Source organism: Streptomyces sp. NBC_00876 (assembly GCF_045207435.1).
GTDB lineage: Bacteria > Actinomycetota > Actinomycetes > Streptomycetales > Streptomycetaceae > Streptomyces.
This window is the reverse complement of record NZ_CP108800.1, coordinates 7916761-7974431: the sequence shown is the minus strand read 5'-3', so window position 1 is coordinate 7974431 and position 57671 is coordinate 7916761. Positions and strand designations below refer to the sequence as shown.

At 70.2% G+C, this 57671-nt stretch carries 35 protein-coding genes and 4 pseudogenes (2 of these 39 only partly in view); 14 read left to right on the top strand and 25 right to left on the bottom strand.

Annotated features, from left to right (window positions below; translation table 11 throughout):
- On the bottom strand, positions 1-214 hold the 5' portion of the coding sequence (locus OG782_RS34810) for a hydantoinase B/oxoprolinase family protein (protein ID WP_406457947.1). It extends 1454 nt beyond the left edge of the window; 214 of the gene's 1668 nt are visible here — the first part of the coding sequence; the start codon lies at positions 212-214; the stop codon falls past the left edge of the window.
- Between the two features lie 3 nt (positions 215-217).
- Positions 218-2227 (bottom strand): hydantoinase/oxoprolinase family protein, encoded by a 2010-nt coding sequence (locus OG782_RS34805; RefSeq protein WP_406457945.1) that lies wholly within the window; start codon positions 2225-2227, stop codon positions 218-220.
- 173 nt (positions 2228-2400) lie between these two features.
- Between OG782_RS34805 and OG782_RS34800 the strand changes: the two genes are divergently transcribed.
- From OG782_RS34800 to OG782_RS34785, 4 genes and pseudogenes are all read left to right on the top strand, one after another.
- Complete coding sequence (locus OG782_RS34800) at positions 2401-4227, top strand: ABC transporter substrate-binding protein (RefSeq protein WP_406457943.1); 1827 nt, start codon at positions 2401-2403, stop codon at positions 4225-4227.
- Between the two features lie 644 nt (positions 4228-4871).
- A complete protein-coding gene (locus OG782_RS34795) occupies positions 4872-5138 on the top strand; it encodes a hypothetical protein (RefSeq protein WP_406457941.1) in 267 nt (88 codons plus the stop codon).
- A 9-nt stretch (positions 5139-5147) separates the two neighbouring features.
- Positions 5148-5360: pseudogene (locus OG782_RS34790) on the top strand (multiprotein-bridging factor 1 family protein); the annotation flags it as partial.
- A gap of 414 nt (positions 5361-5774) precedes the next feature.
- Positions 5775-7559 (top strand): annotated as a pseudogene (locus tag OG782_RS34785) (BTAD domain-containing putative transcriptional regulator); the annotation flags it as partial.
- Between the two features lie 103 nt (positions 7560-7662).
- On the opposite strand, the gene OG782_RS34780 reads toward OG782_RS34785, so the two are convergent.
- The 3 genes from OG782_RS34780 to OG782_RS34770 form a co-directional block, all read right to left on the bottom strand.
- Positions 7663-7902 carry a hypothetical protein gene (locus OG782_RS34780; protein ID WP_406457939.1) on the bottom strand — a complete coding sequence of 80 codons (240 nt, stop codon included), beginning with the start codon at positions 7900-7902 and terminating at the stop codon, positions 7663-7665.
- Complete coding sequence (locus OG782_RS34775) at positions 7899-8645, bottom strand: hypothetical protein (protein ID WP_406457937.1); 747 nt, start codon at positions 8643-8645, stop codon at positions 7899-7901. Before OG782_RS34775 ends, OG782_RS34780 begins: the two co-directional genes overlap by 4 nt.
- Before the next feature lie 506 nt (positions 8646-9151).
- Entirely contained in the window at positions 9152-9523 is a 372-nt protein-coding gene (locus OG782_RS34770; protein WP_406457935.1) for a winged helix-turn-helix transcriptional regulator, read from the bottom strand.
- A gap of 92 nt (positions 9524-9615) precedes the next feature.
- Between OG782_RS34770 and OG782_RS34765 the strand changes: the two genes are divergently transcribed.
- Positions 9616-10455, top strand: coding sequence for an SDR family oxidoreductase (locus OG782_RS34765; RefSeq protein ID WP_406457933.1), 840 nt, complete (start codon positions 9616-9618; stop codon positions 10453-10455).
- A gap of 900 nt (positions 10456-11355) precedes the next feature.
- A pseudogene (locus tag OG782_RS34760) lies at positions 11356-12235 on the top strand (SDR family oxidoreductase).
- A gap of 273 nt (positions 12236-12508) precedes the next feature.
- Here OG782_RS34760 and OG782_RS34755 read toward each other — a convergent pair.
- The 13 genes from OG782_RS34755 to OG782_RS34695 form a co-directional block, all read right to left on the bottom strand.
- The gene (locus OG782_RS34755; protein ID WP_406457931.1) at positions 12509-13693 is read right to left on the bottom strand and encodes an alcohol dehydrogenase catalytic domain-containing protein; all 1185 of its coding nucleotides are present in this window, start codon (positions 13691-13693) and stop codon (positions 12509-12511) included.
- Positions 13694-14388: 695 nt separating this feature from the next.
- Positions 14389-14853: an Asp23/Gls24 family envelope stress response protein gene (locus OG782_RS34750; RefSeq protein WP_406457929.1), complete on the bottom strand. Its 465-nt coding sequence runs from the start codon at positions 14851-14853 to the stop codon at positions 14389-14391.
- A 160-nt stretch (positions 14854-15013) separates the two neighbouring features.
- Positions 15014-15292, bottom strand: coding sequence for a gas vesicle protein K (locus OG782_RS34745; protein WP_406457927.1), 279 nt, complete (start codon positions 15290-15292; stop codon positions 15014-15016).
- Complete coding sequence (locus OG782_RS34740; RefSeq protein WP_219571957.1) at positions 15289-15516, bottom strand: gas vesicle protein; 228 nt, start codon at positions 15514-15516, stop codon at positions 15289-15291. Before OG782_RS34740 ends, OG782_RS34745 begins: the two co-directional genes overlap by 4 nt.
- Before the next feature lie 3 nt (positions 15517-15519).
- Positions 15520-16335, bottom strand: coding sequence for a GvpL/GvpF family gas vesicle protein (locus OG782_RS34735; protein WP_406457925.1), 816 nt, complete (start codon positions 16333-16335; stop codon positions 15520-15522).
- A 26-nt stretch (positions 16336-16361) separates the two neighbouring features.
- The gene (locus OG782_RS34730) at positions 16362-16703 is read right to left on the bottom strand and encodes a gas vesicle protein (protein WP_406457923.1); all 342 of its coding nucleotides are present in this window, start codon (positions 16701-16703) and stop codon (positions 16362-16364) included.
- A complete protein-coding gene (locus OG782_RS34725) occupies positions 16696-17808 on the bottom strand; it encodes an SRPBCC family protein (protein ID WP_406457921.1) in 1113 nt (370 codons plus the stop codon). Before OG782_RS34725 ends, OG782_RS34730 begins: the two co-directional genes overlap by 8 nt.
- A gap of 6 nt (positions 17809-17814) precedes the next feature.
- Positions 17815-18780, bottom strand: coding sequence for a histone protein (locus tag OG782_RS34720; RefSeq protein WP_406457919.1), 966 nt, complete (start codon positions 18778-18780; stop codon positions 17815-17817).
- A gap of 7 nt (positions 18781-18787) precedes the next feature.
- Entirely contained in the window at positions 18788-19042 is a 255-nt protein-coding gene (locus OG782_RS34715; RefSeq protein WP_326656482.1) for a gas vesicle protein GvpG, read from the bottom strand.
- A 1-nt stretch (position 19043) separates the two neighbouring features.
- Complete coding sequence (locus OG782_RS34710; RefSeq protein WP_406457916.1) at positions 19044-19805, bottom strand: GvpL/GvpF family gas vesicle protein; 762 nt, start codon at positions 19803-19805, stop codon at positions 19044-19046.
- Positions 19802-20257 (bottom strand): gas vesicle structural protein GvpA, encoded by a 456-nt coding sequence (locus OG782_RS34705; protein ID WP_406457914.1) that lies wholly within the window; start codon positions 20255-20257, stop codon positions 19802-19804. The genes OG782_RS34710 and OG782_RS34705 overlap by 4 nt, the downstream gene beginning before the upstream one ends.
- Before the next feature lie 33 nt (positions 20258-20290).
- A complete protein-coding gene (locus OG782_RS34700) occupies positions 20291-20614 on the bottom strand; it encodes a gas vesicle protein (protein WP_326733759.1) in 324 nt (107 codons plus the stop codon).
- A gap of 137 nt (positions 20615-20751) precedes the next feature.
- Positions 20752-20982, bottom strand: coding sequence for a hypothetical protein (locus tag OG782_RS34695; protein WP_406459483.1), 231 nt, complete (start codon positions 20980-20982; stop codon positions 20752-20754).
- Between OG782_RS34695 and OG782_RS34690 the strand changes: the two genes are divergently transcribed.
- Positions 20913-22079 carry a methyltransferase gene (locus tag OG782_RS34690; RefSeq protein ID WP_406457912.1) on the top strand — a complete coding sequence of 389 codons (1167 nt, stop codon included), beginning with the start codon at positions 20913-20915 and terminating at the stop codon, positions 22077-22079. The genes OG782_RS34695 and OG782_RS34690 overlap by 70 nt on opposite strands.
- Before the next feature lie 264 nt (positions 22080-22343).
- Positions 22344-23570, top strand: coding sequence for a PP2C family protein-serine/threonine phosphatase (locus tag OG782_RS34685; protein WP_406457910.1), 1227 nt, complete (start codon positions 22344-22346; stop codon positions 23568-23570).
- 19 nt (positions 23571-23589) lie between these two features.
- Here OG782_RS34685 and OG782_RS34680 read toward each other — a convergent pair.
- Positions 23590-24211 (bottom strand): annotated as a pseudogene (locus OG782_RS34680) (IS5 family transposase); the annotation flags it as partial.
- A 948-nt stretch (positions 24212-25159) separates the two neighbouring features.
- Here OG782_RS34680 and OG782_RS34675 point away from each other — a divergent pair.
- On the top strand, positions 25160-26329 hold the full coding sequence (locus OG782_RS34675) for a type III PLP-dependent enzyme (protein ID WP_406459432.1): 1170 nt from the start codon (positions 25160-25162) through the stop codon (positions 26327-26329).
- The gene (locus OG782_RS34670; RefSeq protein ID WP_406457908.1) at positions 26326-26982 is read left to right on the top strand and encodes a GNAT family N-acetyltransferase; all 657 of its coding nucleotides are present in this window, start codon (positions 26326-26328) and stop codon (positions 26980-26982) included. The genes OG782_RS34675 and OG782_RS34670 overlap by 4 nt, the downstream gene beginning before the upstream one ends.
- A 156-nt stretch (positions 26983-27138) precedes the next feature.
- Here the strand turns inward: OG782_RS34670 and OG782_RS34665 are convergent, their stop codons facing one another.
- Together OG782_RS34665 and OG782_RS34660 are read right to left on the bottom strand one after the other, a co-directional pair.
- Positions 27139-28479, bottom strand: coding sequence for a glutamine synthetase (locus OG782_RS34665; RefSeq protein ID WP_406457906.1), 1341 nt, complete (start codon positions 28477-28479; stop codon positions 27139-27141).
- Between the two features lie 217 nt (positions 28480-28696).
- Positions 28697-29731, bottom strand: a complete 1035-nt coding sequence (locus OG782_RS34660; protein ID WP_406457904.1) for a 3-oxoacyl-ACP synthase III family protein — start codon at positions 29729-29731, stop codon at positions 28697-28699.
- Positions 29732-30068: 337 nt separating this feature from the next.
- On the opposite strand from OG782_RS34660, the gene OG782_RS34655 reads away from it, so the two are divergent.
- Positions 30069-31109: an alpha/beta fold hydrolase gene (locus OG782_RS34655; protein WP_406457902.1), complete on the top strand. Its 1041-nt coding sequence runs from the start codon at positions 30069-30071 to the stop codon at positions 31107-31109.
- 15 nt (positions 31110-31124) lie between these two features.
- Here the strand turns inward: OG782_RS34655 and OG782_RS34650 are convergent, their stop codons facing one another.
- The 4 genes from OG782_RS34650 to OG782_RS34635 are packed head-to-tail and all read right to left on the bottom strand — an operon-like array spanning position 31125 to position 36362.
- Positions 31125-31916 (bottom strand): ABC transporter ATP-binding protein, encoded by a 792-nt coding sequence (locus OG782_RS34650; RefSeq protein ID WP_406457900.1) that lies wholly within the window; start codon positions 31914-31916, stop codon positions 31125-31127.
- Positions 31913-33778, bottom strand: a complete 1866-nt coding sequence (locus tag OG782_RS34645) for a dipeptide/oligopeptide/nickel ABC transporter permease/ATP-binding protein (RefSeq protein ID WP_406457898.1) — start codon at positions 33776-33778, stop codon at positions 31913-31915. Before OG782_RS34645 ends, OG782_RS34650 begins: the two co-directional genes overlap by 4 nt.
- Positions 33779-33780: 2 nt before the next feature.
- Positions 33781-34749 (bottom strand): ABC transporter permease, encoded by a 969-nt coding sequence (locus OG782_RS34640; protein ID WP_406457896.1) that lies wholly within the window; start codon positions 34747-34749, stop codon positions 33781-33783.
- A 29-nt stretch (positions 34750-34778) separates the two neighbouring features.
- On the bottom strand, positions 34779-36362 hold the full coding sequence (locus tag OG782_RS34635; protein WP_406457894.1) for an ABC transporter substrate-binding protein: 1584 nt from the start codon (positions 36360-36362) through the stop codon (positions 34779-34781).
- A 529-nt stretch (positions 36363-36891) separates the two neighbouring features.
- On the opposite strand from OG782_RS34635, the gene OG782_RS34630 reads away from it, so the two are divergent.
- From OG782_RS34630 to OG782_RS34620, 3 genes are all read left to right on the top strand, one after another.
- Positions 36892-37215 carry a DUF5132 domain-containing protein gene (locus OG782_RS34630; protein ID WP_406457892.1) on the top strand — a complete coding sequence of 108 codons (324 nt, stop codon included), beginning with the start codon at positions 36892-36894 and terminating at the stop codon, positions 37213-37215.
- 190 nt (positions 37216-37405) lie between these two features.
- A complete protein-coding gene (locus OG782_RS34625; RefSeq protein ID WP_406457890.1) occupies positions 37406-39703 on the top strand; it encodes an ATP-binding cassette domain-containing protein in 2298 nt (765 codons plus the stop codon).
- A gap of 106 nt (positions 39704-39809) precedes the next feature.
- A protein-coding gene (locus OG782_RS34620) for a non-ribosomal peptide synthase/polyketide synthase (RefSeq protein ID WP_406457888.1) crosses the window boundary here: on the top strand, positions 39810-57671 show its 5' portion. The gene runs 6102 nt beyond the window's last position; only the first 17862 of its 23964 coding nucleotides appear in the window; it begins with the start codon at positions 39810-39812; the stop codon falls past the right edge of the window.

The following is a 57671-nucleotide window of genomic DNA, read 5'->3' as shown; positions in this document are numbered from 1 at the left end:
CGCGGATCGCGAACGAGATGCCGGCAGTCATGATCGGGATGCATTCGGCCTGGTCGATGACCTCCCCGCGGGCGTCGGTGAGGGCGACCGAGTAGTCGCGGGCTTCCCGGACGATCGACGAGAAGGCGGCCCGGCGCAGGTCGGTGGCCATCTCGCGGGTGATGGAGGAGAGCGCGGCCCGGATCAGACCGAGCCGTGCTGTGTCGAGTGGCATGGATCAGCTCCTGGTGAGGACGAGGTTGGTGGCCGGGTCGACGGTGGCGGTCCAGCCGCTGGGGACGTAGGTCGTCGAGGAGTCGTCGGTGATCACGGCGGGCCCGGCCAGTTCGGTGCCGATGGGCAGGGCGCTCCGCGACACCGTCACGGTGGGACGGGGTTTGCCGTACTCCAGGACGGTGCCTTCCTGGCGGAGTTCGTCAGGCCGGTGCTCGACGGCGGGAAGCGCCACCTGGGGGCGGGGCCGGCCGACGCTCAGCCGGAGGGTCACCACCTGCACGGGAGCGGTGTGATCCGCGTGCCCGAAGCGCTGGGCGTGCAGGGAGTGGAAAGCCGCGACGAGCTCCTGCACAAGGTCCGCTCCCGCACCCTGGGGCAGCGGCACCGACAGCTCGAAGCCCTGTCCGGCATAGCGCATGTCGACGGTCCAGGTGTCGTGCACGGTGGTGGCGTCGACGCCCTGCCCGGCAAGTTCGCTGTGCGCCTCACAGGTGACGGAGGCCATGACCTCACGCAGACGTGTGTCTTCGAGCGTTTCGGCGGCGACGAGGACCGTGCGGGCGAACTCCCGGCGGAATCCCGCCGCCAGCAGGCCGTAGGCGGAGGCGAGCCCGGAGTGCGGGGCGATCACGACGCGCCGCATACCCAGTTCGTCGGCGACGCCCGCCGCGTGCACCGGGCCCGCTCCCCCGTAGGCGAGCAGCGTCAGCCCGCGCGGGTCCTGGCCGCGCTCGACCGATGCGACCCGGATGGCACCTGCCATGGCGACGTTGGCCAGCTGATAGGCCGACCAGGCGGCCTCGCCGACCGTGACGCCGAGCTGGGCGGCGAGCGGCGTGAAGACGGTTTCGGCGGCATCCAGGTCGAGCGGAAAACGTCCGGCCAGCCGCGGGTGTGGCCCGAGCAGGCCGAGGACGGCGTTCGCGTCCGTGACGGTGGGCGCCGGACCGCCGCGTCCGTAGCAGGCGGGCCCCGGGTTGGCTCCGGCGCTCCGCGGGCCGACGGTGAGCAGGCCGCCGCTGTCGACAGCGATGATGCTGCCGCCGCCGGCGCCGACGGTCGTGATGTCGATCATCGGTACGCGCACCGGCAGCCCGTCGACGGTGATCTCCGGGGTGAGCTGCGGGGTGCCGTCGACGACTAGGGACACGTCCGTGCTGGTGCCGCCCATGTCCATGGTGACGACGTCCCCGAGCCCGGCTGATTCAGCGACTGCCACGGCTCCGCTCACTCCGGCGGCCGGCCCGGAGAGCAGCATCGTCACCGGCCGGGCCGTCACTACGGGCACCGGCACGGCGCCACCGTTGGACTGCATGACCTGCAGTCCCGTGATGCCGCGGCGAGCGGCCTCGCCGGCGAGCCGGCCCAGGTACCCGGCGACAGCGGGCCGGACGAAGGCGTCGACCACGGTGGTGCTGGCGCGTTCGTACTCGCGGAACTCGCGCGCGACCTCGCAGGACAGGGACACCGGAAGCCCGGGTGCCAGGGAGGCGGCCAACTCGGCCAGGCGCCGTTCGTGCACGGGATTGCCGTACGAGTGCAGCAGGCACACCGCGATCGCGGTGACATCCTGGGCGAGCAGTTCCTTCACCGCGCGCCGCGCGCTCTCCTCGTCGAGTTCGAGCGCGATCTCGCCCGACGCCAGGATCCGCTCGTCGATCTCCTGAACCAGATGACGCGGCACCAGGGGTGCGGGCTTGACGTACCGCAGGTCGTACATCCGGTCACGGTCCTGACGCTGGAGCGTGAGCAGGTCACGGAAGCCCCGGGTGACGAGGAGGCCCAGGCGAGGGCCGCGGCGCTCGAGCAGGGCGTTGGTCGCCACCGTGCTGCCGTGCAGCAGCAGCGCGCCCTCACGCAGTTCGGCCGGCAGCCCGTCGATCGCCTCGATCACCGCGCGCGACGGGTCCTGTGGGGTGGAGAAGACCTTCGAGGTCGCCCGTAGCCTGCCGTCGTCGTCGAGGACGACCAGGTCGGTGAAGGTGCCACCGCATTCGACACCAATACGCATGAGACCCCCTTTCTATGACTCAATGTGACAACCCGAATTCAATTCCGGCCTTGAAATGTGACGTTCCCATGGCCGACGATGCGCGGTAATACGTCGTTCTCCCCATGGACGAGGGTGCTCATCGGTGCTGGTCAGCCCCGATGGGCGGAGCCGCCTGGAAGAAGGAGGTACGCATGGCACGGGACCGGTCCGGGACGTCCGAGAGCGTGTCCGGAATCGGGCGGCCGGCAGGCCCTGGCGTGGCCCGGCTCGACGCGTCCGGCCGCTATGAGCGTCTCGACGTGCTGGGATGCGATCTCGTGATGGATCAGCGGGTGAGGCGCTGGGCGGAGCTGATGCCGGCCACCCGCAAGTCCGCCGTCTCCTTCGTGTGGATCACCGAGGACGGCGTATGGGCGTACATCGACCTCGCGGTCCCACCGACAGCCGAGGGCCGGCAGGTCACCGTCACGGCCGCGGTACGGACCGGCGAGCCGCCGTACGGTCTCACCGCGCGTGAGCTCGACGTGCTCACGCTGCTAGCGGGCGGTCTCACCAACGCCTCCGTCGCCCGCTACCTGGGCACGAGCCCGCGCACCGTCGGCAAGCAGGTCGAGGCGCTCCTGGACAAACTGGGTCAGCCGAGCCGCAGCGCGGCAGCCGCGTTCGCCGTGGACAGTGGGTTGCTGCGGCTTCCGGTGCCCGGCGATTGCGCTGAACTGTCCGCCATCGGCGTCGGCATGCTTGACGCGCTGGAACGCGGCTGGAGCAGACCGCCCAGGTTCGCGGGCGCTCCGCGCCGCAACTCCCGCCTCTTCGCTCCCCGACCATTGACCGTGGGCCTGATGGCTCCGTTGCTCGGTGCCTACGGCGCCGACGGAGAGGAACTCCTCAAGGGCGCCGAACTCGCTGTCGCCGAACTGAACGCGCGCGGTGGGGTGTCGGGGCGGCCCCTGGAGCTGGCGACCTTCCCGCTCGACAACCAGGACACGGTGTCGGTGGACACGGCGTTCCGTGCGGCGGGCGCTCTCGACCTGTCCGCGCTGGTCGGCTCGTACCTACTGGTCGATGAGCGTTCCAGCTACGAGCGTGCCGCCGAGTACGGCATCCCCTACCTGAACGTCGGCAGCAGCGACCTCCAGGCGGCCTGGGTCGACTCCGAGCCATCCGTTTTCGGCAACGTGTTCCAGGCCGGTCCACGGCGCAGCAACTATGTGCGCGGCTTCCTGCGGTTTGCCTCCCAGACACGTGCGGCGGGCCTGTGGCAGCCGTCGCGCCGCACCATCGGAGTGGTCGAACCCGAGGTCGCGGACAGCGAGATCCTGCCGAACCGGAGCGCGGACCTGATGGAGGCCGCGGGCTGGCGCGTGGAGTTCCGGATCAAGACCAGACCGCCGTACGACGACTGGTCGGACGTCCTTGAACGGTTGCGGGACACCTCACCGGCCGCACTGATCCTGGGCAACCACCCACCTACCGCGATGGCCGCATTCCAGCGCGCTTTCGTCCGGGCCCCCTCGCCAACCCTCATCTACAACGTCTACACACCATCCGTTCCGGCATATCTCGGCGCGGCGGGCGAGGCTGCCGAGGGGGTCGTCTGGGCCAGTGTCACCGGCCGCTACGGTGACACCCGGGGAGCCTCTTTCGCCCGGGACTACGCACGCCTGCACGGCATCGCGCCCGGCCACGGCCTCGCGGGCGCCGGCTACGACCAGGTACAGGTTCTCGCCCGAGCCTGGAGTACCACCTCCAGCCCGGGGCGACCGGGTGAGACGGTGGACGCCCTGCGAAGTGTCGTGCACCGCGGGGTCAACGGCACGTACTTCCTGGGGGCGGCCGGGCAGACCAACGCGGCCTACCCGGACGAGAATCCCGATCCGTCGCTCGCCCAGGCGCCACTGGTCTACCAGGTGCAGGACGGCACCAGCCGAGCGATCCATCCCATACCGTACGCCGAGGCGTCGTTCCGGCTGCCGCCCTGGCTGCGGCAGGAGTCCCCGCGCCGGACAGCCGTGTGACCACGCTCGATCGCCTGTTTCCGTGGCTCGGGTACCGGCGGTCCGATGTGGACGCTTCTGGCCGGGGTCGGGGTGACCGTGGCTCGACAGCTGCCACACCGTCTCTGAACAGGCATGGTCGTGACGATGCCACAAGGCCTCGACGCAGCGAGGCGCGCCCGATGGTCACCGGCTTCCCGGCCGGCGCCCTCGGCTGAGGTCACCGGCCGGAGACGGTCTCACGCGGCAACGTGATCGCGCCGGGGTTCCTGATCGTCGTCGGTGGAGCCCGCAACTGTCAGGAGGGGTGTATCTACGCTGGGAAAGAGTGCCGCCCGGCCTTGAATGATTGATGAACTCGCGCCCAGGAGACTGGGATGATCCCTGCATCTAAACGCCGTCCACTCGGCGACGGTTCCGCTCCCTGACGCAAACCTGCTGGTCGAGGTTGCGAGGAGTTCCGGAACTGCCGCGTTGACGGAAAGCCCCGGCGTGGACGCCCACGCATCAATCGACCTGAAGGGTATCCCTCGAACGGCCAACCCGATGGCACGATGCAGGTCCGATCGGCGTCGGCAAACGCCCTTCGGACGCAAGGACTTGGAGCCCGCACACGCTCTCGCGCCGTGACGCGTGGGAGCCTCTCGATCTCAGGAGAAACGCCCATGTCGCATCCGTCCGTTCCGGCCCGCTGTGTGGTGCACGGTGAACCCCGCCGCAACCAGCTCTCCACCGCCGATGCCGTCGTCATCGTGGTGATCACCGTGCTGGCGTGTGGACTGTCCACGACAGGTCTGGGGCTGTCGTCGGTCCTGTCCGTACTGAGCGGTGCCTCAGTGGTGGCGGCGGGCACGCTGATGGCCGTACGGGGAGGAAGCCGGACGCCGGGCCGCAGGTTCGCCCGCGTCCTGCACGCGTTCACCACGGCCTGAGCATCGCCTGTGGGGCGTAGGGAGAGGCCGATCGCCTCGTCGAACAAGGCACTGTTCGCGTTGGCCCAATGGCTGCGTGACCAACGATCGGCCCGTGGATATTCGTATGCGGATCTGGCTGCCCGTTCCGCATGCCATGCGACGACCCTTCAACGGGCGGCATCGGGTCGGTCGATTCCCACTGAACAGAGCGTGCGGGAGTACGCGCGCGCTTGCGGTGCGTCGGAGAACAGGGCCATGGAACTGTGGCAGCAGGCCTGTGTCCGCGGCTCCGGCGGCCCGCCACGAGGTTCGCCCAATCCACTGACCATCGATGGAATCGGCTCGTTCAAGGCCGGGCTGCGCACCTTGTACGAGCTGGCCGGCCGGCCGTCGATGCGTGAGATGGAGAGGCAGGCGGGTACGGGCTGTCTCCCGCACAGCACAGCGCACCGCATCGTCCGGGGCCGGACCGTGCCGCGCGATGTCCATCAGCTGACGGGATTTCTGAGGGCGTGCTCGATCGGACCGGCCGAGCATCCGTTATGGATCGACGCCTGGCGGCGCGTGCTCGGGCAGGAGTTCCCCCCTGTGCTGCCTCTGCTGCCACAGCGACCGACCGGTGTGGCACCGGTGGCCGTGACGACGAGACCTGAGATACGCGCGAGTGACGGGCCTGTCGGCGTGGCAGCGATACTCGCGGGGCCACCGCCGGAACTCCAGTTCTCCGTGCTCGGTCCGGTACGGGCCAGGCGGGGCGACGAGACGCTGCCGTCCGGCTCGCCGCAGCAGCGTGCCCTGTTGGCGGCCTTGCTCATGAGGCACGGGCGTACCGCCACGGCCGGCGAACTGATCGACGCCATCTGGGGCGAGGACCCGCCCTCGCAGGCGCTGGCCGCCGTGCGTACGTACGCCTCCCGGCTCCGCAAGACCCTGGGCCCGCTCGTCCTGGCCAGCGAATCGGGCGGGTACGTGATGCGTATCGAACGCGAGGCGCTGGACCTGACCATGGCTGAGGACCTGGCGGCCGAGGCGGAGAAGGATCGGGCTTCCGGCAACCACCACCGGGCCAGGGCCCTTCTCAACGCGGCGCTCGGCCTGTGGGACGGCGAGGCGCTGGCCTCCGTGCCCGGTCCGTACGCCGAGAACCAGCGCACCCGGCTGGAGGAGTGGCGGCTCCAGCTCACCGAGACCCGCCTCGACCTGGACCTGGAGGTCGGCTGCCACGCGGAGACGGTCTCCGAGCTGACCGCCCTCACCGCCGCGCACCCGCTGCGCGAACGGCTGCGCGAGCTCCTGATGGTGGCCCTGTACCGCAGCGGCCGCCAGGCCGAGGCCCTCGCCGTCTACGCCGACACCCGCCGACTGCTCGCCGAGGAACTGGGCGTCGACCCGCGCCCCGAACTCGCCGCCCTCCAGCAGCGCATCCTCCAGGCCGACGAGGAACTGGCCCGCCCCGCCGACGAGCCCGCCCCGGCCGGCACCCCGGTCCGGCCCGCGCAACTCCCCGCGACAGTCGCCGACTTCACCGGCCGCACCGCGCTCATCCAGGAGCTCGGCGACCAACTTGCCACCGCGAAGGGTGTCTCCGTCCTCTCCGGCATCGGCGGAGTCGGCAAGACCACCCTCGCCGTCCATGTCGCTCACCGGGCCCGCTGGCACTTCCCCGACGGGCAGCTCTACGTCAGCCTTCAGGGCGAGGGCTCGTGGTCCGCCGAGCCCGGGAAGGTCCTCGGGGCATTCCTGCGGGCGCTCGGCGTGCCGGATTCGGCGGTCCCCGACTCACTGGACGAACGCGCCGCGCTCTACCGCTCCACACTGGACGGCCGCCGTGTCCTTGTCCTCCTGGACGACGCCCACGACGCGGCGCAGGTACGCCCCCTGCTGCCCGGAACGGCGGGCTGCGCGGCCCTGGTCACCAGCCGGGTCCGGATGGCCGGCCTGGCCGGCGCGCACCTGGTCGACCTCGACGTGATGTCCCCCGAGGAGGCGTTCGAGCACTTCACCAGGATCGTGGGTCATGACCGAGTCGACCCGGAGCGCAGTGAGGCCCGCTATGTGATCGCCGCCTGCGGCTTCCTGCCTCTGGCCATCCGCATTGCCGCCTCCCGCGTGGCGGCCCGCCGTACGTGGACGATCGCGACGATGTCAGCGCTACTCGCGGATGAGACCGGCCGGTTGGCTCAACTTCAGGCCGGCGACCTGGCGGTGCGACCCGTCATGGAGCAGAGCTACACCCGTCTGGATGCTGAGCAAGCCCGCGCCTTCCGGCTGTTGAGTACATCGACCAGCGCATTCCTGTCCCTGTCCGAATCGACAGCTCTTCTCGACCGAAGTCCCGTACAGGGACTGGCTCTCCTGGAAGGTCTGATCGATGCCGGTCTGCTCATGCCCGTAGGACCAGGTCACTACCAAGTGCACGCTCTGGCACGGCTCTTCGCCCTCTCTCTCACTCCATGACCCCTGCTCGTTACACCCACAACCTGTCAGCGCTCACCGAAGAAGGGGTTCCGGTTCACTTCCGTTCGTGGCAGGCTCGCCCGCCTCAGGGCCTGATGTTGCCGGCGCGCGAGAGCAGCAGGTGCAGTGGGTCGGTCTTGGGGCTGGGCGAGGATCGGCGTCTGCGGTCGCGGGCCGCGACAGGTGCGCCGATGAGCGTCAAGGCCAGTTGGGCGGACAGGGGCGCGGCGCTTCCGTAGTACTCGGCGCAGCAGGTCTGCAGGCTGACGATGCGGGTTGCCAGGTCGCTGAGGGAGACGACGCCGAGGGCCGCGCTGGTGGTCATGCGCTGTGCCCGGTCGAGTGGGAGGTCGTCAGGACGGTGTCCGTCGGCAGGTGGGTGTTGTCGCGTAGCGTCCTGACTACCTGGGCGCGTGCCTCGGGCGGCAGCTCATCGAGTCCGTCGAGAATCGGCAGCAGCCGACGGTGGAGGAACAGTTCCATGGCCGAGCCCTGGCCGTACTTGGTCGTGTCGTTGAGGAACCGGTAGTCCTCCGTGATGCGCCGCACCATCCAGTCCTGGAAACTCACCGCCGGATCCCAGGTGGACAGCTGGAGCAGCACCGGCACACGCTGCGGGTCGGCTCTCCGGCACAGCGCCAGTGCAAGGTCGACGCACGGCCCAGTCTTGCCGGAGCCCACGTCACCCACGATGACCAGGCGGGAGGGTTGGGCAAGGTAATCGTCGATCAATGTGTCGAGTGTGCCGTGTTGCGTCACGGGGCGTGTGTCCCCGGCGCGAGCTGTGCGTGAGCGCGGATCATGGACGGTGTCCCAGCGGACGGGGATGCGGTCGACCACGAGATGCTGCTTGCGCCGACCTGCCTCAGTGGTCCAGTGGCGCTCCACCGCACGGTTCAACGCCTCCGCAGCGGCGTCAAGTTGGGCGCCTTCGCCGCGTTCGGCGTTCCACGCCCAGGTGCGGCCGATGATGGCTTTGGCCGGGGAGGCGACCAGGATCGTCCCGCCGATCCCCAGAGCCGCCGTCACCGGCTCGAAGCCGAACTGGAGCACCGCCCAGACGACCACCCCGACCCCCGTCAGCCAGAGAGCCAGTATCCATCACTCTCTGTTCGTCATGGAATCATGAAATCTCAACTCGGCGGAGTCGTCTATAGGGTGGGCGGTCTCCAGTGGTCGGTCGAACTACTTCGGCCGTCACTCCTGACGGACAACGCGTGGTCGTTCAGCGCAAGCACCATGCGGCCAAGAACCCGATGACGTACACAACCGGCGCCGCGCCCTGCTCCGCGACTGCGTCCAGAACCCCACCGCGGCCGACAAAGGGCGACGCATCCCCCGCATGACTGCCACCAACACCCCTGGAGACGCTCACGCACGGTGGCTGTGCTCCGGCCAGGACCGGAAGCCCGGGCCTCACGCAGGGACTTCGGCCCCTCCCCCTGCGAGGCGTGCGGGCCGGGTACCGCCGCCCAGATGCACAAGTCCAGGTCGAGCGGCTCTTCACGTCCAGCTCGAATCCGCCGCACGGATGCACGTGGATCCCGACCGGCGGCGACAGCGCCCGGCACCGGCTAGCCCGTAGTGCGCGGCGACAGCCTCTGTGTGATCCGGTCGAAGAGCTCCGTCAATGGCTCGCCGACGTCCCGGCCGAACTCAGAAAGCCCGTAAGTGACCTGGGGCGGCGTCGTCGGCTCGACTTCCCGCCAGACCAGGCCGTCCTGGACCAATGCACGCAGGGTCTGGGAGAGCATTTTCTCGCTGATGCCCTGGATGCTCTCGCGCAGCTCATAGAAGCGGAGATTGCCGCTCCGCAAGGAGATCAGCACCCAGATGCCCCACCTACTGGTCACGTGGTCGACCACATCGCGCGCAGGGCAGTCGGTGTGAAACACGTCATACCGCTTCCCCGTCTCGACCTGTCTGCGCTGCAAGCCTCCCGCCATGTCACGAGCTTACTTCAAGGTATGTCCTTACTGAAAGTTAGCCAGTCGTCCTAGCGTGAAGGCCACAGAGGGAAATCCGACAAGGAGTGATCATGATCGTAGTGACCGGGGCCACCGGGAATGTCGGCCGACCGTTGACGCGGGCGCTGGCCCAAGCGGGCGAGCAGGTGACCGCAGTGGCCCGGCGCACGGCGGCGGTGCCGGACGGCGTCCGCTTCGTGGCGGCCGACATGGGCGAGCCCGCCGGCCTCAAGCCCGCGCTGGCCGGGGCGACGTCCCTCTTCCTGCTGTTGTCCGGCGATCTGCACGCCACTGGAGCCCACCCTGCGGACATCATCGGCGAGGCAGCGGCCAGCGGGGTCCGCCGAGTTGTGCTGCTCTCCACGCTGAGTGTGGTGACCAGGCCCTCCGGCCGCACGCGGATCGCGATGCGTGCGCTGGAGGACAGGTTGCGGGAGTCCGGTCTGGAGTGGGCCATCCTGCGGCCAGGCGGCTTCGCCTCCAACGCCCTGTGGTGGGCCGAGTCCGTCCGCACGCAGCAGGTCGTCGCCGCACCCTTCGGCGACATCGGGGTGCCGATCATCGACCCGGCGGACATCGCCGCGGTCGCGGCAGCCTGCCTGCTGGATGACCGACACACCGGCGGCATATACGAGTTGACAGGCCCGGAGGTGATCACTCCGCGCCGGCAGACGGAGGCCATCGCCGCCGCGCTGGGCTCACCCGTGAGGTTTCACGAGCTCACACGCGATGAGGCCAAGACCGCCATGACCCAGAGCATGCCGCCGGAACTCGCCCACGACACTCTGGACATCCTCGGCTCCCCGACCCCGGCCGAGCTTCGCGTCAGCCCGGACATCCAGCAGGTCCTCGGCCGCGCCCCACGTCCCTTTGCCGACTGGGCCGCCCGCAATGTCGCCGCGTTCCGCTGACACTGGGTGAGATTCAGACGCTCCGGTCAGCGTTGCCATGGGTCCGACCCCAGAGCCGGGACAGCACCCAACAGCCCTCCCACCCGACACAGCATTCCCACCTGACAGCACGAAGCGTGCTCAGCCCCAGCCCTTGAGGCATCGTTGAACTGACATCACCGGACCGCAACGTCACGTCGAACAGACCGTTCACCCGAGAGGCACCCAGGATCTCCGGTCGCCTCAACAAGCAGCCGAAGCGACCTGCCGCCCAATCAGGACTGTCGGCATTGAGTCAGCATCTGCCCTGGCATACAAGGTCAGACACGGACACAGAGGGGGACGCCGGTCCAGCGGAAGACCTTCCCCTGAGGCACTCTCAGCTGAGGCACTCTCAGCCGCTTTCCGGCCTCCCCCGCCCCCAGCACGACGCAGGCATGATCGGAAGCCATGAACCCGTAAGAACGCGTAGCCCAGCGCCACATCCACGCGGCTTCAGGGGCACACCTGGCAGCGCAGGAGCCGGATTGGGCACGCCGTCGTAGCCGCGAACAGCTCCAAACCGATCACCGTTCGTCCAGTCCTCACGGGCCTGCGTGAAGTCCTCCTGGTTCCCGCCCACGAGGTTCCACCACATACCACGCTTCTGCCGCTTCATCCCAGCTCAGAGGCATGGCGCACGATCCGTGGTCAGCAAAAGGCCAGCAAGCGACCCCGGAGACCGCACGATAGCGAACAAGACCCTGACCCACGGCATGGGCAACGTTCTTCAAGGACTGCCGGCACAGCAGCACCAGGTAGTCCGAGAACCCCACAATGCCGCCTGACACCCGAGCTGCGCCATCTGCGCTCCGGCACAGCCACATCCTGCTTCGGGTCATTTCCCGAACATGCCCTCACCGCCTATTCGCAGGAGTTCTCGTGACTGACCGGAAGCACATCCTGAGCGGCCGTAGAGCCGTCGTGACGGGAGCCGCACGCGGCCTCGGAGCAGCTGTCGCCCGCGAGCTGTCGGAGCGAGGCGTCCGCGTGGCCCTGCTCGGCCTGGAAGAAGGCACACTCGCAGGGACGGCCGACGAACTCCCCTCATAGTCACTGCACTGGCATGTGGACGTCACCGACGACCAGGCGATGGCCAGCGTCGCCGAAAAGGTGGACCGCCGTCTGGGCCCCGCTTCGGTTGTCGTCGCCAACGCCGGAGTGGCAGAGGGAGGTCCGTTCGCCGACTCCGATCCGGACACCTGGCGGCGCGTGATCGAGGTCAACCTCGTGGGCCGCGCGCGGTCACCGCACGGACGTTCCTGCCGCAACTGCTCCGCACGCACGGTCACTACCAGCAGATCGCCTCGCTCGCGTCCATCGTCACCGCGCCAATGATGAGTGCGTACTGCGCGTCGAAGGCGGGCGTGGAGTCGTTCTCCCACTCCCTGCGCGCGGAACTGGCCCCCCCGTGGAGTCAGCGTGGGAATCGCATATCTGAACTGGATCGACACCGACATGAGCCGGGATGCCGACCAGCATCGGGTGCTGCGCGAGCTTCGGGCCCATATGCCCCCACCGGCGCGCAAGACCTATGCCCCGGAGTACGTGGCCCGACTCGTGGTCGACGCAGTCGAGCGGCGGGCACCTGCCGTGTACGTGCCAGGGTGGCTCCGGAGTGTCCAGGCGGTGCGAGCCGGTCTGCCCTGGACTGGTCTCGCTGCTGACCCGCCGAGAGCTGACGCGATCGTCCTTCGAAGCGAAGGGGCTGCTGGGGTCCGGCGGACGCGCAGCCGAGGCAACCCGACGATCGCGCGCCTGAAACCCGGGCTGCCGCTTGCGGCAACTCGTCTGCACCCAACTGCCCTTACGGCACGCCGACGCGGTGACGGACCACGCCCAAGGCAATCGATCAGCCGCTGCTTGGCCGTGCGCGGCTCATCCCCGGCGCGTACAGGCGCACGTCTCGTCGGATATGTAGCCCTCCCGTGGCGGCCCGTCCGGGCGTGGCCCGACCCCGCGATCGGATGGCCGGACCCTGGCGGATCCGCTCGTCGCCGGGTGTCCTTTCCACCAGGCAGGTCAGACCTTGCGCTCAGGGAATCAGCAAGGTTTTGATCATTCCGTCCTGCTTTTCCTGGAAGGTCCTGTACGCCTGTGGTCCCTCTTCGAGCGGCAGATGGTGCGTCGCGAAGTCGTCCACGCCCAACGGGTCCTCGTCCGTGAGCAGCGGGAGGATGTCGTCGACCCAGCGTTTGACATTGGCCTGCCCCATCCTGAGCTGGATCTGCTTGTCGAACATGGTCAGCATCGGCAGAGGGTCGGCCGCGCCGCCGTACACACCGGACACCGAGATCGTGCCGCCCCTGCGCACCACGTCGATCGCTGCCCGGAAGGCGGCCAGGCGGTCCACGCCGACCGATTCCATCAGCCGTTCCCCAAGAGCGTCGGGCAGCATTCCCACGGCCCCGTGCGCCGCTTTCGCCACGGGGGCGCCGTGTGCCTCCATGCCGACCGCGTCGATCACCGCGTCGGTGCCTCGTCCGTCTGTGAGATCGCGGATGGCGTCGCCGAGTTCCTTGCCGTGCCGGCGCACGTCGAGGCACTGCACCCCTTCCGCGGCGGCGCGGGACAGACGAGCGGGTACGAGGTCGGCCCCCATCACCTGACCCGCGCCCCGGTGCCTGGCGATGCGTGTCGCCATCGCACCGATCGGCCCGAGCCCCAGAACGGTCACCGACCCGCCGGGCGGGATCGCCGCGTACTCCACGGCCTGCCAGGCAGTGGGCAGTACGTCGGAGAGGTAGACGAACCGGTCGTCCGCCGGCCCGTGCGGAACCTTGATCGGCAGACTGTCCCCAAAGGGAACCCGCAGCAGCTCCGCCTGTCCACCGGGCACCTGGCCGTAGAGCTTGGTGTAGCCGAAGAGGGCGGCTCCCATCCCCCGCTCGCGGACCTGCGTGGTCTCACACTGGGAGTGCAGCCCCTGATCGCACATGTAACAGTGCCCGCACGAGATGTTGAAGGGGACGACGACACGGTCCCCGGGGGCGAGGGAAGCCACCTGAGGGCCGACCGCCTCCACGATGCCCATGGGTTCGTGGCCGAGAATGTCCCCGGGGTCGAGGTAGGGCCCCAGGACTTCGTACAGGTGCAGGTCCGAGCCACAGATGCCCGTGGACGTGATCCTGACGATGATGTCCGTCGGGTCCTCGATCCGCGGATCCGGAACGGTCTCCACCCGGACATCCCTTTTGCCTTGCCAAGTCAGTGCGCGCATATTCGAATCCCCTCAAGAGGAACCGCGACAACGCCCCCGCGAGAATTCCCATACCTTCAGGATGAGGCCGGACAGGAATGCTCACCCGTTGCAATCGGCGCCCCAGTCTCCCGGTACCTTCCTTCCGCAGAGACTGAGTCTTGCGGACGGTGCGACGGCCGGAATGATCACTCTCGGAGACCCGGTCCCCCTTGTCGAGCTTGCCGATCTTTCCCATGGCCGGCACGCTCCCGTAGCTCGACCGTCGACTACGGAACTCCCCACTTCACTGTCGCGCCCTTCATGGCTCGGCGCACTCCGGCACGCGACTGCGGCGGATACCGGCCGGAATATCAAAAAGCGAGGGCGCACACGTCGTGCGTGCTGGAAAACCAACCGGATTTCCGGCCCGTCGCAGGCCGGCCCACCCTCTTCGGACGAGTTCACCGGCGAGTAGGCGCGCGCACGCCCAGCGCATAGGCAGGGGCGTGCGCGATGAACAGAACAGCCCCCGGACACTGCACACCGCCGCACCGAAGGCGTCAGTGACAACACCGTCGAAGCGCTGGGCGCCCCTGCCGAAGGTGCTGGAGACGACCGAACGCGCCCGCGGCGCGCTCTACGAGTTCCATCAACTGACCGGCGGCGCCGACATCGCCATCGGCGCCGAGCGGTCCGGCTCCTGCCTATGGACTGGCGCTGCCAGAACATCAGCCTCACTGAACGCGGCGCGACCTTGCAGGCGCGCCCTTTTCCTCGTCGTCGTCGCTGTCGTCGTCCCCCGGCACGTGCACATCGAGAATCTTGATGTTGATCTCGACGACTTCCAGCCCGGTCATCGTCTCCACCGCATCGGTGACATGGATGCGGATCTTCTTCGCCGTGTCCAGAATGAGCGTTCCATACTCGACCACGATGTCGACATCGACGGCGGCCTGCTTCTCGCCCACCTCGACCTTCACTCCGCGTCCCGGGTCGTTGGAGCGGGACACCTTGTCCTTCATCGCTCCCATGGCCCGGGAAGCGCCGCCGCCGAGGGTGTGGACTCCCTCGGTCTCACGTACCGCTATCCCCGCGATCGTCGAGACGACGGTATCCGCGATGACAGTCTTCCCCTTCGTACCGCCCGCCGATTCGTTCGATCCGAGTGTCGTTCCGTTTTCACTGCCGTTCGTCGCCATGAGTACCTCGCAGCGAGAGTTCTGGGAGGGGCCAACCGGAATCAGCGGACCTTTTCCACCGTCCTCGCCCCCCTTCCACGGTGCTCCAGGATCCGGGCATACGCCATTCGAGTGCCGAGAAGAGCAGCGTATTCGTGTCCGCTCCCTTTGCCGCGCGCCCTCAGTTCCGGGGCAGCAGGGAGCCCAGGGGTCCTAGGTCGAGATTGAGGTCTTCCAGCCGTACACCGTGCTGCTCGCAGAGCTCTCCCATGCGCTGATCGAGCATCATCAGCGTCGTGCCGATCTCATCGGTCTGATCGTCGGTCAGGTCACCTTCGTCGATGCGCCGCAGGGCTTGCCGTTCCATCAGCTGCCGGAGCAGTTCGACCACCGTGAGCACCAGGGTGACCAGATCGCGCCCCATCTGCTCGGAGTCCAGGTCCACTCGTGAGGTCGTCACAGCGGCCCGCTGTCTGCCCAGGGGGCAGGAACACGCTCGTTGACCGACGACAGCAGTGCATGGAGTGAGACACGTACGAGTGGTACGTCGGCGATGGCGATGACCAGGTCACCACTCACGACCACCCCGGTCGCCAGGACACGGTCCAGCAGATCGACCAGCGGCACGCCGATCGGGCCGCTCAGGCCTCCGGGCCCGTCCCACGGGACTGCTTCGTGCGTCAAGGCCTACACCTCGCCCACGAAGGAGTAGGGGACCCAGGGCCCGGAGACCTCGATGTGCGCCCCGGTGCGTTTTCGCAATCCGGCAACCAGCGCGTCCAGTTCGGCGGCCCGATTCCCTGCTACCAGATAGGTCGCATTCAGTACCTGAACACGACGGTCATCAACGGCTGCGCTGCCGTGCGGCCGGAGCCGGCGGGACTCCGTGGCGAGGCGGCTCACGTCCGCATCCACGGCATCTGCGACCCGCAAGGCATCCGTCTGCCGCTGCTCTCGCTGTGACTGCAGGTTGCGCTTACGTTCCAGATAGGCCCTGCCCGCTCCAGGGGCCGGGCGCGTCCGGTCTGCCGCCGTAGCCGTCCGCTCCTCCGAGGGACCATCGCCCGCGCTCCGCGAGACGGGTGCGTAGACCTTGATCCCCCATTCGGCATGATGCGCAATACGCGTCAGTGCTGTGCGAAACCGTGTCGACTCACTGGCGAGTGCGAGTGCGGCCCTCTCGTCTCCGTTGTACAACGTGGCCAGCGGCAAGGGAACCGTGGGGAATTGGGCAGCGACTGTCGAGACGACCCTGTGGTGGGCACGCGCGTATCGTTCGAGTTCAGCCTCGTCGGTCAGCCGTTTCTGCCATACCTCGTCCGTGAAGTCAGCCCCTCGAACGGTCTGCACGATCGCTGTGAGCGAGCCGACGCGAAGGGAGCGCACCCGTTCGTCCTGCGTGACCCCGGTGAGACTTTGCACGTCGGGGTCCCCCTCCGCCTGGCAGACCGCGAACACGTAGACGGCGTTCGCGTCCGATGTCCCTGTGCTGCGCTCCGTCATGAGCCCCTGTTCTTCCTCTCGCTGGCTCATCGCAAGTCCGGCGATGTCTCTTCGGAACGCGATTCAAGTGCTTCCAGCCGCGCCCGCAGCTCTCGGTTCTCATCTTTCAGGGCGTTCCTTGCCGCGTGAGAGCTGAGCGCCGGATCGGTCTCCCACCAGTCGATCCCGGCCTTCTTCGCCGTGTCCACGGAGGCCACGAAGAGCCGAAGGCGAATGGTGAGCAGCTCGATGTCGAGAAGGTCGATCTTGATGTCCCCAGCGATCACGATGCCCTTGTCGAGAACGCGCTCGAGGATGTCCGCCAGGTTGGTGTTCTGCGGCCCGGATGCAGGATAGGAAGCGTCCTGTCGGAAGTCGAGATCAGTCACTTCGCGCTCTCCGTGATCGCTGCTTTGCGGACGTGGTCCGCCTTCTGCGCGGTGCCTCTTCCTCTTCCGGCTCTTCCTCGTCCTCTTCCTCTTCCGGCTCTTCCTCGTCCTCTTCCTCGTCCTCTTCCTCGTCCTCTTCCTCTTCCGGCTCTTCCTCGTCCGTCAGCGGTTCCTCGTCCTCACCGTCGTCCTCCTCCGGCTCTTCCTCGTATTCCTCCCCCTCAGGGTCTTCCTCGTTGCCGCCTTCTTCCTCGTCCTCTGCTTCTTCCTCCTCCATGGCCTCTTCGTGCGATACGACTACTTCTCCGTCGCGGATCTCGCCACGCCACCCTTCCGGCTCCTCTTCCGTGAGTGTGACGTACCGCTGAAAGTGCTTGAAGTCGAGCCGGACCCGTCGTCCTTGCGCGCGCCAGAGGTTGCCCGTCTTCTCGAAGAAGCCGGACGGGTAGTACTCCATGACCAGAACGATGCGCGTCAGGGCCGGTGCCAGTTCGTGGAAGCTCACCGCACCTCGCGTCGTCCCCTTGGCGCCTTCGGATGTCCAGACAATGCGTTCGTCAGGGATCTGCTCCTGGACCGTTGCCTTGAAGCTTCGGGAGGAGGGACCCACCTTGACCTTCCAGTCGCTCGACATCTCTTCGTCCATCGAGACATCGCGCACGCCCTTGGCGAAACTGCTGAACTGGTCGTACTGGGTCCAGTGGTCGTAAGCGGCACGGAGCGGCACTCCCACATCGAGGACCTCGATGATGTTCATGACCTTTCCGCCGCTTGCCTTACGTTTACCCTGGCCGCCACCAAAGGCCTCCTTGGCCTTCTCCACGACGTTGTCCTTAACACCTTTGGCCTTCTCCGAAACGAACGCCTTCACCGGAGAGTCACCCTGGAGGATTCGAGAGCCGATGGCCGGCAATGAGCCGCCGTTCTCCGCGACATCGTTCAGCTGACCGGTGACATCGGTCAGCTTGTCCCCTGCCTTCTCCGCGAGCTTCTCCACCTGCGTGCTGAGAAAGTTGGAAAGCTCACCGCGGAGTTTATCCATTCCGGACTCTTCGGTCTCTTCAGCCTCTTCCGACTCAGGCTCTGCATTTTCCGTCCTGGCCATGACTCGCTACCTCCGACCGCTGGAGCGCTTGGATGCGGCTCGTTTGGACGATGACTTGCCTGCTGCCGTCTTCTTGGCCGCCGCCTTCTTCGCCGGGGCGGTCTTCTTGGCTGCAGTCTTCTTCGCCGAGCCGCCGGACTTCTTGGCTGCCGCCTTCTTCGCCGGAGCCGCCTTCTTGGCCGCCGTCTTCTTCGCCGGGGCGGTCTTCTTGGCCGCCGTCTTCTTCGCCGAGCCGCCGGACTTCTTGGCCGCCGTCTTCTTGGCCGGGGCCGCCTTCTTGGCTGCCGTCTTCTTGGCTGCCGTCTTCTTGGCCGGGGCCGTCTTCTTGGCTGCAGCCTTCTTCTTGGCCGGGGCGGTCTGCTTCGCCGTGCCCGACGACGTCCGGCGGGGGGCGCGCCTTCTCGGCTGCTCCTCCTCCGGCTCCTCCTCGGGTTCTTCTTCCTCTCCCTCTTCCTCTTCTTCTTCGTCCTCTACTGGCTGCTCATCCTCTTCATCGCCCTCCTCCGGCTCGTCCTCGTACTCCTCGTCCTCGTACTCCTCGTCCTCGTACTCGTACCCCCCGTCCTCTTCTACGGGTTCCTCTTCGTCCTCGTACTCATAGTCGTACTCGTCGCCCTCGTCGCCCTCGTCGCCCTCGTCGCCCTCGTCGTCCTTCGGCGGTTCGAGGAGACGAGCCGTGCGCTCACTGATCGAGCCGGCCAACGTGCTCATGCTTCGATTGGCGGCAGCGGTCATGGCCTTACGGCCCGCGTCAAGAACCTCTCCCCTGAGCTGCTCCTGGAGTTCAGCGACCTGGGGGACCTCGCCGAGTCGACGCATACCTTCTGCGGCTAGTTGGCGGGGCTCCAGACCGAAGCGTCGGCCTGCGAGATACGTGGCGACGCTGAGAGCCAGTCGCCCCTTCTTGGTCCGGCCCAGCACGTAGCCGCCGACTACTGCGACCGCGAGGGTCAACTTCGTCTGGTCTTCCATGAGCACGTCACCTTCGATCACTCTGTGCCGGGCCGATCCGTACGGCGTCCAGCCGGTCCAGCAAGCGTTCCTCTTCGCGTTCGAACTCCTCCAGGCTGATCTCTCCGGATTCCAGTTCCTGATTGAGTACCGCCAACTGCGCACGCAACACGGCGGGGTCGTGCAGCTCACGCTCCGCGGCGTCATTGAGCTTCTCCGCCACCCAGATCACGCCGCGCACGGGCGCGATCGGGAGCGTGAGCAAACCGGTGATCAGCCCCATGTCATTTGCCGCCCACGAGCACAGATCGGGCCTCCGCCGAAACGAAGCTGTAGCAGGGAAGCGGGCCGGCGGACCGGATCTCCGCATGGTCCCGAAAATCCGCCCCGAGGCTCTGGGCCCGCAAGAGGAAGGCTTCGCTCTCAGCACGGTCGACGAGAAAGGACTCGTTCAGCACGCAGCCCGGGACCTCGGGTCCCGGGACGGCCGCCTGTGCAGCAGGTGCGAGTTCACGAAGGATCCGATGCCCTGCGGCGGCTGCCCGCCTGGTGAGAGCACCGGAAATGGCCTCGCCCAGCCGGAGGCTGGCCTCGTAACCCGGGTTCTTCCGAGCTGCCGCTCGGAGTTGGCGCACGCTTGCGTCCTCGGCGACAAGCACCTCCAGCGCATTCTGCGCGGGAAGAACCTTGACGTTGATCTCGATGCGGCCCGCGACTCGGTCCAGGGTGGCGGCATACTCGGATTCGTCGGCGGCCAGTTGCGCGAGGACCGACTGCTCGTCCGCAGCGACCATTCCGAACCGCATGGGGAGCACCGGACCCTCGTCAGCCAGGCGCATCAGAAGATTTTGGTGCGCCAACAAATCGCGCCGTCGGGCACGGAGCTGCGGCGGCGCGTCGCTGACGACCGCCGCAAGCGGACCCTGGTTGATGCCCCTGAGGACAGCGGGCGGCGATCCGACGCCGACCGCATCCTTCGGAAGCGCCGTCGCGGCCCGCAGGATCGCGTAGACATACACACCACCGGTTGCCGCGCTCACGCTCATGCCTCCGCGCGCCGTCGTCGGCTCTCACTGCTGCGGGCAGGTGCACGTCGCTTCTTCGGCCGCTCTTGCGGCTCGTCCTCTTCCTCGGACGAGTCGTCGCCACCACCTACTGCTTTGCGTACGGTGTCGCCGACGGACTCGGCCGCGTGACGCACCTTGCGTTTCCCCACGGACTTCGCCACACCGCCGCTGAGAAGCTCGGGAACGGTGGTGCTGCCGGAATCACGTTCAAGGTCCAGCCGGTTGCACGCCTCCGCGAAGCGGAGGTACGTATCCACACTCGCGACAACGATGCGCGCGTCGATTTTCAGGATCTCGATGCCGACCAGCGAAACCCGGATGAATACGTCAATGACCATGCCACGGTCAAGAATGAGCTCCAGCACGTCGTACAACGTTCCGGCGCGGGGCGGGCAGGCCACTACCTCGTCCGAGTAGGTGGTCGCTGGCATCGAGATTCCTTCCAACAGGGAGCGAAACGCGGGTCACTCGTCGGCTGCACCACGTCGGTATCGCCGGACCCTGCGGTACTGCAGGAGTTCGCCGTCCCGGTCGAGCTGCACCTCGTACGAGGCGAGGAGGCTTGTGGTGTCGGGGATCCGTGGAACTTCAAGAACGTCCACCACCACGCACCAGCCGTCGTCCTCGCGCCGCACGGCGGAGACCCCCTCCGTGGGATGGCCGATCAGCCCCTCCAAGCTCTTGCTGGCAGCACGAGCCGCATGCTCCGGTCCTCGCGCCGGTCGTCGGGCGCGGGAGGAGGTCGCCGTCTTCGAACTCCCGGCGTGTGTGCGACGTTGTTCTGCCATAAGGCCAGTCTCGTCACTCGCGTCGGCCGCGCATCTTGAGCGGATCCATCGGAGCGTGGCGTGAAGGCGAATCGCTTGATCCGTGAAGGATTCACGGTCACCAGGGCCATCGCCAATAATTCTCGTGGCGCTGGCAGCTAACGTTGCTCTTCCGCGTACGTGAGTGCCTCTCGATGCTCGTCAAGGCCCTCTCGCCCGTCCCGCGCCATCAAGGACAGGTCCGAGCATATTCTCCGCGCCATCTCCCGTGCGTCGTCCCGCGGCGCTGCCCCCTCGACGTACTCCAGAATTTCCAGCAATGCCCGGAGCTCACCGCTACGCAGCGCAACCTCGACGACTTCTTGCTTCTCGGCGGTCAGGGCGCTCACCACACGCCTTTGACAGGCATCGATCTGCAAGGAGGCGAATCAGCTGTCGTAACCCCAGGATTCCGCACTTCTGCTGGCGTCGTCGAAGACAGCGAGCCGCTGAAGAAGTGATTTCGGCTCCGCGTGCGGAGCGCGATAGAAGGGGCGCTCGTCGCTTCCCGAAAATTCGGCATTCAGCTGGACCTCGGAGAGGAACGCAGCCACCCGGCCGGGGGCAGGCGTCAACCCACCTCCCATCCATCGAGCAGACTCCATCAGCGTCCGGCCGACCCCCTCGGGGATGGAGAAGAAGCACCACCCCGAAACGCCACACCAAAGAAGCCCTGCGTCCCGGCCCTCGCCGAACTCCTTTCGCACTTACGTCGGCCGCCGACACATTCCATGACCGCCGGAATGGCGCCCGTCCTGCGCGCAGCCCATCCTGGACATGCGGCGACCGGTCGCCGCCACTACGCGGGCGAGAGGCGGCCATGGTCGCATCATCGCTTGGCATGCCGCGGCACATGCTGACTGTGCCGGGCGTCTGCACTCCGCAACACGACACGCACCTCCTTATACGGGCTCTCGCCCGGGAGAACATCAGCCCCGGGACACATGTCCTGGAACTGGGGACCGGCAGCGGGGCCCTGGCAGTTCACGCCGCCCGGCTGGGCGCATGCGTCACTGCCGTCGACATCTCGCACAGGGCGGTGCTGTGCGCCAGGGTGAACGCCGCCCTCCACCGCAGCCGGGTCACCGTCCGGTATCGGGATCTGTCCGCTCTCGACACGGGACAGTACGACATGGTGATCAGTAACCCCCCGTACGTTCCCTCGCCGATCGCACGGCCCCCCGTTGCGGGGCAAAGCCCGTGCGTGGGACGGTGGTCCGGACGGCCGTGCCGTCGTCAATCGGGTCTGTGCGACCGCCGCAACCGTTCTGCGACCCGGCGGAACACTGCTCATGGTCCATTCCAGAATGTGCGGCGCCCAGACCACGATCGATGTCCTCGCGCGGGCACGCCTCGACGCGGAGGTCATCGACCGCGCGCTCATCTCCCTGGGCCCCGTCCTGCGCTCCCCCGGGCGGTTGTCCGGGTGCGGACGGCGGCCCGGTAATCCCGCCGGGCCGCCGACGTCTGCCCGGGGTAGCCACGCACGGCACCCCGGCGTACAGCACGACATCGTCGCCCGAACCCGTACGGCCATACGCCCCCAGGGTGCTCACATCGCACGACTAAAGCTTGTTGCAGGAGCAGGCGGCGACGGAACGGACACCCGCTCCGGGAAGCAGCACGCGCCCCGGGCGCACGGCAGCAGGAACGCCGCCGACGTCCTATCGTGGAGATCACCGAGGGTCGCGGGCGCAGAGGCAGGCTGGGCATGACAGATCCGGAGATCGATTACAGGGCAGTGTTCGAGTCCCTGCCCGGCATGGTGGCGCTGCTGACCCCCGATCTGGTGTACGCGGACGCGAACGAGGCGTACCTGCACGCGGCCGGGCGCACCCGCGAGCAGGTGGTGGGCCGTTCTCCGTTCGATGTGTTTCCCGACAACCCGAGCGATCCCGGCGCCAGTGGTGCCCGCAACCTGCTGGCCTCCCTCCAGCGGGTCCTGGCGACTGCCGAGCGTGATGGCATGGCGCTCCAGCGCTACGACGTCCAGTCCCTGCAGCGGCCCGGCAAGTGGGAGGAGCGGTACTGGAGTCCGGTCAACGCCCCGGTCCTCGGCCCCGACGGCCGGGTCATCCTGATCGTGCACCGGGTGGAGGAGGTAACCGAGCTCATTTCGGCCCGCGGTGCCCCTGACGGCAGCCGGCCCCGGGTCCTGGAAGCCGAGCTCTACACCCGCGCCCGAGAACTGCAGGAAGTCAACGAGCGCCTGCGGCAAGCCCACAGCCGCGAACGCGAGGTCGCCCTCGTCCTGCAGGCGGCCATGCTGCCCGCCCCCGGGGACATCGGCCACAACCGCGCCGCCGTCCGCTACCGGCCTGCTGTCGGCTTCCTCAACATTTGCGGCGACTGGTACGACCTCGTCGACCTGCCCGGAGACCGCATCGCCGTGGCCGTCGGTGACGTCGTCGGCCACGGTCTGCACGCCGCCGGGGTCATGGGACAGCTCCGCAGCGCCCTCAGCGCCGCCTCCCTCGTCGCCGAGGGCCCCGCTCAGGCATTGGAGGCCCTCGGGCTTTATGCCCGCTCCGTCAGCGGCGCCGAGAACACCACCGCCGTCGAGACCTACATCGACTGGGACACCTACACTCTCACCTACAGCAGCGCCGGACACCTCCCGCCTGCCCTGCTCCGTGCCCAGGGCGATGTCGAGTTCCTCGACCGGGCCACCGACCCCCCTCTCGGGGCCCTCCCGGAACACGTACCACGTCCCCAGGCCGCCACCGGCTTCACTGAAGGCGACACCCTCGTCCTCTACACCGACGGACTCATCGAACGCCGAGGCGAAGACATCGACGCCGGACTCGCCCGCCTCGCGCACGCCCTCACCCGCCACCAGGGCGCCCACCCCGAAGCCCAGGCCGACGCGATCCTCCTCGACCTCCTCCCACCCGGCGGAACCACCGACGACACCGCCCTCGTCATCGTCCGCCTCTGAACCGAGTACCGCAGAGCGCGGGGGCGACCGACGGCCCGCGCACCCGCACATTCTCAAGGACGGGGATGAACTGCGGGCTGTCCGCCGCCTGGCCCGCAGTCAGGATGAATGCCAGGGGGCGGCACTTGCGGTCGGCCGGAGTTTGTGCCGGCGTCGGATGCGTTGCCGCTCTTCCCGAGCGGAATCGTCTTTGGTGACCCGCCCGCTTAGTCCTTCAAGGGAGCCCCCTTTGACCTGGCCTTCTCCTCTTCGGCAGCGGCTTTCTCCAGGGCGGTGACGAAGCTCTCATCGAGGTGAATCCCGGCCGCGTCGTGGTGGGCCCGAGCGGTGGTGGAGTCCACGCCGACCAGGGACAGGTCCACCTCGCCCCGCTTCGCGGCTTCGGCGATCAGGTCCTTCAGCAGTGCCTCGAACACGCCGGCATCACGCCGCTGCCGGAAGCGGTTGTGCACGGTCGACCAGGCACCGAACTCGGTCGGCATCTCCCACCACTGCCCGCCCGTCCTGAACCGCCAGATCACGCCCTCGATCAGCTGCCGCAGCCGCTCGGGGCACGGACCGCTCTCCCCGATCGGAAGGTGCGGCTCGACGAACTCCCACTCCTGATCTGCGAGTTGCACTCGCGTGTCCACTTTGGTCATCGGGTGCAGCACTTCCCCTCCGCGGCCCGAACAGCTAGGCGAAAGCGGGGCGATGATGGCCGCGTAGTCGACGATGCCCAGGCCACATGGAGACCCGAAACAGCCGCTCCTTTCACCGGCATCAGAAGCCAGCCCGTGAGGAGGTGTATTGGTGGGCGTCAGCGGGTGGGGCGCTGACACCCGGGGTCGGAGGGAACTGAATCTGCGGATTTGGGGCAACCAAGCGCCGTCGTTTCTGGTCGGTGGGGGACGGGTCGCCCTTCGTCGGGGCGGCCGCCCCTTTACCCGGGGCACGTCGCAGCGTGCGGCGCCAGTACGAGTTGAGCCTGCTGGCCGTGGCCAGCTCTTCCTGCTGCGACAGCTCATGGGTGGCTCGACCGGACCGCAACTTCATGACTCATCGGCCTTCACCCGTAGTCGCTCCAGCCCTCCGGATCGACCCAACCAGCAGTCACAGTATCCTGACATACCGTCAGAGAAGTCAGCATTGAGTCAGCATCCGCCCTGGCACACAAGGTCAGGCCGGGCACAGATGGGAACGCCGGTCCAGCGGAAGGCCTCCCCCTGAGGCACTCTCACCGGCGGTCCGACCGTTCTGACGGTTGGACCGCGAGTTCCCCCGCCGCCCGTTCGAGCGCCACTTCAATGACGCGGTGGCGCAGTGGGCACGGACGGGAGAAATGCCGGGTCAGGCGTCATAACCGACCTGGGCCCCTCTCGTTTCCCCTGTGGGTGCCAACACGCCCTTGGCATCGATCATCCAGCTGGATTGGAAGTTCACACGTGAGGCCTCAGGCCACCGACACGCGTCACATCGCCGAGCAGCGCCGGACGGCCGACCGTAGCAGCAACGGCCACCGCACCCTGACAGCGTCGGCCGCCGTGCACGCGTCCACCGCCTGCCACCCCGGCCGGGACGGCCTCCTCGGGCGGGACGGCCGTCCTTCCCTGCGCGCCGCCCTCGCCGCCGCAACGGAGGACGCCATCATCTACGACCTGGACGGCATCGGCCGCCAGTACACCGGCCTGTGTGCCGAACTGCCTGGTGTCGCCATCCGGTTCGCGATGAAGGCCTGCCCCGTGGGCGAGGTGCTCGACCACCTCGCCCGCATCGGTTCCGGCTTCGACGCGGCCGGCCCGCAGGAGATCGTCGAGGCGCTGCGGAGCGGGGCGGCCCCCGAATCGATCCACTACGGCAACACCGTCAAGTCCGACCGCAACATCGCGGAGGCCTACCGGCTGGGCGTGCGCGACTTCGCCACCGACAGCGTGGAGGACGTCGCCGCGATCGCCGAACACGCCCCCGGCACAAGGGTGTTCTGCCGGATCGCGACAACCGGCGATGGCGCATTGTGGGGCCTGAGCCATAAGTTCGGCTGTTCGCCCGAGGACGCCGTGAGGGTGCTCACTGCCGCCCGGGCCTCAGGGCTGGTGCCCTCCGGTCTGTCCGTACACGTCGGCTCCCAGCAGATGACAGCCGAGGCCTGGGGCGAGGCGGTCGAGACACTCGCCGCTCTGCTGGAGACACTCAACCGGCACGGCATCGTTCCGGACCGGATCAATCTCGGGGGTGGGCTGCCCGCCCTCGGTGTCCTCGATCGGCGAGGCCGACCACTGGAACCGCCGCTGGACAAGATGTTCGCGGTGATCCGCGAAGGCATGGAACGGCTGCGCGCCGTCAACGCCGCCCCGCTGGGCTTCCTGCTCGAGCCCGGCCGCCACCTGGTCGCCGACCACGGCGCGATCCGCGCCCACGTCGCCCGGCTCACCTCCCGCCATCGGCTCGACGGCACCCGTGAGGACTGGCTCTACCTCAGCTGCGGAAAGTTCAACGGCCTTTACGAGATGGACCAATTGCAGTACCGCCTGGAGTTCCCGACCCGCCCCGACGGGCAGTTCGTCAATGCCGTGGTGGCCGGTCCGACCTGTGACAGCGACGACGCCTACGCTCAGGACGGCATGGTGCGGGTTCCGCGCACGATCGCCTCCGGCGACCCGGTCTGGGTCCACTCCTGCGGTGCGTACGCCGCCGCATACACCACCCAGGGGTTCAACGGCTTCCCGCCGCTGCCGTACACCTGTATCGGCGGCCGGGAGCCGGACGGTGAAGGCGCATGAACGACACCCGAATCCGGCTGCTCCAAGAGGATGACTGGAACGAGTTGGTGACTCTCGAGGAGCTCGCCTACGCGGCGAGCGGCCTGTCCGAGGGCGAGGCGGCGTTGCGCTCCCGCCATCGTGCCTCGCCCTCGACCTGCTTCGTGCTGGAGCACACGGGCGGCTTCGGTGGCTACCTGCTCGCACTGCCCTACCCTCTCTTCCGCTGTCCGGACCTGAGCCTGGCCGAGGAAGGTGAGGACGGTGCGGTGCAGGGGAGCAATCTGCACCTCCATGACCTGGTGATCGCCGAGCGGGTACGCGGCCGGGGCCTGGCTCACCGAATGCACCAGCACCTGGAGGAGGCCGGACGGGCGGCCTCCTGTCGGACACTCTCCCTGGTCGCGGTTCACGGGTCGCAAACGCTGTGGAGCTCGCTGGGCTACCGCACCCGGACCGAGATCGGGCTGCCCGCGAGCTACGGCCCCGAGGCGGTCTACATGGTGAAGTCCCTGGAATCCGCCGGCCCGAGCCGGCTCTCGGGTCTCGTCCCGGAGCCGAAGCAGGCTGCCGCGGACGTGTCCGCCCCCAACGTGGCCCTCCGTTCCCGACCGGCCACCGGAGCGTTGTCCTTCTTCCTCGCATTCCAGAACGCCACCAGGGGTTCCGGGTAGCCGTCGCTCATCTCGAACGCACAGGGCGCACCATCGGCAACCGGGTGCGCCGGGCCTCCGGTCGGTCCGAAGCGGACCGGATCGTGCGGCGGGCCCGGCGCGACCGGGCGGTCCTCTACCGAGCCGTCGGGCCCGGGCCGTTGCGTGACCCGGGTGTCAGTACCGCCAGCGGACCGCCTCGATGACGTCCGCGTCGGTATGGGTCGCGAACAGCTCTGCCTCCGCCCGCCGGACGGCAAGCACGGCTTCGTACAGTTCGGCGCCGAGTGCCCGTCGAAGCAGAGCGGACTTCTCGTACGCGTCAGCCGTCTCCGGCAGGCTCGCCGGAAGGCGTTCGACGCTGTCGATGCCGGCGGGGTCGCTCCGGGTCTCGGGAGGCAGGGGCAGGCCGGCGTCGAGACCGGCGAGTCCGGCGGCCAGCACGCCGCCGATCTCCAGGTACGGGTTGGCGGTGGCGTCGAAGCACTTGAACTCTGCGTTGGCCTGCCCGGCGTGGGAGCCGGCGATCAGGCGCAGCGCCGCCTCTCGGTTCTCCAGGCCCCAGCAGCGGTAGGCCCCGGCATAGCGGGAGGGGACCAGACGCAGGTAGGACGCGACGCTGGGCGCACCGAGGGCGAGCAGGGCGGGCAACTCGGCCAGTACGCCCGCGAAGAAGTACTCGGCTTCGGGGTGCAGACCGTGACGGCCGGGGCCGCCGTGTCCGAGGTTTCGGCCCTGTCGCCAGAGGCTGATATGCAGGTGGCCGCCGTTGCCGATCTCACCCTCGGTGAAGACGGGCGCGTACGAGACACGCAGCCCGTGCCGGGCGGAAACGGCCCGGATGGTGTGACGCACCAGCATGGTGGTGTCGGCCGCCTCGACCGGCCCCTCGGCGGCGACCGAGACCTCGAACTGTCCGGCGGCGTACTCGGGGTGGAGCTGCAGCACGTCCAGTCCTTGCCCGGTGAGCGCGCGCAGCACCTCCCGCAGGTAGTCGGAGTGCTCGATGAAGCGGGTCATCCCGTACCCGGGCGCGACCGATGCCGGGTCGCCGGCGGCGTCGGCCACCACCCACTCGATCTCGATCCCGGCTCGCACCGAGAGCCCACGCCGCTCGACGGCCTCGGTGGCCCGGCGGGCGAAATCGCGCTGGCATCCGGGGTGCGGGGTGCCGTCCTGGGTGTAGCGGTCGGCCGGGGCCCAGGCCCAGCCGGGCTGTGCGGCGAGCGGGGTGAGCCGGTCGAGGTCGGGGACGAGCCGCAGATCGCCCATCGGGCCGGTACTCGACGGCGTGGTGGTGAAGGAGTCGTCCACCAGGGAGACGTCGAAGCAGGGCAGGGCTCCGACACCGTACTGGGCGGCGTGTTCGAGTTGGGCGAGGGGGACGGATTTCACCCGGGTGAGTCCGGCGTTGTCGACCCAGCCGAACACCACCCCGTCGATTCCGTCGGCGGTGAGCTGGGCTTCGACTGCCCGGGCCTGGGCGGCCCGTTCAGCCCGGGAGCGTGTGGTGGCCATGCCGTCCATGCTGGTGCTCGTGGCGGCGGGTGCACCAGCGATTGCCGGGAGTTCACTCGTCCGTGAACGGACGGAGCAGAGACGCGGCACAGGACGGGCGGCAATCCGTGAAGCACGACGCCTTGCCCGTGCCCGGCTGTTCGCATGACTGCCGCTCGTGTCGTCCGGGTTCGACGGGTTCGGCAACCCGTCGAGTCGTCTCGGCTCTGTGAGTCGGTCAGGCGTGCCGGAGGCAGAGGGTTCCCCACTGGAAGCCTGCGCCGATCCCGGACAGCACGTAGGTGTCTCCCGGGAGGAGGGAGCCCTCGGTGACGGTGGTGTGCAGTGCGGTGAACAGGCCGGCTGATCCGGTGTTGCCCAGCCGGTCGATGGTGATGGGTGCACGCTCACGGGGAACGCCCAGGGCGGCCATGGCCTCCGTGAGGATGTTCAGGTTGGCCTGGTGCAGGAAGAAGTGCCGGACCTGGTCGATCGGCACGCCGGCGCGCTCGGCGGCGCTGGTGATGCTCTCGGGCAGACGTGTGGTCGCGGCGTTCCAGACGGCGCGGCCGTCCATGGACAAGTAGTGCTCTCCGGCGGCGACGGTGGCGGTACTGGCGGGCAGCCGGGAGCCGCCGGCGGGGATCTGGACATCGTAGGAAAGCCGGGAGCCCAGGTCGTAGGAGAGCAGGCCCGCTCCAGGGGTGTCGGCACGGGTGAGGACCACGGCTGCCGCGGCGTCCCCGAAGAAGACACCAGTGGTGCGGTCGGTGGGATCGGTGATCCGGGAAGCGCAGTCGGCCGCGAGGAGCAGGATGGTGGTGATGGAGGGGTTCTGCAGGAGGTGGGCGGCGATCAGCATGGCCTGGATTCCGGAGGCGCAGGCGGCTTGCGTGACGTCAAGGGACAGAGCCCGGTGGGCGCCGAGGGCGTCTTTGACGATCAGCGCGGTCGACAGGAGCGGTTGGTCCCCGGTGTACGTGGCGACGATGACCGCGTCCAGTTGCCTGGGCTCGATGCCCGCGGCGTCCAGAGCCGGCCGGGCGGCGGCGACGCACATGTCGGAGGTCGCCAGAAGCGGGTCCAGACGGCGGCGTTCGCGAATACCGGTACGGCTGGTGATCCATTCGTCGCTGGTGTCCAGGGTGCGGGTGAGCTCCTGATTACTGACGACCGTCGGTGGCAGGTGCATCCCTGTTCCGGCGATGGCGAAGGGCACGGACAGGCCGGCGCCGGTCTGGTGGAAAACGGCCTGTTCCAGGGCAACGGTCACTGGGCGGCCCTCCGTTCGGGCGCGTTCGGTGTTCCTCGGAGAATTCCCATATTCCATTCCCTTCCCTATCGGTTCACGAATACCCGGCACTTCCGAGCGCTTTGCATTACAACGTCGCCGCATCGTCTCACGGAAATCTGATCTGAAGTTCACTTTTTAATCAATGAGAGTGATAAAGCATTCGACCGCTTGACTTCGCATAAATGGAAAGCCTTTGGCGTGCTGTGTGCGCGCGGGGGGCGGATACTGACGGTGATCGTTAATCGAATTCCTTTACGGAGGGCCTGTGCGACGGGACCGGCGGGACGGACGGGTTGCGAATTGTCTGCTCGCGCTGTTGAGCCGGGACTGGATCGGCGTGCCGGTCGCGGTGCTGGTGGCGGGGGCGGGCGCAGCGCTGGCCGGGGTGGGGACGGTTGGGGCGACGGCGCTCGGCTTCCTGGCGATGGCTGTCGGTGTGCTGCTGGCGGTGGGAGCCGTTCGCCACTTGGTCCTGATGGCCCGCGAGCGGCGGGAGAACCCCCCGCCGGGGCGGCTGGTCGGTGTGGGCGGGCACCGGATGCACGTTCTCGCCGAGGGAGAGGCCGGGAGCGGGCCGACGGTGGTCTGGATGGCCGGCGGGCACACCCCTGGAGAGGAATTCCAGGAACTGCACACGATGCTGTCGGCCCGAGCCCGGTCGGTGCTGGTCGACCGGTTCGGTTCGGGCTGGAGCGATGCCGGGACCTTTCCGAGAACGACGGCGGGCGAGGCGGAGGAACTCTGGGCGGCGCTGGAGGGGGCAAGGGAGCAGGCACCTTTCGTGCTCGTCGGTCATTCCTTCGGAGGGTTGCTGGTCGCGAACGCGGCCAGGCGTCGGCCCGATCTGGTGGCCGGTCTCGTGCTGCTCGATCCGACACCGCCCGAGGTTGTCGCCTTCGCACCGCGCAGCCGGCAGACCGCGCGGATGCGTCGTGGCCTCCTGCTGACGGCGGTGCGCCAGTTGTTCGGTGCCCACCGAGGCCCGGGGAACAGCGCGGGTCAGGCCTGCGCGGCAGCATCGGTCTTCGCCGAGCTGTCGCCGTCCGGGCTGGCGAGAGTCGGCTGGGAGACTGTGGTGTACGACGGGGATCTCGGTGACCTGCCTCTGGTGCTGGTGATTCCCCGGGATCTCATCGGCGGTGAGGCGGTGTTGGCCGGCGCCCGGGACGCCGCCGAGGCCGAGCGGATCGGCCGCTTCTACCTCCGGAGCAGGGTCCGGTATCTGTCGGCATCGACGTCGTCACGTCTGGTGCACACCCCGGAGGGCACGGGACACGACTTTCCGCACGAGGTTCCCTCGTTCGTGGTCGGTGTGGTCGAGGACCTGGTGCGGGAGCTTCGTACCACCGGTCCCTGACGGTCACACGGACGGTCATGACGTCCGCCCCTCGGACGGGGACATGCCCAGGGACGGCACGGAGGCGAGCAGCGTTCGGGTGTAGGGGTGCCGCGGTGAGCGCAGGATCGTCTCGGTGGGGGCGGTCTCGACGATCCGGCCGTGTCTCATGACTGCCACGACGTCGGAGACCTGGCAGACCGCCGGCAGGTTGTGACCGATGAAGAGAACGGACAGTCCGAGCCGTCGCTGGAGTTCACGGATTGTGTTCAGGACGGAGGCCTGCACCGAGACGTCGAGCGCCGAGGTGATCTCATCGGCGATCAGCAGGCCGGGGTCGACTGCCAGGGCGCGGGCGAGGGAAACCCGCTGGCGCTGGCCGCCGGACAACTGGCGCGGCAGGCGGTCGGCGAGCCGGGGGTCCAGGCCGACGAGGCGGAGCAGCTCGGTGACGCGCTCGGTGCGGGCGGCCCGGTCGAGTCGGCGGAAGACTGTGGCGGCTTCGACCAGCGTCTGGCGGGCCGTCATCCGGGGGTCGAGCGCGGTGTCCGGATCCTGGAGGACCACCTGGACGAGACGGCCGAGCCGACGCCGGTCGCGGACGGTGCGGGTACGGACCTCCCTGCCGTCGATCAGGACCCGGCCACCGTGCACGGGGACGAGGCCGACGATCGCGCCGGCCAGGCTGGACTTCCCGGATCCGGACTCGCCCACGAGCCCGAGCGTGGTGCCGGACGGGATCTCCAGCGAGACACCCTCCACGGCGGCGCGGGAGAAGCGGGCGCCGGGGTGGCGGACGGTGAGGCCGGTCACCTGAAGGTGGGTCATGAGGCGGCCGCCTTCTTCAGGACCGCTGTCACCGGTTCCGGATGCCAGCAGGCGACGCGGTGGGTCGCGTCGAATTCCTGCCACGGTGGAGCCTGCTCGGCGCAGTGGTCCTGGCGGCGCGGACAGCGGGGCTCGAACGGGCAGCCCGGTGCGGGCACGAGCGGGTCGGGCGGTGCGCCCTCGATCGTCGGCAGCGGCCGGCCGCGGTCGGCGGCGAGGTCCGGCACCGAGGCGACCAGGGCCCGGGTGTAGGGGTGCCGGGCACCGTCGGCGAGGCGGTCTGCGGGCACGGCCTCGACGATGGTGCCCGCGTACATCACCAGGACCCGTTCGCAGAACTCCCCCACGAGTGCGATGTCGTGACTGATGAACAGAAGCGCGGCGGAGGTGTCCCGCCGGATGTCGGTGAGCAGCCGGGTGATCTGCCGCTGCACGGTCACGTCGAGTGCGGTGGTCGGTTCGTCCGCGATGATCAGTCCCGGTCGCGTCATCAGCCCGGATGCGATCATCACGCGCTGGCGCTGGCCGCCGGAGAGCTGGTACGGACGTGAGCGCAGCAGCGCCGGGGACAGAGCGACCCGGCGCAGGGCGTCGGCAGCGTCCGCGTTGGCCTGGGCACGGCTCGTGCCGCGGTGGGCCCGGACGGCCTCGGTGAGCTGGGTGCCGATCCGCAGGGACGGGTTGAGCGCCGAGGCCGGGTTCTGGAAGATCACGGACAGGCCCGTCGCGAGGTGCCGGTCCCGCTCCTTCGGCGTCAGGGCGGCGAGGTCGGCTCCGAGCAGGCGCAGGGTGCGCCGGGACACCCGGGCACCGTAAGGGAGCAGGTCGGCGATGGCGAGCGCGGTGAGCGACTTGCCGGACCCCGACTCGCCGACGAGCCCGACGGCCTCGCCCGGCCGCAGTGAGAGGCTCACACCGCGCACCGGCTGGATCGTGCCGCCGGGGGTGGGGAGTTCGACGGTGAGGTCCTCGACCTGGAGGACCAGCCCGTCCTCGGCGGGGCCGCTCGGTGCGGGCGTCGGAGCGGGGGTGCGCGGCGCCGGGCCGCGGCGAGCGACGCTCCCGGCCAGGGCCTCGCCGAGCAGCTGGAAGGCCAGGGCCGCGTAGAGGACGGCAAGGCCCGGGGCCAGTGCGGGCAGCGGCTCGGCGTAGATCCGGTCCAGCCCCTGACTGAGCAGCAGTCCCCAGTCGTAGCCGGGCGGTTGGACGCCCAGGCCGAGGAAGCTCAGCCCGGAGAGCGCGACCAGAGTGGTGCCCGCCGCCGTAGTGGTGCTCAGGAACAGCGGCTCCGCGATGTTGGGCAGGACGTGCCGCCACAGCAGCCGGTGGCGGCGCAGGCCGAGGACCCGGGCCGCGGCCAGGTGATCGGTGCCCGCCACCCCCGCGGCGAGGGTCTGGGCGAGCCGGGCGAATCCGGGGACACCCGCCGCTGCGAGGGCCAGCACCGCCCCGGCGGCGCCCGCGCCGAACACGACCGCGAGGAACATCGCGACGAGGAGTGCCGGGAAGGCGAGCAGGAGGTTGATCAGCCCGGCGGTCAGCCGACGGCCGCGCCGGCCGAGGACCGCGGTACAGGCCCCGACAAGAATTCCCGAGCCCGCACCGAGCAGGACCGCCGCCAGCGCGAGCAGAAGGGAGGGCCGGGTGGCCGTCAGGACCCGGGCGAGCAGGTCCCGGCCGAGGCCGTCCGTTCCGAAGGGGTGAGCGGCGGAGGGGCCCCGGAGCACGGCCGAGGCGTCCGGGCGGCCGGCCGCCGCGCCCCAGAGCGTCGGACCGGCCAGGGCGAGCGCGACGAGTGACGCCAGCATGAACACGGTGGCCCAGGTGATGAGTGAGCGCCGGAAGCCGGATGGAAGGCACATGGTCACATCTCCCGGATGGCCGAACGGGGATCGAGTACGGCGAGCAGAACGTCGACGAGGAGACTGGCGAGCAGCACGGTGGTGCCCAGAACCAGCACCATCGCCTGGACCACCGGGTAGTCCTGTGCGACCGCGGACTGGGCCATGGCCGATCCGATGCCGGGCCAGGCGAATACCTTCTCGACCAGCACGGTGCCTGCGATCAGGGCGGGCAGCAGACTTCCGGCGACCGTGAGTGCGGCTGTGGCCGTGTTCGGTGCGGCGTGCCGGAGGCAGCGGCGTGCGGGAGACAGCCGTTTGCTGCGGGCGGTGCGCAGGTAGTCCTCGTTCAGCACTTTCAGCGCTTCCACCCGGACGATGCGGAGCAGGACGGCGGTGGGGGCGAGGGAGAGCGCGAGGACGGGCAGGACGAAGGACCCGACGCCCGCCGCACCCGCCACCGGGAGCAGTTGGAGGCCGACGGCCAGCAGCGCGGTGAGCCCGGCGGCCAGGACGAAGTCCGGCACTCCCGCCAGACCGGCGGTGACCGCGGTGAACGCCAGCTCGGTGCGCGGGCGGCGGCCGTCGAGGGTGCGGACGGCGGCGAGCAGGCCGCCGGGCAGGGCGACGACGAGGGTGACCACGAAGGCGAGTCCGGCGATCTCCAGGGTCGCCGGCAGCCGGGTGCGGATCATTTCCGCGACCGGTGTGCCGGTGACCAGAGAGGTGCCGAGGTCCCCGTGCAGGAGGCCGGCGAGGTAGTGCCGGTACTGGGACAGGAAGGGTATGTCGAGCCCGAGGGCGTGCCTGCGGGCGGCCACCAGGTCGGGGGCGGCGTCGACACCGAGCGCGGCCCGGACCGGATCGCCGGGGACGAGCCGGATCATCGCGAAGGACGCGGTGAGCACGAAGCCGAGGGAGAGGATCAGCCGGAGGGTGCGGCGGCCGAGGAACACCGTCCAGGGGTGCCGCAGCAGTTGGGGTACGGACATGGTGGGCCCTCGGTCACTGAGGTGGGCGGTCACTGGTGGAGCCGGATGCTGGTGGGAACGAGCTGACCGCCGAAGGTGGTGGCGAAGGTGGTGCGGTAGCCGTAGACGCTGCTCCGGCCTTCGGCGATCGGCAGTGCGTCGGCCGAGCGGAGGAGCGCGGCGGCTGCCCGGTTCCAGGTGCCGCATCCGGTGGTGTCGGGCTCCCGGAGTGCCTGGGCGACCAGAGCGGCGTACTCGGGATTGCTCACCCCCGCGAAGTTGAGGCCCTGGGCGGGGGTGGGGCCGGAGAAGAAGGGGATGAAGCCGGCCGGCAGGGCGAAACCGGGGGTACTGCCGACCACGACGTCGAAGTCGGCACTCCGGTACATGGCGTTCACGAGGGCGGGCAGGCTCTCGGTCACCAGGTCGACCTCGGCGCCGAGCTCCGTCCACTCCCCGGCCATCAGCTCGGCGACGGAGGCCAGGGTCGGACCGACGTCGGGGCTGGTGATCAGGCGGAGCCGGAGCGGCCGGCCGTCCTTGGTCAGCGGGCCGTCGGCGGAGCGGGTCCAGCCGGCCTCACGCAGGGCCTCGACGGCGTTCTGCGCGGGCAGGTTGGCATCGGCGAGGTCGGCGTGGCAGACGGCGCCCTCGGCGCCGAAGTCGGTGGCCGGGCTCCCGGTGCCGCCGACGGCGACGTTGGCCAGTCCCCGGCGGTCGAGGGCGGACACCAGGGCGCGGCGCAGCTCCCGGTCCGCGAGTACCCGGCCGGGGCGCTGGTTGAAGAACGTGAGCCCGACCACGGTCGCCACGTCGGCGGTGGTCAGGCCGTGGCCGGTGAGCCGGGCGCGGTCCGGTCCGCTCACGCCCGCGATGTCGACGCCTCCGGTGAGCAGCAGGTTCGCCGCGGTCGAGGACTGCGGCACCACCGAGATGACGATGTGCCCGGGGAGGCCGGGGGGCGTGGTCGTCGCCCCGGCGGGTCCCCAGGAGTAGTCGTCACGGACGGTGAACTCGTACGGTCCGCCGGGGGTGTAGCGGGTCAGTACGTAGGGGCCGGTTCCCTGGGTGGCGCGGTCCAGCGAACCGGGCCGGTCCAGGCCGGCGGGACAGACGATCGGCAGCAGACCGATGGTGCGGGTGAGGAAGGGGAAGGGGGCGGCGGCGGCCGCCGACACCCTGCCTGTCCCGTCGTCGGCGCTCGCGGTGAACGGGACGTCCGGCAGGACGGTGCGGGCGCCGGCGAGCTGGTTGGCCGGGTCCCCCGCGTAGGTGAGCGCCCGGGCCACCGCCGAGGCGGTGAGGGGAGTTCCGTCGGAGCAGGTGACGCCTGGGCGGAGGGTGAAGGTGGCCGTGGTCGTGGTGGCCTGCCAGGAGGAGGCCAGGCCGCTGACCAGGGTGCCGTCGGGGGCGAGGTTGACCAGGGAGTCGTAGGCGTAGCGGGCCTGGGCGGCGCCGAAGGCGGAGTACGGGTCGAAGCTCGGTGTCTCGCTGGACTCGGCGATCCGGACGGTGCCTCGGTCCACCAGGGGGGTGCTCGTGGAAGAGGTGGCGACGCCGCCGCAGCCGCCCAGCGCGACGGCCGAGGCCGTGAGAGCGGCCGCCAGGGCGACCGGCGGAGTGCGTCGGAACATGGCGTCATGGTCGCACCGGGGCTTGGTCATGGTGACTCAACTGACCTGCGCGGAAGGCGTGTTCGAACATCCCGAATCGCCGGGCGGCTTGGCCGGGGGCCGTCGGAGACGGCTGGGGCGGCGATTCCTGATTCACCCTTTCGAGGGGCGCCGGGCCCACCGTGTCACGCGCCCACCGCTCCCCGGGTCTGCGGCGGCGCACGGCGGGTGGACATGACACACCTTCGAGAAGGCAGTCAGTTAATCATTCTGGATGGTGTTCGGGCGTGTCGTGATTGCGGGTTACGCGGGAAGATCATCACCACTCACATGAGTGAATTAGCAGGGCTCATTTGGCCCAGTCGGGTGTGGCTCGACTACCGTGATCACGGGATCGGACGGCGCATTCCGGTGGTCCGGGAAAATCGATTCGTTGGATGAGCCCGGATTTCGAGATGGAATGCTTCATATCCGCCCGGCTGTGCACTGCTTCGGTGTTCGCCGCTCCCGGGTTCCCTGTCATACGTATGCGTAGAGAGGACGAAGCATCATGCCGCCTGTAGTACCGCCCTTCCTGGTCGGCCTCATCGTCGCGCCACTGGCCAAACGCCTGCTCAAGCCCCTGGTGGGTGGAGTCATCAAAGCGTCCGTCGGCATCGCGATGGAGGTGAAGAAGGCAGCTCAGGAGGCCGGGGAGAACATCCATGACCTCGCGGCCGAAGTGGCCGCCGACGTGGTGGCCGCCCAGATCGCCGCAGGTGAGACCGAAATCCCCTCCAGTGACGGCCAGCACGCCACCGGGCACGGAGCCAAGGGGGAACAGAGGGCCCCGAAGATCCGTGCGACCGCCGGCGCCGCCGGAAAGACGCACTGACAGCCCGTAAGGGATGTCGGCCGCCGCCAGGCGCGCATGCCGATCGATTTCGGCGGAAAGCGCCGGGCGGCGGCCGTTGACCGGCTGTTCGCCCATCGATATCTGCCGTACACCATTTCCCGCTCTGTCGCCGTAATCCGTCGTGTCCGTGGCGTTTTTCCGCGACCTCCTCAAACAGGTGATCGTACACATGCCATCGCTACTGGGTGCCGCCACCGAATTCCGCTCGGTGGAATTGGGTGCGAGCCCGCGCTCGGTCACACCGGGCCGCCAGCGCTGGGACGTCAAGCTGGTCCTCGGACGCCCCCGGACGGCCGAGATCCTCGCCGCTGCGCTGCGCCGCATTCCCGGGATCACCGAGGCCCAGGCCAGTCCCGTCACCGGCAGGGTGCTCGTCCGGCATGACGCGCGGCTGCGCGCCACGGACATCGGCCGGATCATCCGCAGGGCCGTCACCCGGGTCGCGCAGGTACCCACCGGCGTGGGGCGTCCGGCACCGGCCCACCCGGACCGTGCGCCGGCGCCCCGGGCGGACCCCGGCCTGGTCGTGCGCCCGGTGCTCGCCGTCGGCGGCGGGGTCGCGGCCGGGGTCGCCCTGGTCAAGGGCTCGGCGCTGAGCAGGCAGCTGGTGGCTGCGGGCGGGATCGCAGCAGCGACCGCGGTCGTGCTGCGAAAGGCCTGGCGCGAAACGGTCGACACGTCCCGGGACGCGACCGGGCCCGGTGCCGAGCATCACCCCTTGCTGGAGATCGTCGGTCCGCACCGGCGCCGCCTCTACCGGGCCGCCGCACTGTCCGTCGCCTGCCAGGCCGCGGAGATCGCGCTCGGCACCTTCCTCGGATGGACCGGACTCGTCCTCATCAAGGGCGAGGCAGCTCCGCTGGTGAGCCTCGGCCTGACCACGGCCTCCGCTCAACTCTGGGGCCTGGCGGGACTGGTGGCCCTGGCCTGCGCCGGGGTGGCGGGCCTCTCGTACGCCTCGAACCTCCAGTGGCGCCGGCTCGGACAGGACATCGAGCACGAGTGGCGGAGCCGCACGTACCGACACGTACAGCACCTCGAACTGGGGCATCTGGAGGGTGAGCGGACCAGCCGGGTGGCCGGCGCGCTCACCAACGACGTCGGCCAGCTGGGCGCCTTCTTCGCCGGCCCGGCCAACGACGTGCTGCAACTGGGCACCAGTCTGGCCGTCCTGGTGCCGGCGTTCCTCCTGCTGGCACCCCAGATCGCCTGGATCGCGTTCCTGCCGGTCCCGGTCATCGCCTGGCTGTCGCTGCACCACCAGAAGAAGGCCGCGGCCGACTACGCCGCCACCGGCGAGTGCCGGTCCAGGCTGGGCAGCCAGGTGATCAACTCGCTCGAAGCCGGTGCGACCGTCAAGAGTTTCTGCACCGAGGAGTACGAGGCCGAACGCATCGACGAGCTGAGCGGGTCGGTCCAGGAGAGCAGCCGGCAGACCGACCGGAGCACGATCCGCCACGCCGAGACGGTCCGGTCCTGCACCACCGCGTCGATGGCGGCAACCCTGCTGATCGGCGGACGTTCGGTACTCAACGGCACCCTGCGCTTCGAGGTGTTCAGCCCGCTGATCGGGCTCCCCCAGATGCTGCTGATGCGGATGAGCCGGCTCGGCGGCATCACCGACCAGTACCAGCGCACCCTCGCCTCGTACAACCGGGTCCAGCGGCTGCGCGCCCTGCCCGTCGAGGCCGACGGCGGCGACGGGACGCTCGACCTGGCCGAGGTACGGGGCGAAATCGTCCTCGACGGGGTCACGTTCGCCTACCCCGGCCGGCCGACGGCACTGAAGGACCTCTCGCTGACCATCCCGGCCGGGCAGGTGACCGCCCTGGTGGGCGCCACGGGCTCCGGCAAGACGACAATCGCCCGACTGCTGATGCGATTCCAGGACGCCCAGTCCGGAAGGGTACTGATCGACGGACAGGACATTCGGGACCTTCGGCGGCACAACCTGCGGCACGCCATCGGCTTCGTCGCCCAGGACCCGTTCCTCTTCGACGGCAGCATCGCCGACAACATCCGCTACGGCAGCTTCGAAGCCTCCGACGAGGCATTGATCCAGGCTGCCGTCATGGCCGAGGCCCACACCTTCATCGCGACGCTGCCGGACGGCTACGACACCCTGATCGGTGAACGCGGTGCCGCGCTCTCCGGCGGTCAGCGGCAGCGGATCGCCCTGGCTCGCGCGATCCTCAAGGACTCGCCGGTCGTGATCCTCGACGAGGCCACCTCCGCCGTCGACAACGAGACCGAGGCCGCCATCCAGCGCACCCTGCGCGGTTTCGCGGCCGACCGCACGATGGTCGTCATCGCCCACCGCCTCTCCACGGTCCGCCACGCCGACCGCATCTACGTCATGGACAAGGGCGGCATCGTCGCCGAACAGGGCACCCACAACGAACTCCTCGCCCAGCACGGGCTCTACGCATCTCTCTGGCAGCTACAGGCCGGCGAACTCGCCGCCTGACCGCAGAAGAAGGTCGCCCCGCCCGCCGATCGCGTGACATCACCGCACTCGGCGCGGCCCGGCACGTCCTGCGCGCATGCCCACCCATACTTCTGGAGGTACCCCCATGTCCCGTCGCGACGGAGACGTCCTTCCCCTGACCGCGGCCCAGCGGGAGATCTGGCTCGCCGAGCAGAGCTCCCGGACACCGATCCCGGGCTACCGCGTCGGTGAATGCCTGGAGATCCACGGGCCGGTCGACCCGGAGCTGTTCGAAGCCGCGCTGCGCCGGGTGGTCGACGAGGTCGACGCCCTGCACGTGACCTTCACCGACGACGGTGAAGGCCCGCGCCAGATCCTCCGCGAGACCTGGGACTGGGCGCCCGTCCACCTCGACCTCGGCACCGAGCCGGATCCCCGGGCCGCGGCCATGGACTGGATGAAGCGGGACCTGGCCCGTCCATTGGACCTCGGCCGTGATCCGCTGTTCGGCCATGCCCTGATCCGGCTGTCGCCGACGGAGTACCTCTGGTACTTGAACTACCACCACGTGGTGCTCGACGCGATCAGCAGCTCCATGGTCCGGCAGCGGGTCGGCGAGGTGTACTCGGCGCTGGCCGGGGACGGTGTCGTCCCGCCCTGCCCGTTCGGCTCGCTGCGGGATCTCGTCGACAGTGACGCCGCCTACCGCTCGTCCGTCGACTTCACCGCCGACCGCTCCTACTGGACCGGCCGTTTCGCCGACCTGCCCTCCCCGACCCGGCTCACCGACACCTCCGCGACCGACCCGCACCGGGCTCTGCGCGTGGCCGGGGAGCAGGAGCTGCGGAGCCCCGAGGCACTGCGGGCCGCGGCGGGCCGTGCCGGTGTGCGGTGGTCCCGGATGGTGGTCGCGGCGACAGCGCTCTACGCCCACCGGCTGAGCGGCGCCCAGGACGTGGTACTCGCCCTCCCCGTCACCGCCCGCCGGGGTTCCGGTCCCGACCTGATGTCAGTGCCCGGCACCCTGTCCAACGTGGTGCCCCTGCGCCTGACCGTCCGACCGGACATGCCGTGGGGCGATCTCGTCGCACAAGCGGCCCAGGAGGTGGAGTCGGCCGTCGCGCACGAGCGTTACCGCAGCGAGGACCTGCTGCGCGACCTCGGCGCACCCGGCAGCATCGGAACCGCGTTCCCGCTGATCGTCAACATCATGGCGTTCAACGCCCGGCCGAGCTTCGCCGGGCATCCGGCCTCGGTCCACCACTTCGTGTCGGGGTCGACCACCGATCTGGCCGTCTGGGTCTTCGACTACCGGGACGGCAACCCCCCGCTTCTCCGGCTGCACGGCGCCCCGGAGGCGTACGGCGACGACGACCTCGTCGCGCACCAGCAGCGGCTGCTCACCCTGCTCGACACCGTCGCCGACTGCGACCCGGACGAGACGGTCGGCCGGATCGACCTGCTCACGGCCGAGGAGCACCGCGCGGTGGCGGCCCTCGGCACCGGGCCGACGGCAGCGGCTCCGGCCGAGAGCCTGCCGGAGCTGTTCCGGGAGCACGTCCGCGCGACTCCGGACCTCGTCGCGCTGGTGTGCGGCGACGTCTCACTGACGTATGCGGAGTTGGACGCGCGGGCGAACCGGCTGGCACACGCGATGATCGCGCGGGGTGCGGGGCCCGAGCGACTGGTGGCGGTATCACTGCCGAGGTCGGCCGAGCTCGTGGTGGCGATCCTCGCGGTGCTGAAGACCGGAGCGGCGTACGTCCCGGTCGACCCCGAGTACCCGGCCGCCCGGGTCGCCTACCTGATCGACGACGCCGGCCCGGCTCTGGTGGTGACCGACTCCCGCAGCGGTGAGGGTGTGCCCTGCGGGGGCACGGTCGACCGACTGGTGCTCGACGAGCCCGGGACGGCCGCGCTGGTGGCGGGCTGCCCCGTCTCGGACCCGATGACGGCCGTCGATCCGAGCCACGCGGCGTACGTGATCTACACCTCCGGTTCCACCGGCCGGCCCAAGGGCGTGGTGGCGACGCACGGGGGCCTGCTCGACGTACTCGCCGACCACCGGCTGGTGCTGTTCGCACCGCTGCTGGAGGAGCGGCGGCGGCTGCGGGTGGCACTGACCACCTCGGTGTCCTTCGACGCTTCCTGGAACCAGTTGATGGCCCTCTTCGCCGGCCATGAGCTGCACGTCCTGGACCATGCGACGTGGACCGACCCCGAAGCCTTCGTGGACTACGCGGCGTGCCGCGGGCTGGACTACGTCGAGGCCACTCCTTCCTACCTCCACGTCCTCGTCGCCCATGGGCTGCTGGACCATCCGAAGGGCCGCCCAGCGCTGGTCGCGGCGGGCGGCGAGGCCGTCCCCGACGAGCTCTGGAAGCAATTGCGGGCCGCCGACGGACACTCCTGCCTCAACCTGTACGGACCCTCGGAGTGCACCGTCAACTCGGTTGCCGCTCCCACGGCATCAAGCCCTCGCCCGGTGATCGGCCGGCCCGTCACCAACGCCCGGCTCTACGTGCTCGACGCCGCGTTGCGGCCGGCGCCCGCGGGGGTGCCGGGTGAGCTGTACATCGCGGGTGCGGGCCTGGCGCGCGGCTATCTGAACCGGCCGGGCCTGACCTCGGGACGGTTCGTGGCGGACCCGTTCGGTCCGGGCGGCTCGCGGATGTACCGCACGGGCGACCTCGTGCGGTGGAACCCGGACGGAGACCTGGAGTTCCTCGGCCGCACCGACGACCAGGTCAAGATCCGCGGCTTCCGGATCGAACTCGGCGAAGTCGAGGCGGCCCTCGCCGAGCACCCGCAGGTCGCCCGGGTCGCCGTCACGGTGCGCACCGACGACGAACCCCTGCTGGTCGGCTACGTCGTCCCCGCCGCGGGGCAGGACCTCCGGGCGGACGAGCTGCGGGCCCGGCTGCGGGAGCGGCTGCCCGAGCACATGGTGCCGTCGGCGTTCGTGGTGCTGGACACGCTGCCGCTGACCCCGAACGGCAAGCTCGACCGGCGCGCCCTCCCCGCCCCCGGGCGGGAGTCCGTCGCACCCGGCCGAGCTCCGCGCACCCCGGTCGAGCAACTGCTCTCCGGGCTGTTCGCCGAGGTGCTGGGCCTGCCTCAGGTCGGTGTCGGCGACGACTTCTTCGCTCTCGGCGGGCATTCCCTGCTGGCCACCCGGCTGATTGCCAGGGCACGGTCCGTGCTGGGCGTGGAGCTGAGGCTGCGCGACCTGTTCGACGCGCCGACGGTGGCGGAGCTGGCGGCCGCGGTGGACGTCGCAGCTCGGGCGCGCCCGGCGCTGGGGCGGTGCGAGCGGCCCGGGACGGTCCCGCTGTCCTTCGCGCAGCGCCGACTGTGGTTCCTGCACCGCATGGAGGGCCCGAGTGCCACCTACAACATCCCGCTGACTCTGCGGCTGTCCGGGAGCCTGGACCAGCACGCCCTGCAAGCCGCCCTGTCGGACGTGGTCGAGCGGCACGAGAGCCTGCGCACCGTCTTTCCGGTGGTCGACGGCGTGCCGTGCCAGCAGGTGCTCGGCCTCGACGCGGCACGGCCGCTGCTGCGGGTGACCGAGCTCGGCGAGCGCGATCTGCCGGACCGGCTGGCAAAGGCGGCGCGGTACGGCTTCGAGCTCTCCGAGGAGCCTCCTTTGCGTGCCGAGCTGTTCCGGCTCGGCGCCGAGGAACACGTGCTGCTCCTGGTGGTGCACCACATCGCCGGTGACGGCTGGTCGACGGGGCCGCTCTCGCGGGACTTGGCGACCGCCTACGCGGCCCGTAGCGAGAAGGCGAAGCCGAAGTGGTCGCCCCTGCCGGTCCAGTACGCCGACTACGCCCTCTGGCAGCAGGAGCTGCTGGGCGACGGCACCGACCCCGACAGCCTGCTCGGCAGCCAGCTTGCGTACTGGCGTGACAAGTTGGCGAACCTTCCCGCGCAGGTCGAGCTGCCTTTCGACCGGCCCAGGCCCGCGGTGATGTCCTACCGGGGCGCCCACCTGCCGGTCCGGATCGACGCCGAGCTGCACCGGGAGCTGCGCGAGGCCGGCCGCGACGGCGGAGCCAGTCTCTTCATGGTGCTCCAGGCCGGTCTGGCCGCTCTGCTGGGCAAGCTCGGCGCCGGAACCGATGTCCCGGTCGGCACGCCGATCGCGGGTCGCACCGACGAGGCCCTGGACGACCTGGTCGGCTTCTTCGTCAACACCCTGGTGCTGCGCACCGATCTGTCCGGCGACCCGTCGTTCACAGAGCTGCTCGGCCGGGTGCGTTCCGACGCGCTGTCCGCGTACGCGCACCAGGAGGTGCCGTTCGAGCACCTCGTGGAGGCGTTGAACCCGACCCGGACGCTTGCGCACCACCCCCTGTTCCAGACCATGCTCACCCTGCAGAACGCACCGTCCGGCACCTTCGATCTGCCGCGGCTGCGGGTGGCGGCCGACCTGGTCCACACCGGGACCGCCAAGTGTGACCTGAACTTCGTCCTGGCCGAACAGCCCGGCGAGGACGGGCTGTCGGGCGTGGTGGAGTACAGCACCGACCTGTTCGACGCGGCCACCGTCACCGAGATCGTCGAGCGGTGGCTGCGACTGCTGCGCGCCGTCGTCGCCGACCCCGGCCGAAGGATCGGCCAGGTGGACGTGCTGTCCGCCGACGAGCTCCGGGCACTGCTGCCGGCCGGCGCCGACCGGGGCGGGGAGCTGCCGGAGCACAGCCTGCCCGTGCTGTTCGAGCGCCAGGTGCGGGCGAACCCGGACGCGACCGCCCTCACGGACGGCGAAGCCACACTGACGTACGGCCAGGTGAACGCCCGCGCCAACCGGCTGGCGCATGTCCTGATCGACCGCGGGGTGCGGCCGGAGGACCTGGTGGCCCTGGCCCTGCCGCGCTCGGCGGAGCTGGTCGTCGCGGTGCTCGCGGTCCTCAAGGCGGGCGCCGCGTACGTACCGGTGGACCCGGAGTACCCGGCCGCCCGAATCGCCTATCTGCTCCAGGACACCCAGCCCTCGCTGCTCGTGACGACGAGCCGGATCGGAGAGCTGCCGGGGGCGGAGCACGTGGACCGGCTGCTGCTGGACACCGCCGACCTGGACGGGCTGCCGGACACGGACCCGGGGGTCACCGTCGACCCGGGCCAGGCCGCCTACGTCATCCACACCTCCGGTTCCACCGGCAACCCCAAGGGCGTGGTGGTCCCGCACCGCAACGTGGTGCGGTTGTTCGACACCACGCGGGACCTGTTCGACTTCTCCGCGAAGGACGTGTGGACCCTCTTCCACTCCTACGCCTTCGACTTCTCGGTGTGGGAGCTGTGGGGCCCGCTGCTGCTCGGCGGCCGCCTGGTGGTCGTGGACCACGACACCAGCCGCTCGCCCGGCCTGTTCCTGGACCTGCTCGCCCGCGAGCGGGTGACGGTGCTCAATCAGACGCCGTCCGCCTTCTACCAGCTGATGCAGGCGGACGCGGAGGCCCCGGAGACCGGCCGCCGGCTCTCCCTGCGCATGGTGGTGTTCGGCGGTGAGGCGCTGGAGCACGCCCGGCTGGCGAGCTGGTACGACAGGCATCCGCAGGATGCGCCGCGGCTGGTCAACATGTACGGCATCACCGAGACCACGGTGCACGTCACGTACTCGGCACTCGACGGGTCCGGCACCACCGCCGGCCAGATCGGCACGGCCCTCCCGGACCTGCGGACGTATGTGCTCGACGACGGCCTGCGGCCGGTGGCCCCCGGCGTGGCGGGCGAACTGTACGTCGCGGGCGCGGGCCTGGCACGCGGCTATCTGAACCGGCCGGGCCTGACTGCCGGACGGTTCGTGGCGGACCCCTTCGGACGGCCGGGATCGCGGATGTACCGCAGCGGTGACGTGGTGCGCCGCGCGGCGGACGGCAGTCTGCGCTACGTCGGCCGGGCCGACCAGCAGGTGAAGGTGCGCGGCTTCCGGATCGAGCTCGGCGAGATCGAGGCAGCGCTGGCCGCGTATCCGGAGATCGCTCAGGTAGCCGTTCTGGCCCGGCAGGACCGGGCCGATGACACCCGGCTGACCGCCTATCTGGTGCCGGCCGTGGGCGCCGCACCGAGCTCCGCCGGCCTGCGGGAGCACCTGCGGGAGCGGCTGCCGGAGTACATGGTGCCGTCGGCGTTCGTCATGCTGGACGCACTGCCGCTGACCGTCAACGGCAAGCTGGACCATCGGGCCCTGCCTGCCCCCGACCTCACCCCGTCGGCCACCGCCCGAGCACCGCGCACTCCGCACGAGCAGATCCTCTGCCAGCTGTTCGCGGAGGTCCTGGGGGTGGCGTCGGCCGGCGTCGAGGACGGGTTCTTCGAGCTGGGCGGGCATTCGCTGCTGGCCACCCGACTCGCCGCCCGGATCCGCGCGACGCTCGGTGTGGAGATGCCGCTGCGCACCCTGTTCGAGTCGCCGACCCCGGCGGGCCTGGCCGCCGCCCTGGTGGCGGCCGGGCCGGCGCAGGCCGCCCTGGTCCGGCGCGAGCGCCCCGACGTGATCCCGCTGTCGTTCGCGCAGCGACGGCTGTGGTTCCTCCACCAGCTGGAGGGCGCCGGCGCGAACTACCACATCTCCCTGGCATGGCGGCTGTCCGGGAAGCTGGACCGGCAGGCCCTGGAGGCCGCCGTGGCGGACGTGGTGGCCCGGCACGAGAGCCTGCGCACCGTCTTCCCGGCGGTGGACGGTGTGCCGCACCAGCTGGTGCTCGACGCGGAGGCAGCCGGCCCGCGGCTGCTCGTGAGCCCGACCACCCAGGCAGGTCTGCCCGCTCTGATGGCGGCGGCCAAGGACCGCCCGTTCGACCTGGCGGTCGATGCCCCGCTGCGGGTCGAGCTGTTCGAGCCGGCGCCGGACGAGCACGTCTTCCAGATGGTGCTCCACCACATCGCGGGGGACGGCTGGTCGCTGGGCCCGCTCGTGCAGGGCCTGACCGCCGCCTACGCGGCGCGCCGCCGCGGCGAGGAGCCGCAGTGGTCGCCGCTGCCGGTGCAGTACGCCGACTACACCCTGTGGCAGCACGAACTGCTCGGCGACTCCTCCGACGGGGACAGCCTGATCGCCGACCAGGCGGACTACTGGACCCGGCAACTGGCCGGTCTCCCGGAGCTGATCCAGCTGCCCGCCGACCGCTCCCGCCCGGCGGTCGCCTCGCACCGGGGCGGTGCTGTGTTCGCCGGTCTCGACGCCGACCTGCACCGCGGTCTTCGCGAGCTCGCCCGCGCGCACGGGACCAGTCTGTTCATGGTGCTCCAGGCAGGTCTGGCGGCACTGCTGAGCAAGCTCGGCGCGGGCGACGACATTCCGGTCGGCAGCCCGGTCGCCGGCCGGACCGACCAGGCGCAGGACGAGCTGGTCGGCTACTTCGTCAACACCCTGGTGTTCCGTACCGACACGTCGGGCGATCCGACGTTCGCCGAGCTGCTGGGCCAGGTCCGGGACACCGCACTGGCCGGGTACGCCCACCAGGACCTTCCGTTCGAGCACCTGGTCGAGGTCCTGAACCCGTCCCGGTCACTGGCGCACCACCCGCTGTTCCAGGTGATGCTGGTGCTGCAGAACGCGCCCCGGGCCGATTTCGCGCCGCCCGGACTGCGCGTCGACGACATGCCGTCGACATCCACCACGGCCAAGCTCGACCTGATCTTCACCATGTCCGAGCGGCACGCGCAGGACGGCTCCCCGGAGGGGATCGACGGGTCCGTCGAGTACGCCTGCGATCTGTACGACCCGGCCACCGTCGAGACGATGATCGGGCGGTGGGAGCGGCTGCTCCGCGCCGCGGTCGCTGATCCCCGGCAGCGGCTGAGCAGGTTCGACCTGCTGTCCGCCGAGGAGCGCCGGGAACTGACGGAGCTGGGTACCGGGCCCGCGGTGACGGCGGCGCCGGCCGAGAGCGTGCTGGGACTGTTCCGGGCCCAGGTGCGTGCGATTCCTGACGCCCTCGCGGTCGTGGGACCGGAAGCGTCGCTGACGTACGCGGAGTTGGACGCGCGGGCGAACCGGCTGGCGCACGCGCTGATCGCGCGAGGTGCTGGACCTGAGCGGCTGGTGGCGGTGTCGCTGCCGAGGTCGGCCGAGCTGGTGGTGGCGATTCTGGCGGTGCTGAAGACCGGCGCCGCGTACGTTCCGGTCGATCCCGAGTATCCGGCAGCCCGGATCGCGTACCTGCTCGACGACGCCCGCCCGGTCCTGACGGTGACCGACGCCCGCACCCGGGACCGGCTGCCGGACGGTGCTGCCGGACGGCTGGTGCTCGACGAGCCGGAGACGGCCGCCATGGTGGCGAGCTGCCCGACGGCCGATCCGATGGTGGCCGTCGACCCGAGCCACCCCGTCTACGTGATCTACACCTCGGGTTCCACCGGCAGGCCCAAGGGTGTGGTGGCGACGCACGGCGGCCTGGTCAACCTGTTCGCCAACCAGCGGCCGCTGATCTCCAGGGCCGGCGAGCGCGTACGGATGGGGCTGACCACCTCCGTGTCGTTCGACGGCTCGTGCGACCAGTTGTTCGGCCTGTTCGCGGGCCACGAGCTGCACGTCCTGGACGAGGCGACCTGGTCCGACCCGGAGGCCTACATCGAGTACGCCGTGCGAGCGGACCTGGACACGGTCGGTGGCACCCCTTCCTATCTCCAGGTCCTGATCGAACACGGTCTGCTGGACGACCCGCGGTGGCGTCCCTCGGTGGTCGCGCTGGGCGGCGAGGTCGTGCCGGAGCAGATGTGGGAGCGGCTGCGGGAGACCGACGGCGTGTTCTCCCTGAACTACTACGGGCCGTCCGAGTGCACGGTGGACTCGGTCGTCGCGCTGTTGGAGTCGAGTTCACGCCAGGTGATCGGCCGGCCGTTCGGCGGTGTCCGGCTGCATGTCCTCGACGCCGCGTTGCGGCCCGTGCCCGCAGGGGTGCCGGGTGAGCTGTACATCGCGGGTGCGGGCCTGACGCGCGGCTATCTGAACCGGCCGGGCCTGACCTCGGGACGGTTCGTGGCGGACCCGCTCGGTCCCGGCGGCTCGCGGATGTACCGCACGGGCGACCTCGTGCGGTGGAACCCGGACGGAGACCTGGAGTTCCTCGGCCGCACCGACGACCAGGTCAAGATCCGCGGCTTCCGCATCGAACTCGGCGAAGTCGAGACGGTCCTCGCCGAGCACCCGGGAATCGCGCGGGCCGCCGTGATCGTCCGGCAGGGCCGGGCACAGGGCCCCCGTCTGCTCGCCTACCTGCAGGCCGCCGCCGGGGCGGAGCTTCGACCGGAGGACCTGCGGGCGCACCTGCGCGAGCGGCTGCCGGAGTACATGGTGCCGTCGGCGTTCGTGGTGCTGGACACGCTGCCGCTGACGCCGAACGGCAAGCTGGACCGGCGCGCCCTGCCCGAGCCCGAGTCCACCGCGACTCCGCCCGGCCGCGCACCGCACTCTCCCCGCGAACACGTGCTGGCCGGCCTGTTCGCCGAGGTGCTGGGCCTGCCGCAGGTCGGTGTCGACGACGACTTCTTCGACCTCGGCGGGCACTCCCTGCTCGCTACGCGGCTGGTGGCGCGCGTCCGTGCGACGCTGGGCGTGGAACTGGCCCTGTCCACCCTGTTCCGTACCCCGACCGTGGCCGGGCTGGCCGCCGGGCTGGGTGGGGCGGAACGGGCCCGGCTCGCCCTGGGGCGGGCGGAGCGGCCCGAGCTGGTGCCGCTTTCGTCCGCCCAGCGCAGGCTCTGGTTCCTGCGCCAGCTGGAGGGCGCCGAGTCGGTCTACAACATGCCGCTCGCGTGGCGGCTCTCGGGACCGCTGGACCTGGCGGCTCTTGAAGCGGCGCTCGGCGGCCTCGCCGGCCGGCACGAAACCCTGCGCACGGTCTTCCCGGCCACGGACGGCGTGCCCTACCAGCGAGTACTCGCCACAGAGGAGGCGCGCCCGAAACTGTCGGTCATTCCGGCCGACGAGACGGCCCTGCCGGAACTGCTGACGGAGGCCGCTGCGCGCGGTTTCGACCTCGCCACCGAACCACCGCTGCGCGCCGAGGTCTTCGAGGTCTCGGCGGACGAGCACGTCCTGCTCCTGGTGATGCACCACATCGCCGGTGATGGCTGGTCGCTGGGCCCGCTGGCCGCCGACCTGACCACCGCGTACGCGGCACGCCGCCAGGGCGGGGCGCCGCAGTGGGCGTCACTGCCCGTGCAGTACGCCGACTACACCCTGTGGCAGCACGAACTGCTCGGCGATGCGGCCGACCGGGACAGCCTGTTCGCCCGTCAGACCGATTACTGGACGCGTACGCTCGCGGACCTGCCGGAGCAGATCCGGCTCCCCGCCGACCGCCACCGCCCCGCGACACCTTCCTCCTCCGGCGGCCACCTGGCCGTCGAGCTGGACGCGGAACTCCACGCCGGCCTGGTCCGGCTCGGCCGGGAGAACGGCGCCAGTGTGTACATGGTGCTGCAGGCCGGCCTGGCGTCGCTGCTGGACAAGCTCGGTGCGGGTACGGACGTCCCGGTCGGCAGCCTGATCGCCGGCCGGACCGACCAGGCGCTGGACGACCTCATCGGGTTCTTCGTCAACACCCTCGTGCTCCGCACGGACACCAGCGGCGACCCGTCCTTCGCCGAGCTGCTGGTCCGGGTCCGGGAGGGGGCTCTCGGCGCCTACCAACACCAGGACCTGCCGTTCGAGCATGTCGTCGAGGCCCTCAATCCGTCCCGGTCGCTCACCCGGCAGCCGCTGTTCCAGGTGCTGCTCGCGCTTCAGAACGTGCCCCGCACCGAGTTCGAGCTGAGCGGTCTGACCGCAGAGATCATGCTGGTCCGGACGCCGACGACGATGTTCGACCTCGGCTTCCACCTGCTGGAGCGCGGCGGCACCGGCGGGCCGGCCGAGGGCATCGTCGGGCGGGTCGAGTACAGCAACGACCTGTTCGACGCCGCCACGGTGGAGGCGCTGGTCGCCCGGTGGCTCCGGCTGCTGGCGGCGGCGGTCGCCGACCCGGAGCGTCCGCTGAGCCGGGTCGACGTCCTCACCGCCGAGGAGCGGCACGAGCTGTTGGCCGCCCGCAACGACACGGCCTGCCCGGTGCCTGACGCCACCCTGCCCGCGCTCTTCGAGGCGCGGGCCCGGGCGACGCCCCAGGCCCCGGCCGTGGTGTTCGAGGACACCCTGCTGAGCTACCGCGAGCTGAACCGCCGGGCCAACCGCCTGGCCCACGCGCTGATCGCCCGAGGCGTGGGCCCGGAGCAGGTCGTCGCCCTGCGACTGCCGCGTTCGGCCGAGCTGGTGGTCGCCGTCCTCGCGGTGCTCAAGACGGGCGCGGCGTACCTGCCGATCGACCCGGACTACCCGGCCGCCCGCATCACGTACATGCTGGAGGACGCCCGCCCGGCCGTCGTGCTCGACGACCTCGCGGCCGTCACACCGGCCGGCGAGCTGCCGGAGCACGATCCGGTCGTCCCCGTGGACGCCCGGCACCCGGCCTACGTCATCTACACCTCCGGTTCCACCGGCCGGCCCAAGGCCATCGAGATGCCGGCCGCCGGACTGCTGAATCTGCTGGAGTGGCACCACCGGACCGTCGGTGGCGAACCCGGCACGCGCACGGCGCAGTTCACCGCGATCAGCTTCGACGTCTCGGTGCAGGAGATGCTGTCCGCGCTGCTGTACGGCAAGACCCTCGTGGTGCCCACCGAGGAGCAGCGCCGCAGCGCGGAGCTGCTCGCCCACTGGCTGGACCGGCACCGGGTCGAGGAGCTGTTCGCGCCGAATCTGGTGGTCGAGGCGCTGGCCGAGGCCGCCGAGGAGGCCGGTCTCGACCTGCCGCACTTGCGGCTGGTCGCCCAGGCCGGAGAGGCCATGCGGCTGGGTGGTGCAGTGCGCCGCTTCCAGGCCCGCCGGCCGGGCCGGGTGCTGCACAACCACTACGGGCCCGCCGAAACCCATGTGATCACCGCCTACCCGCTTCCGGCCGACCCGGCCGACTGCCCGCTGCCGGTGCCGATCGGCCGCCCCATCGCCAACTGCGAGGCGTATGTGCTGGATTCGGCGCTGCGGCCGGTGGCCCCGGGTGTGCTGGGTGAGCTGTACCTGGCCGGAGCGGGGCTGGCTCGCGGCTATCTGAACCAGCCCGGTCTGAGCGCCGGGCGCTTCGTCGCCCATCCGTACGGTGAGCCGGGCGCGCGGATGTACCGCACCGGCGACCTGGTGCGCTGGCGTGCCGACGGCGAGCTGGAGTTCGCCGGCCGGGTGGACCACCAGGTCAAGGTGCGCGGGTTCCGGATCGAGCCCGGTGAGATCGAGGCCGAGCTGACCGCGCACCCGGGCGTGTCCCAGGTCGCGGTACTCGCCCGGGAGGACCGGATCGTCGCGTACGTCGTCCCCTCGGACGCGACCGGGGTGACCGCGTCGGCGCTGGCGGAGTTCCTGCGCGACCGGGTGCCGGAGTACCTGGTTCCGTCCGCGTTCGTCACTCTCGACGCGCTGCCGCTGACGCCGAACGGCAAGCTCGACCGCGCGGCGCTGCCCGCGCCGGATCCGGGCCCGGCCGCCGGCGGCCGGGCGCCGCGCACGCCGCAGGAGCAGATCCTGTGCGAGGTGTTCGCCGAGGTGCTGGGGCTCGCCGCTGTCGGGGTCGACGAGGACTTCTTCGAGCTGGGCGGGCACTCCCTGCTCGCCACCCGGCTGGTCTCGCGGGTCCGGGCGACCCTGGGGGTCGAACTGGAGCTGCGCGCTCTGTTCCGGACCCCGACCGCCGCCGGACTGGCGGCCGGGCTGCACGGCGCCGGAATCGCGCGGCAGGCTCTGGTGCCCCGGCCGCGCCGCGAACTGATGCCGTTGTCGTTCGCCCAGCGCCGGCTCTGGTTCCTCCAGCAGTTCGGGGCGCCGAGCGCCACCTATCACATGCCGCTGGCTCTGCGGCTGTCCGGAGACCTCGACCGGGCCGCGCTGAGCGCCGCACTCGTGGACGTGGTGGACCGGCACGAGACCTTGCGCACGGTCTTCCCGCACACCGGCGGAATTCCGTTCCAGCGGGTGCTGGACACTGCCGAGGCCGCCGTCCCGCTGGCCGTGCGCACGGCCGGCGAAAGGGAGGTGTCCGCGCTGCTGCGCGAGGCGGCGGTGCGCGGCTTCGACCTGACCTCGGAGGTGCCGCTTCGGGCGGAGCTGTTCGCTCTCGCGCCGGACGAGCATGTGCTGCTGCTGGTCATGCACCACATCGTCGGGGACGGCTGGTCGATGGGCCCGCTCGCCCGTGACCTGGCCGCCGCGTACACCACCCGGCAGGCCGGCGGGGCACCGGTATGGCCACCGCTGCCCGTGTCGTACGGCGACTACACCCTGTGGCAGCACGAGATCCTCGGCGACGAGGACGATGCCGACAGCCTGTTCGCCCGCCAGGTCTCCTACTGGACGCGGACGCTGGCCGGTTTGCCCGAGCAGTTGCAGCTGCCTGCCGACCGGCCGCGCCCGGCCGCCATGTCGTACAGCGGTGACGTGCTGGAACTCCGGATCGATGCCGAGATGCACGCCGCGCTTGTCGAGCTGGCACGACGATCGGGGGCGACCCTGTTCATGGTGTTGCAGGCCGCGTTGGCTGCACTGTACACACGACTGGGCGCGGGCACGGACATCGCGGTCGGGAGTCCGGTCGCGGGGCGCACGGACGAGGCACTGGACGATCTGGTCGGGTTCTTCGTCAACACGCTGGTGCTGCGCACCGACACGAGCGGTGATCCGAGTTTCGCGGAGCTGCTGGGCCGGGTGCGGGAGACCGCGCTGTCGGCGTACGCGAACCAGGACGTGCCGTTCGAGCACCTCGTGGAGGCGCTCAACCCGTCCCGCTCGCTGTCCCACCACCCGCTGTTCCAGACCGGTCTGGTCGTACAGAACGCGCCGGGCGGCGCCTTCGAACTGCCGGGCCTCCAGGTCTCCGGGATGGCCGTGCTCACCGGCACCGCGCGGCTCGACCTGACCTTCGGCTTCGCGGAGGAGTACGGCCCCGACGGCGAGCCGGCCGGACTCAGCGGCGCGATCGAGTACAGCACCGACCTGTTCGACCGTGCGACGGTCGAGACCCTGGCCGCCAGGTGGACCCGGCTGCTGGCCGCGGTCGCCGCCGCACCCGAACGGCCGATCGGCGGGATCGACCTGCTGTCCGCCGAGGAGCGCGACGAGCTGCTGCCCGCAGTCGGGGAAAGGGCGGTCGGGGAGAGCCTGCCCGCGCTGTTCGCGGCGCGGGTGGCGGCTGCACCCGACGCGGTCGCACTGGTCAGCGGTGACATCGAGCTCACATACCGGCAACTGAACGCAGGAGCCAACCGGTACGCCCATGCCCTGATCGCCCAGGGGGTCGGCCCGGAGCAAGTGGTCGCGGTCTCCCTGCCGCGTTCCGTGGAATCAGTGGTCGCGGTCCTGGGCATCCTGAAGGCCGGAGCCGCCTACCTGCCCGTCGACCCGGCCTACCCACAGTCACGCATCACCTACATGCTGGACGACGCCCGCCCGTCCGTGGTCGTCGACAACCCCGCCACGGTGACCGGTGGCGACTGGCCCGACACCGACCCGGACATCACACTCGACATCCGCCACCCGGCCTACGTCATCTACACCTCCGGCTCCACCGGCCGCCCCAAGGGCGTCGTCGTGAGCCACGCCGGTGTGTCGGGCCTGGTGGCGGCGCAGGTCGACCGGCTCGGCCTGGCGCCGGACAGCCGGGTGCTCCAGTTCGCCTCGCCCAGCTTCGACGCGTCCTTCTGGGACCTGTGCAGCGCACTGCTCACCGGTGCCGCCCTCGTACTGGCCCCGGCCGAGGCTCCGCTGGAGGCCCTGACGGACCGCCGGTTCTCCGTCACCCATGTGACGCTGCCGCCCTCCGCCCTCGCCGCGCTGGACGGCGCCGAACTCACGGCGACCACCCTGGTGGTGGCGGGTGAGGCGTGCCCGCCGGAGCTGGTGGAGCGCTGGGCACCCGGACGACGGATGATCAACGCGTACGGCCCCACCGAGACCACGGTGTGCGCGACCATGAGCGACCCGCTCTCCCCGGGATCCGGCGTACCGCCCATCGGCCGGCCGGTCGCGGGCTTCGCGACGTACGTTCTGGACGAGCGGCTGTGCATCGTACCGCCGGGCGTGCCAGGGGAGTTGTACGTCGCCGGCCCGGGTCTGGCACGCGGCTACCTGGACCGGCCGGGCCTGACCGCGGGACGGTTCACGGCATGCCCGTTCGGGCCGGCGGGCGCGCGGATGTACCGCACCGGCGACCTGGTGCGCCGGCGTGCCGACGGCGAGCTGGAGTACGTGGGCCGGGCCGACCAGCAGGTGAAGGTCCGCGGCTTCCGCGTCGAACTCGGCGAGGTCGAGGCCGCGCTGGCCGGACACCCCGCCGTCGCCCAGGCCGCCGTCGCGGCCCAGGACGACCGGCTCGTCGGTTACGTGGTGGCCCGCCCCGAGCCGGCTGCCCGTCCTGCGGAGCTGGCGGCGTACCTGCGCGAGCAGCTGCCGGACTACCTGGTGCCGGCCCTCTTCATGGTGCTGGACGCGTTGCCGCTGACGCCCAACGGGAAGCTGGACCGGGCGGCGCTGCCCGTGCCCGAAGCCGCGCCGGCGGGGAGCGGGCGGGTGCCGCGCACGCCGCAGGAACAGATTCTCGCGGAGTTGTTCGCGGAGGTGCTCGGCGTGCCGCGGGTCTCGGTCGACGACGACTTCTTCGAGCTGGGCGGGCATTCCCTGCTCGCCACCCGGCTGGCCGCCCGGGTGCGCTCGGTGCTCGGCGTGGAACTCGAACTGCGCGCACTCTTCCAGGCGCCCACCGTGGCCGGCCTGGCCGAGGCGCTGGCCGTGGCCGGCCGTGCCCGCCCGGCGCTGGCCCCGTACGAGCGGTCCGAGGCGGTGCCGCTTTCCTTCGCCCAGCGCCGGCTCTGGTTCCTGCACCGTATGGACGCCGCCGCCGCGACGTACCACATCCCCCTGGCGCTGCGGCTGGCCGGAACACTCGACCACCCCGCACTGGATCAGGCACTGGCCGACGTGGTGGCCCGGCACGAGAGCCTGCGGACGGTGTTCCCGGAGGTTGCCGGCGTACCCTGCCAGCGCGTGCTGGACCCGGCCTCGGTGCGCCTCGGGGCCCGGCCGACCGAGGTGACGCAGGACGAACTGCCGGAGCGGCTCGCCGAGTCCGCCCGGCAGCCCTTCGAGCTCGCGACGGAGCCGCCGCTGCGGGCCGAACTGTTCACTCTCGCGCCGGACGAGCATGTGCTGCTGCTGGTCATGCACCACATCGCCGCTGACGGCTGGTCCACCGGGCCGCTGGCCCGCGACCTGGCCGAGGCGTACTCGGCCCGTTGCGAGGGCCGGACGGTCAGCCGGCCGGCCTTGCCCGTGCAGTACTCCGACTACACCCTGTGGCAGCGTGAACTGCTCGGCGACACCGCCGACCCGCAGAGCCGGTTCGCCGAGCAGCTCGACTACTGGAAGCGGCAGCTGTCCGACCTGCCGGAGCTGCTCCCCCTGCCTGCCGACCGTCCCCGCCCGGCTGTCGCGGGCCGGCACGGGGGCCATGTCGGCCTGGAACTCGACCCCGGACTGCACACCGCGCTGACGGAATTGGCGCGGAGCACCGGAACGAGTCTGTTCATGGTGCTGCAGGCCGCGTTGGCAGCGCTGTACACACGACTGGGCGCGGGCACGGACATCGCGATCGGAAGTCCGATCGCGGGGCGCACGGACGAGGCACTGGACGATCTCGTCGGGTTCTTCGTCAACACGCTGGTGCTGCGCACCGACACGAGCGGTGATCCGAGTTTCGCGGAACTGCTGGGCCGGGTCAGGGAGACGGCCCTGTCGGCCTACGCGCACCAGGACGTGCCGTTCGAGCACCTCGTGGAGGCGCTCAACCCGTCCCGCTCGCTGTCCCACCACCCGCTGTTCCAGACCATCCTTGCCGTGCAGAACGCGCCGATGGGCCGGTTCTCGCTGCCCGGCCTGGACGTCACCACCTACGCGGTCGCGACCGGCACCGCCAAGTTCGACCTCGGTGTGAGCATGGTCGAACAGTTCGGTCCTGACGGGAGCCCGGCCGGAATCGCCGGCGCGGTCGAGTACGCCACCGACCTGTTCGACCGCTCGACCGTGGCCGCCCTGGTCCGGCGCTGGACCCTCCTGCTGGAGGCCGTCACCGCCGACCCGGCGCTGCCGATCGGGGAGATCGACCTCCTCGGCGACGACGAGCGGCACCGGCTGCTTGAACGCGACAACGCCACCGCCCGGGACGTGGACACCGTCCCGCTGCCGCAGGCCTTCGCGGCGCGGGTGGCGGCTGCACCCGACGCGGTCGCACTGGTCAGCGGTGACATCGAGCTCACGTACCGGCAACTGAACGCAGGAGCCAACCGGTTCGCCCATGCCCTGATCGCCCAGGGGGTCGGCCCGGAGCAAGTGGTCGCGGTCTCCCTGCCGCGTTCCGTGGAATCAGTGGTAGCGGTCCTGGGCATCCTGAAGGCCGGAGCCGCCTACCTGCCCGTCGACCCGGCCTACCCGCAGTCACGCATCACATACATGCTGGACGACGCCCGCCCCGCCGTACTGGTCGACAACCCCGCCACGGTGACCCAAGGCGACTGGCCCGACACCGACCCGGACATCACACTCGACATCCGCCACCCGGCCTACGTCATCTACACCTCCGGCTCCACCGGCCGCCCCAAGGGCGTCGTGGTCGGTCACGGGGGTGTCGCGAGTCTGGTCGCAGGACAGATCGAGCGCTTCGCGATCGAACCCGGCAGCCGGGTGCTCCAGTTCGCCTCGCCCAGCTTCGACGCCTCGGTGTCGGAGATCTTCACCGCCCTGCTGGGCGGCGCCGCACTGATGCTGCCCCCCGCCGCCGATCCGGTCGCCGCCCTGACCGATCCGGGCCTCGGCGCCACCCATGTGACGGTGCCCCCGTCCGTCCTCGCCGCTGTGCCGGACGGCACGGTGACGGTGTCGACGCTGGTGGTGGCGGGTGAGGCGTGCCCGCCGGAGCTGGTG

Excerpts from the sequence above, each read along its gene's own strand:
- OG782_RS34735 (WP_406457925.1), bottom strand. The coding sequence starts at position 16,335 with ATGACGGAGCGCAGCACAGGGACATCGGACGCGAACGCCGTCTACGTG.
- OG782_RS34750 (WP_406457929.1), bottom strand. The coding sequence starts at position 14,853 with ATGGCGACGAACGGCAGTGAAAACGGAACGACACTCGGATCGAACGAA.
- OG782_RS34800 (WP_406457943.1), top strand. The coding sequence starts at position 2,401 with ATGGCACGGGACCGGTCCGGGACGTCCGAGAGCGTGTCCGGAATCGGG.
- OG782_RS34700 (WP_326733759.1), bottom strand. The coding sequence starts at position 20,614 with ATGGCAGAACAACGTCGCACACACGCCGGGAGTTCGAAGACGGCGACC.
- OG782_RS34715 (WP_326656482.1), bottom strand. The coding sequence starts at position 19,042 with ATGGGGCTGATCACCGGTTTGCTCACGCTCCCGATCGCGCCCGTGCGC.
- OG782_RS34665 (WP_406457906.1), bottom strand. The coding sequence starts at position 28,479 with ATGGCCACCACACGCTCCCGGGCTGAACGGGCCGCCCAGGCCCGGGCA.
- OG782_RS34645 (WP_406457898.1), bottom strand. The coding sequence starts at position 33,778 with ATGTGCCTTCCATCCGGCTTCCGGCGCTCACTCATCACCTGGGCCACC.
- OG782_RS34690 (WP_406457912.1), top strand. The coding sequence starts at position 20,913 with ATGCCCGGAGCTCACCGCTACGCAGCGCAACCTCGACGACTTCTTGCT.
- OG782_RS34685 (WP_406457910.1), top strand. The coding sequence starts at position 22,344 with ATGACAGATCCGGAGATCGATTACAGGGCAGTGTTCGAGTCCCTGCCC.
- OG782_RS34720 (WP_406457919.1), bottom strand. The coding sequence starts at position 18,780 with ATGGAAGACCAGACGAAGTTGACCCTCGCGGTCGCAGTAGTCGGCGGC.
- OG782_RS34650 (WP_406457900.1), bottom strand. The coding sequence starts at position 31,916 with ATGACCCACCTTCAGGTGACCGGCCTCACCGTCCGCCACCCCGGCGCC.
- OG782_RS34795 (WP_406457941.1), top strand. The coding sequence starts at position 4,872 with ATGTCGCATCCGTCCGTTCCGGCCCGCTGTGTGGTGCACGGTGAACCC.
- OG782_RS34725 (WP_406457921.1), bottom strand. The coding sequence starts at position 17,808 with ATGGCCAGGACGGAAAATGCAGAGCCTGAGTCGGAAGAGGCTGAAGAG.
- OG782_RS34780 (WP_406457939.1), bottom strand. The coding sequence starts at position 7,902 with ATGACCACCAGCGCGGCCCTCGGCGTCGTCTCCCTCAGCGACCTGGCA.
- OG782_RS34770 (WP_406457935.1), bottom strand. The coding sequence starts at position 9,523 with ATGGCGGGAGGCTTGCAGCGCAGACAGGTCGAGACGGGGAAGCGGTAT.
- OG782_RS34710 (WP_406457916.1), bottom strand. The coding sequence starts at position 19,805 with ATGAGCGTGAGCGCGGCAACCGGTGGTGTGTATGTCTACGCGATCCTG.
- OG782_RS34705 (WP_406457914.1), bottom strand. The coding sequence starts at position 20,257 with ATGCCAGCGACCACCTACTCGGACGAGGTAGTGGCCTGCCCGCCCCGC.
- OG782_RS34670 (WP_406457908.1), top strand. The coding sequence starts at position 26,326 with ATGAACGACACCCGAATCCGGCTGCTCCAAGAGGATGACTGGAACGAG.
- OG782_RS34755 (WP_406457931.1), bottom strand. The coding sequence starts at position 13,693 with ATGCGCGCACTGACTTGGCAAGGCAAAAGGGATGTCCGGGTGGAGACC.
- OG782_RS34630 (WP_406457892.1), top strand. The coding sequence starts at position 36,892 with ATGCCGCCTGTAGTACCGCCCTTCCTGGTCGGCCTCATCGTCGCGCCA.
- OG782_RS34765 (WP_406457933.1), top strand. The coding sequence starts at position 9,616 with ATGATCGTAGTGACCGGGGCCACCGGGAATGTCGGCCGACCGTTGACG.
- OG782_RS34635 (WP_406457894.1), bottom strand. The coding sequence starts at position 36,362 with ATGTTCCGACGCACTCCGCCGGTCGCCCTGGCGGCCGCTCTCACGGCC.
- OG782_RS34805 (WP_406457945.1), bottom strand. The coding sequence starts at position 2,227 with ATGCGTATTGGTGTCGAATGCGGTGGCACCTTCACCGACCTGGTCGTC.
- OG782_RS34640 (WP_406457896.1), bottom strand. The coding sequence starts at position 34,749 with ATGTCCGTACCCCAACTGCTGCGGCACCCCTGGACGGTGTTCCTCGGC.
- OG782_RS34625 (WP_406457890.1), top strand. The coding sequence starts at position 37,406 with ATGCCATCGCTACTGGGTGCCGCCACCGAATTCCGCTCGGTGGAATTG.